The organism is Brucella sp. RRSP16, from assembly GCF_052246815.1.
Taxonomy (GTDB): Bacteria; Pseudomonadota; Alphaproteobacteria; order Rhizobiales; family Rhizobiaceae; genus Brucella; species Brucella intermedia.
Genome location: NZ_JBQQAM010000004.1, coordinates 340,209 through 382,583, shown reverse-complemented (window position 1 = coordinate 382,583; position 42,375 = coordinate 340,209). Strand labels below are relative to the sequence as shown.

Here is a 42,375-nt window from a genome sequence, read left to right as displayed (position 1 = left end):
CTAAACTGATACACATCAATAGAGAGCCAGTCTTCCTTTCCTCGTTCGATCTGAACAGAGCACGCGACCTAAAAATGTCGCATCTCTATCTTGCCCATCTGTCGCATCTGTATATTGCTGTTATACGCATCAATCAGATAATGTATATTATGGAACTATCTGATGTGAAGCGATGGACCCATCGCGATAGTGGTGGATATCGTCCCGGATGCGCGACGGCGATTAACGGCAGGATGCAGATTATAACAGGATCGCCGCTGAAACTGTGCATGTAAATTTCCAGCGAATCGAGCTGTTTTCAAGCGCATTCCAACTGACATTCAAATGTCGGAAATCGCGGGAAATGCGGCGTTTTCTGGGCACATCCAGATGGCATTCCGGCTTTGTAAATCAGATGAAAACCCGTGACCCCGTACCAGAAGTTAAGCGCGCGAATTACTCAAAAAATTGTGAATATATTAATTAAGTCAAAGTGTTGATAAGTTCTCTTGCAAGTGGCGATCTTATAAATAAGATGCGGGGCATTTCAAAAATTTCAAAGGAGGGGTTCTCACATGTATCGCAAATTTCTACTGACAGGTGTATGTCTTCTGGCGCTGGCCGGTGCTGCTTCAGCCGAAACCGTTCTCAATCGCGGCAACGACACCGACCCGGCGACGCTGGACCATCACCGCACCTCGACTGTGTCCGAAGGCAATGTCCTGCGCGACCTTTATGACGGCCTGACCATTCAGGACGCCAAGGGCGAGGCAATTCCCGGCGTTGCGAAATCCTGGGATATTTCCGAAGACGGCACCGTCTACACCTTCCATCTGCGCGACAATGCGAAATGGTCGAACGGCGACCCGGTTACCGCCGGCGATTTCCAGTTCACCTTCCGCCGCCTGATGGACCCGAAGACAGCCGCCGGTTATGCCAGCATGCTGTTCGTCATCAAGAATGCCGAAGACATTGCCGGCGGCAAGAAGCCGACCGACCAGCTCGGCGTGGAAGCCGTCGACGACCATACGCTCAAGGTGACGTTGAACTCCCCTGCTCCGTATTTCCTTGAGCTTCTGACCCACCAGACCGGCTTCCCGCTGCACCAGAAGAGCGTCGAGGCCAATGGCGACAAGTTCACCACGCCCGGCAAGATGGTGACGAACGGCGCCTATATGCTGGAAAGCTTCACCCCGAACGACAAGATCGTGATGAAGAAGAACCCGCATTACTACGAAGCGGATCAGGTGAAGATCGATACGATCAACTGGATACCGTTCGAGGACCGCGCAAGCTGCATGCGCCGTTTCGAGGCGAAGGAAGTGCAGGTCTGCTCCGACGTTCCGGCCGAGCAGATGGACTATGTGAAAAAGAACCTTTCCAAGGAATTCCGCCTGGCGCCTTATCTCGGCGTCTACTATCTGCCGGTGAAGGGCAAGACCGCCGACAGCAAGCTGAAGGACCCGCGCGTCCGTCAGGCTATTTCGCTAGCCATTGACCGCGATTTCATCGCCGATCAGGTCTGGCAGGGCACGATGCTGCCCGGCTATTCGATGGTTCCTCCCCATATCGCCAATTATGTTGAAGATGCGCCAAGGCTGAAATATTCCGACGATATGCTGGAGCGTGAAGACAAGGCCAAGGAACTGTTGAAGGAAGCAGGCGTCGAACCGAATACGCTTTCGGTCGAACTGCGTTATAACACTTCGGAAAACAACAAGAACACCATGGCTGCCATCGCCGACCAGCTTGGCAATATCGGCATCAAGGCTTCGCTGAACGAAACCGAAGGCGCGACCTATTTCAACTACATGCGTGACGATGGTCCGTTCGATATTGCCCGTGCTGCCTGGATCGGCGACTACAACGATCCGCAGAACTTCCTCTACATCAGCCAGAGCGACGTGAGCTTCAACTATTCCAAGGTGAAGAACGCCGATTATGATGCGTTGATGGAAAAGGCTGCAAAAACCCTTGATCTCAAGGAACGCGCCAAGACGCTTGCCGAAGCCGAACAGCTGAAGCTCGATGAACTGAGCAATATTCCGATCCTCTATTATTCGTCGCGCGCCCTTGTTTCGGACAAGGTCGAGGGTTGGACCGACAACCTGATGGATGTCCACAAGACGCGCTGGCTTTCCTTAAAACAATAAATTTTCAGCTTGGGCTGCGCTTATCGGCGCGGCCCATTTTTTCTTCCGGCAGTTCCGGAAGGCCCTTTTGCGGGGCGAACATTTTGTAAAAAAGTATATGGGAGTTTTTCATGGTTCGCGGAATTTTGATGACAGGCGTTTGCCTGATGGCGCTGGCAGGTGCCGCATCGGCAGAAACAGTGCTCAACCGGGGCAACGATACCGATCCCGCCACGCTGGACCAGCAACACACGACAACAGTTTCGGAAAACCGTGTCCTGCGCGACCTTTATGAAGGTCTGCTTGTGCAGAACGAGAAGGGTGAGGCCATTCCTGGCGCCGCATCCTCATGGGACATCTCCGAAGACGGCCTCATCTACACGTTCCACATGCGCGAGAACGCCAAGTGGTCGAATGGCGATCCCGTCACCGCTGGCGATTTCGAATTCACTTTCCACCGCATCATGGACCCGAAAACCGCCGCCGGTTATGCCAGCGTCCTTTACGCCATCAAGAATGCCGAGGAAGTCGCTACCGGCAAGATGCCGCTGGACCAGCTGGGCGTGAAGGCGTTTGACGACAAGACTTTGCAGATCACGCTCAAGAACCCTGCCCCTTACTTTCTGGAACTGCTCACCCACCAGACCGGTTTTCCGCTCAACCGGAAAGCGGTCGAGAAGTTCGGCGACAAGTTCACCCTGCCCGGCAATCTCGTGACCAATGGCGCCTATACGCTTGTCAGCTTCAATCCCAATGACAAGATTTCCATGAAGAAGAACCCCAACTACTGGGATGCTTCCAATGTGAAGATCGATGCAGTGAACTGGATACCGTTTGAAGACCGTGCAAGCTGCATGCGCCGTTTTGAAGCGAAGGAAGTCGATATCTGTTCCGATGTTCCGGCCGAGCAGATGGACTATGTGAAGAAGAACCTGAGCGGCCAGTTCCGCCTCGCCCCATATCTCGGCATCTATTATATCGACATCAAGGGCGAGCCGTCGAGCAAGCTGCGCGATCCGCGTGTGCGCCGGGCCATTTCCATGGCTATCGACCGCGATTTCCTCGCCGATGAAGTCTGGCGCGGCGTCATGCTGCCAGCCAGTTCCATGGTGCCGCCCGGCATCGTGAATTACGTCAAGGACGCTCCGAAGCTGGATTTCGCCGATGCGGACATTCTGGACCGTGAGGACAAGGCCAAAACGCTGCTGAAGGAAGCCGGTGTCGAGCCGGGAAGCCTTTCGGTGACCCTGCGCTACAACACTTCGGAAAACCACAAGAATACCATGGCGGCCATCGCCAATATGCTGGGCAATATCGGCATCAAGGCCACGCTCAACGAGGTCGAGGGTACGACCTTCTACAACTACCTTCAGGAAAAGGGGATGTTCGACATTACCCGCGACGGCTGGATCGGCGATTACAATGATCCGAATTCGTTCCTGGAGCTTTATACCACCGGCAATTATTTCAATTACGCCGAATGGTCGAACAAGGATTACGACGCGCTGATGGCGAAATCCGCCACGACGACCAATCTCGCTGACCGGGCAAACATTCTCGCAGACGCAGAGAAAATCCTGCTCAGCGAGGGGGCCGTCGTTCCGCTGATGTATTATTCGTCCACCGCGCTCGTTGCCGACCGTGTTCAGGGTTATGAAAACAACCTGATGAATTCGCACGGCACCCGCTGGTTATCCTTGAAGAACTGAAAACACAAGAAAAACAAGGCCCAAGAAGCATTTTCCAGCCAAAGGCGCGAAGCGGTTTTGCATAAGGAAAATGCATAAAACAAAGAGTTTGGGATTTGCCGGACCGCTGCACGGCGGTTCGGCAAAGAAGGGAAAAGAACATGCTGGGCTATACGCTCCGACGATTGGGTAGTGCGATACCCACGATATTCATCATCATCACGCTGACATTCTTTGCGATCCGGCTGGCGCCCGGCGGACCTTTCGACCTTGAAAGGCCCATCGACCCCCTGATCCTGGAAAACCTCAAGAAGGCCTATAATATGGATGCGCCGCTATGGCAGCAGTATCTGATTTATCTGGGCAATCTTCTGCATGGCGATCTTGGACCGAGCTTCACGCGCCGCGACTTCTCCGTGAATGATCTCTTCGCTTCCGGCCTGCCGGTATCGATCGTTCTCGGCACGCTCGGCCTGACGCTTGCGGCAATCATCGGAACGTTTCTCGGCACGCTTGCAGCCCTGAAGCAGAACTCGACCATCGACTATTTCGTCGTGGCGCTCGCCACTTTCGGCATCACCACGCCGAACTTCGTCGTGGCCCCTCTCCTCAGCCTTCTGTTCGGTGTCATTCTCGGCTGGGTTCCGGCGGGCGGCTGGTCCTCGGCCAATATAACCTACTGGATACTGCCGGTCCTTACCCTGGCACTGCCGCAGGTGGGCGTCATTGCGCGTCTCGTGCGCGGCGCAACGATCGAGGCGCTGCGCGCCAATCACGTGCGCACGGCGCGCGCCTATGGCCTGCCTTCCCGCGTGGTTGTCGGCGTGCACGCCTTGCGCGCCGCCATGCTTCCCGCCGTTTCCTATCTCGGCCCCACCGCCGCCGGCCTTCTCACCGGTTCGGTCGTGGTCGAGACGATCTTCGGCATCCCCGGCATCGGCCGTTACTTCGTGCAGGGCGCGCTCAGCCGCGATTACACCCTCGTCATGGGAACCGTTGTCGTCATTTCGATCTTCATCGTGGTTTTCAACCTGATCGTCGATCTTCTTTATGCATGGCTTGATCCGAGGGTTCGCTATGACTGATCTTTCCGTTCCGACCGAAACAGCCCGGCTGGAAGTTCCAAGCCGCTCCCTCTGGCAGGATGCATGGCTGCGCCTGCGCAAGAACAGGGCCGCCGTGGCGAGCGCCATCGCCCTTCTCGTGATGGCTTTTCTGGGCGTGTTCGGCCCCATGCTGAGCCCGCATCCCTATGACAAGATCTATCCGCAGTTCGTGCGCGTGGCTCCGAGCCTCGAAGCCTATCCGCGCGCGGATACGATCATGCCGGGCCTTGAACGCGAACTGGCCCGTGCACGGCTGAAAGCCGCCGGCGAACCGGAATTGACCGGCAACAATGTCGTTGTCAATTTCACCTCGCAGCGCCCGACAGATGACCGCGTGCTGCGTTATTTCCAGCGTTCCGACCTGTTCAGCAATCCCAAGATCGATATCGCGTCCGATGGGTTGTCGGGCAAGCTTACGCTCGACGTGACGCGCAACTATTTCCTGCTCGGCACCGATAATCTGGGCCGCGATCTGATGACCCGCATCTTCGTCGGCGTTCGCATGTCGCTTGCCATCGGCCTGCTGGCTTCCGCCATGTCGCTGATCCTAGGCGTGTCCTTTGGTGCCATCTCCGGCTATCTGGGCGGGCGCATCGACAATGTGATGATGCGGTTTGTCGATATCATCTATTCCCTGCCCTTCATCTTCTTCGTCATATTGATGCTCGTCTTCTTCGGACGATCCATTTTCATCATCTTCATCGCCATCGGCGCGACGGAATGGCTGGATATGGCGCGCATCGTGCGCGGACAGACATTGAGCCTCAAACGGCAGGAATTCGTGCAGGCGGCGGAAGCGCTCGGCGCGACGCGCAGCGGCGTCATTACCCGCCACATCATCCCGAATGCGCTGGGCCCCGTCATCGTTTTCGTGACGCTTCTGGTGCCGAAGGCAATCCTGCTCGAAAGTCTCCTTTCCTTCCTCGGTCTCGGCGTTCAGGACCCCCTCACCTCTCTGGGGCTGCTGATTTCCGAAGGTGCCCAGAACATGCGCGGCGCCAGCTGGCTATTGATCTGGCCTGCCATCACGCTGACCACAATCCTGTTTGCGCTGAACTTCCTTGGCGACGGCCTGCGCGACAGCCTTGACCCGAAGGATCGCTGAGATGACAAGTGAAAACATTCTGAGCGTGCGCGACCTGAAGGTCACTTTCGACACGCATGATGGCCCGGTCGAAGCCGTGCGCGGCATCAATCTCGACGTGAAAGCGGGTGAGACCATCGCCATCGTGGGAGAATCCGGTTCGGGCAAGAGCCAGACGACGATGGCGATGATGGGCCTTCTCGCCCAGAACGGCAGGGCTACCGGCCAGGCGCTCTATCGCGGGCAGGACCTGATCGGCATGCCCGAAAAGAAGCTCAACACCATCCGGGGCGCAAAGATCACCATGATCTTTCAGGAGCCCATGACATCGCTCGATCCGCTTTATCGCATCGGCGACCAGCTTGCAGAGCCGCTCCGCTATCATCGCGGATTGAGCAAGAAGGATGCGCGCCCGCGTATTCTCGAACTGCTCAGGCTCGTCGGCATTCCCGAACCGGAACGCCGCATCGACAGCTATCCATATGAACTGTCGGGCGGCCAGCGCCAGCGCGTCATGATCGCCATGGCGCTCGCCAACGAGCCGGATATCCTGATCGCCGACGAACCGACGACCGCGCTCGACGTCACCATTCAAGCGCAGATTCTCGACCTTCTGGCCAATCTGCAGAAGCGGCTTGGAATGGCGGTGGTTTTCATCACGCATGATCTCGGCATCGTGCGGCGCTTTGCCGACCGGGTTTACGTGATGCGCTCCGGCGAAGTGGTCGAAACGAACGAGACGGAAAAGCTATTCACCGCGCCCGAGCACGCCTATACGAAGATGCTGCTCAACGCCGAGCCGGAAGGCGAAAAAGCCCCTCCCCGCGATGATGCGCCGGTTCTCATTCGCGCCGATAATGTGAAGGTCAATTTTCTCATCAGCAAGCCGTGGCTTGGCGCCGCCAACTACCTCACAGCCGTCAACAATGTCTCGCTGACGCTGAAGCAGGGCCAGACCATCGGCATTGTGGGCGAATCCGGTTCGGGCAAGTCCACGCTGGGGCGCGCCATCCTGCGGCTGATAGCCTCCGAGGGCCGCATCGCCTATCTCGGGCAGGAATTGCCGCACGAGCCGCAAGCAATGCGCCCCAAGCGCCGTGAATTGCAGCTCGTCTTTCAGGACCCGTTCGGCTCGCTGAGCCCGCGCATGACGGTCGGACGCATCATTACCGAGGGGCTTCTGATCCACGAACCGAACCTTTCGGCAAAGGAACGCGACCGCCGCGCGCAGGAGGCGCTGAAGGAAGTCGGCCTCGATCCGGCCATGCGCAACCGCTATCCGCACGAGTTTTCAGGCGGCCAGCGCCAGCGCATCGCCATTGCGCGCACGATGATCCTGAAACCGCGCGTCATCGTGCTCGATGAGCCGACAAGTGCGCTCGACCGTTCGGTCCAGAAGCAGATCGTCACGCTTCTGCGCGACCTGCAAAAGGACCATGGACTGTCCTATCTCTTCATCAGCCACGACATGGCGGTCGTGCGCGCCGTCTCGGACTATGTGATCGTGATGAAGAACGGCAAGATCGTCGAACAGGGCGACACCGAACAGGTCTTCGACCGCCCGCGCGAAGACTATACCAGGGCCTTGATGGCGGCGGCGCTCAGCGAAGAACGCTTCGGCACAGGACGAGCCAGAGGAAATGGGCCTGAAATTCAGGCCCATTTTCATTGCTGACCAGAGGGTTCAGGCGACGCTGTGCAGTTCGGTGCATACCTTGTTGCGTCCCAGATGCTTGGCGCGATAAAGCGCGGCATCCGCCCGCTGGAACACGGTCAGGAAATCACGGTCTCCCGGCGTACAGAATGCGATGCCCGCACTGGTCGTCGTGGAAAAATCTCCGGCCAGAGCTTCAAAAACTGTCGCCGCGAAGGCCTTGCGGATCGCATCCGCCATGGCGAGAACCTCGCTGTTCTGCTTCTGCCGCAGGACCAGGACGAATTCCTCGCCACCGACACGGGAAATCAGCGCCTCGCATCTGACATGGCTGCGCAGGACATTGGAAAAGGTTCCAAGCACCTCATCGCCGATGATGTGGCCGTGCGTATCGTTGATCGACTTGAACGCATCGAGGTCGAAGATCACGACGGAATCCCCGAGCTGCAATTCATTGTCGGTCAGCACATCGTAAAGGGCGCGCCTGTTCAGCAAACCGGTCAGGCTGTCGGTGCGCGCATCATTGGCATGGCGGCGCGCAATACGCGACTGGGTGAAATTCAGCGACAGGGCGCCAATGCCCGTAATCCCGATGATGGCCGTTATCGCATTGATATTTTCAGCCCAGTTGCTGGGAATGGCGGTCATCACCCATTGCCGTTCATAAAGGATCACGGCACCGCACAGAAAGAACGAGATCGCCGTCAGGACATAAAGCGCGATCATGCCTGTCACGGGCACCGGCGCCTCGCGATAGACATGGAAATATTCCTTCGCGGTCAGCAGGAGCAACAGGGCCGATGTCAGGTTGAAAATTGCCGTGCCGGTGCCCGTCTGTCCCGCCAGGATCGGCAGCACCGTCGCGCTGATGACGGCAATCGCCAGAACGATCAAAAAGCGGCTGCGAACCGCACGGCCCGAAATCTGCCGCGAACCGAGGATCAGCAGTATGAAGCCAAGGCTTTCGAGGGTGAAGGCAATGATGGAGGCCGTGGCCAGCGGCAACGGACCGGCATAATAAAGCACCGCCCCCGTGCCGAGCAGGATCATGCCAAGGCAACCCCATAACAGGAAGCTGTCGCGGGAGTTCTGGTACCAGACACTCAGGATCGTCAGGGCCACTGCCAGGGAGCAGATACCCGCCGCAAAAAACAGAGTATTCTCGTCAAAACCCAAGGATGCGTTCCCCCAACCGCAAGATGCTGCCCGACAGAGTGTAATTCAGCTCTTTGTAATAAGCGATAAGCAATGTGCCTGTGCGTCTCTCCTGGCAGCCCTTGTCATTTCAGGCGCCATTTCCATCAAATTGACAGGGTCCTGCCCCTAAACCCCAGAAGCTGAAAACTTTTTTATTCCGGCCACTTGAACGGCCGTGGCGGCTTACTAAATCGACGCCGTCACACTAACATTTTCGTTCGATCAAATGGAGGTTCTGATGAGCGACCGTTTGTTTGACAGCCCTGTATTTGTTAAGGATGGGCCCTATCTCATTCGCGAAATTGCCTGCGTTGAAGATGCAATAGATTATCTTTATGAATGGCCGGAGCATGACCGCGATGTCATATATGAAATGACATGGAAGGCATGTTGTGATGCGCAGAACGGTCTCAAACCCCTGCACGTCGCGCGCCATGCGGTAGCAGGCTTCGCCCTCAAGCGAAATATTCTCGAAGAACCGCAAACAGCAATTCCGTGGGCACCGAACGTTCGATCTGGCGGCGGCAGAGTTCCGGCATAGGAGCTTCGCTCATGCACTGGTATTTTATAATAGAGGGTACGATCCTTGCGGCTTTTCTGACGGTGACAGCCGCGCTGGTATGGAAAAACCTGCGCAGGCACTGATTATCCAAGGCAAAACCCCGGCACCGATGGGCCGGGGTTTTGCATTTCTGGATAGACGTGCATCTCCAATGTTCGGTTGAAACGGGAAATGCCCTCTCCTCCAGGCTACATCATGCTGCCAGCGAAGCCATGTCGATGACGAAGCGGTAGCGCACGTCACTCTTCAGGACGCGTTCATAGGCTTCGTTGATCTCCTGGATATTGATCTTCTCGATTTCGGAAACGATGTTGTGCTGGCCGCAGAAGTCCAGCATTTCCTGCGTTTCCTTGATCGAGCCGATCATCGATCCCGCAAGCGACTTGCGGCCCGGAATGAGCGAGAAGGCATGCACAGGCACCATATGTTCCGGCACGCCGACAACAACCATGGTGCCGTTTACCTTGAGCAGCGCAAGATAGGCATTCCAGTCGATGGCGACGCCAACCGTGCAGATGATGAGGTCGAACGTTCCGGCCAGCTTCTGGAAGGTGGCAGCGTCGCTGGTGGCGTAATATTCATGGGCGCCGAGCTTGAGACCGTCTTCCTTCTTGGAAAGCGACTGGCTCAGCACCGTCACATGCGCGCCCATGGCATTGGCGAGCTTGACGCCCATATGCCCGAGCCCGCCCATGCCGATGATCGCGACCCGCTTGCCCGGACCTGCATTCCAGTGGCGCAGCGGCGAATAAAGCGTGATGCCCGCGCACAGCAGCGGAGCTGCCGCATCGAGCGGAAGATTGTCGGGCATGGAAAGGACATATCCTTCCTTCACGACGATATGGTCCGAATATCCGCCCTGCGTCCGTTCCTTTCCTTCGGCGTCGAAGGTGTTGTAGGTCTGGATGAGGCCCGGAAGATATTGCTCGTTGTCGACATCCCGGCTGGCGCAGCCGACGCAGGAATCCACGAAGCAGCCGACGCCGACCTTGTCGCCGACCTTGAATTTGGTGACCGCATCGCCGACGGCAGTCACGACGCCCGCGATTTCATGTCCCGGAACGATGGGATAAACGGCATTCTTCCATTCATTGCGAACGGTATGGATGTCGGAATGGCAGACGCCGCAATACTGGATCGAGATGACCACGTCATCCGCGTTGGGCTCGCGCCGTTCAAATGTGAACGGAACCAACGGCTCGTCTGCATCCGTAGCAGCATAACCTCTTGCTATGGCCATGATAGACTCCATTTATTGGATTGGGGAAGCAGGCGGAATATGCCGGAGACACGGGCAGATGCGGTAGACCGATCCTGCAAGCTTCTTGCACGATCCTGCAAAACTGCCTGTTTCGCGATTGCCGATACCGACCCGCTTGCGCAATAATTGCTCTATTCCACATCGTCTGAACCGGATCATCCATGACGTCATTGACAGAGACCTATAACGAGCTTGCCGCTCTCGCGGAGCGTTTCACCGCACAGGACGGCGAATACCGCATGCCGATCGAAGGTCTGTCGATCAGCAGGCGCACGACACCAAGCATACCGTGCCACAGCAGTTACAGGCCCTGCCTCGCCATGGTGCTGCAAGGCGCAAAATCGCTGCGCCTCGGTTCCGAAACGATCAACTATACCAAGGGCGAGTATCTGGTGACGTCGCTGGACCTGCCGGTCACATGGCGGGTGGTGGAGGCGAGCCCGGAAGCGCCGCATCTGTGCCTGGCGCTCGCCATCGACAGCGAGAAACTGACCGATCTGATCGGCCGCGTGGATGTTCGCAGACGGATGCTAGCCGATGGGGATCAATGGGGAATAACCGTCAATGCCGCGCCTGCGGGCCTGCTGGATGCAGCCTTGCGCCTGCTGCGCCTTCTCGACAACCCCGACGATATTCCGGTGATGGCGCCCCTGATCGAACAGGAAATCCTCTATCGCCTTCTGACGGGTCCCGGCGGCGAGCGACTGATCAACATCGCCACCGCCGACAGCCAGGCCAACCGTATAGCGCGGGCTATCGCATGGCTTCGCCAGAACTTTGCCGCACCGTTGCGGATCGAACAGCTTGCCGAACACGTCAATATGAGCGCGTCGTCGTTTCATCACCATTTCAAGGCGATCACGGCGATGACGCCGGTACAGTATCAAAAGCAGCTCCGCCTCAACGAAGCCCGCAGGCTGATGCTGGTCGAGCGGCTGGACGCCGGTACGGCAGGCCATCGCGTCGGCTATCAAAGCCCGTCGCAGTTCAGCCGCGAATATAGCCGCTTCTACGGCAACCCGCCGATGCGCGACATCGAAGCCGCCTGAATGACAAAACGGCGGAACTATCATTCCGCCGTTCTTTAAAGAGCATCCCGAAAAGTGTGAAACGGTTTTCGGGAAAGATCGCCCAAAACAATGGGACAGAGCGCCGATCTGATCCCGTCAGATCGGCGCTTTGTTGTCAGTGGGTCTGGCTGTTGCGGACCGTTGCAACATCCGCCGCCTTCACCGGCCCGGCGCTGTTGCCCCATGCGGAGCGCACAAAGGTAGCCAGTTCGGCAACTTCATCGTCCGTCAGGCGGTCGGCGTAGCCCTGCATCACAAGGCGCATCGGACGCTTTGCCGTGGACGGAACCTCGGCGCCGTGCAGGATGATCGAGATCAGCGGCTTCGTTTCCGAACCTGTCACCAGATCGTTGCCGGCAAGCTCGGGGAATATCCCCGGAGCGCCCCTGCCCGACACGAAATGGCAGGCAGCACAGTTGTCGAGATAGAGCCGCGCACCAAGCGGCATATCCGGAGAGGCTTCGGTCAGCATCTTTGTCGTTGCTTCACCGGCGGCATCAGCCGGGGCGGCTGGCAATGCCTTGGATGCCTTCACGGCAAACTCCTGCGGCACTTCAACGGCAGCACCGTCAATCCCCTTCAGGAATGCGGCGATCGCCAAATTGTCGGCATCGGTGAGATGCTGAAGCGAATGTTCGACCGCAAGGCCCATTTCGCCATTGGCCGTGGAGTAGGAATTGCGGCCTGTTGCAAGATAGGTCGCCAGTTCCTCGATGGACCACTTCTGCGGAGCGGAATTTGCGCCGCGCAGCGACGGTGCGTTCCAGCCATCGACGACGCCGCCGGTGAGGAAGTCCTTGTCACCGACTTGCGTGCCGCTCTGCGCCATCAGCGGATTGCGCGGGCTGTGGCAGGCGGCGCAGTGAGCCGGGCCCTCGACCAGATACTGGCCGCGATCCTGTGCTTCCGACTTGCCTGCGGCCTTGAAGCCCGCTTCCTGACCGAGAGCCAGCCAGTTCCATGCACGAATGCCGAAACGCATGTTGAACGGAAAGCCGAGCTTGGTTTCCTGAACGACATTGTTCACCGGCTCGACCTGATGCATGAAATAATCATACAGCGCGCGGACATCTTCCTCGGTCAGCTTGCGATAGTTCTCGTAAGGCATTGCCGGATAGAGATGTGAGCCATCGGCACGAATGCCGTCATAGAGAGCGGCGCGGAACTGATCGAGCGTCCAGTTTCCGATGCCGGTTTCCTTGTCCGGGGTGATGTTGGTCGTCCAGATCGTACCCATCGGGCTTGCAATCGGGCGTCCACCGGCAAAAGGCTTGCCGCCTTCCGCCGTGTGGCAGGCCATGCAGTCCGCTGCATACATGACATACTGGCCCTGCCCTTCGGCAGGTTTCCAGTCCGCCGCCAGTTCCCTGGTTGGCTTCGTCAGCTGTACCGGCACGAAGATGAAGGCCAGCAGCGCGACAATTCCGATGACGACGAGAGCGCCGATTATGCGAAGAAAAGTCTTCATCACCATTCTCCTCAGATCAGCGGACGCGGATTGGACAGGTATTGCGTGCGGATCGCATGCGCAGTCGAATAGGCAAGCCCGCCGAGCAGACCCGTCGGATTGTACTGCGTGTTCTGCACGAAATTGCCCGCGCCGGTCAGGAACACATTGTGCTTGTCCCATGCCTGCGAATAGCGGTTGACCACGCCCTCACGCGGATTGTCCGACATGATATGGCCACCCGTATTGTGCGTCGTCTGGTATGGGCGCACGTCATACTGCGCGCCTTCCTTCTTGAAGGACGACTGCATCAGGTCGGGGTTCATCGTCTTGGCCAGCGCTTCCATCTTGGTCTTCATGTACTGGGTCATCCGGATATCATTCGGATTCCAGTTGAAGGTCATGCGCATGAGCGGGCGACCGTGACGGTCCTTGTAGGTCGGGTCCAGATCGAGATGGTTGGTCCGGTAGGACATGTGCGAACCATGGCTGCCGATCGACATGGAATGGCCGTACCATTCGGCGATGGCCTTTTTCCACGCGCCGCCCCATGCCGGTGTACCGGATGGCAGCGCCATGCTGCGGATCGGCTGGCCGTTGGTCTGGCCGGCGCGCCAGTACGAACCGCCGATGAAGCCTTCCCGTCCGAAATCGATCTGGTTGACACCGAAATCGTCGATGCACATGCCATTCGCGCCGGTGCCGATGAAGGGGTTGAATTCCTCATCCTTGAAGAAGAGCGTCACGCCGCCATTCATCTGATAGGCATAGTTGCGCCCGGTGACGCCTTCGCCCGTTACCGGGTCATATGGCTGGCCGATACCCGACAGAAGCGCCAGATGCACGTTGTTGAGCGAGAAGGACGCGAGGATGACGATATCGGCGGGCTGGAAAACTTCTTCCTGCGTCGCCTCGTCGAAATAGGTCACGCCCGTGGCGGTCTTGCCGTCCGGCGCCATTTCAACGCGCAGAACTTCAGACTCCGTGCGATAGGAGAAGTTCGGCATGCGCTTCAGCGCATCGAGGATGGCCGTCTGCGGCGATGATTTGGAATACTGGTAGCAGCCGAAACGCTCGCAGAAACCGCAGTGATTGCACGGCCCCATCTGCATGCCATATTCGTTGACATAGGCGGTCGAGGCAATGCCGCCCGGCGACGGGAACGGGTGATACCCCATGCCCTGAGCCGCATCGGCGAACTTCCGTCCATCCCAGGTCGTGTGCATCGGCGGCATCGGGTAGTCATTGGAACGCCAGCCCTCGAACGGATTGCCGCCTTCGACGATCTTTCCCTTCAGATTGCCCGCCTTGCCGGAAATGCCCGCGATGCGCTCGAAACGGTCGAAGAAAGGCTCCAGCTCGTCATAGTGGATCGGGTAGTCGCCGAGAAGCATGTCTTCGGGAATGATCTGCTCGCCCCAGCGTTCCTTGACATAGGAGCGCAGGCGCAGCTCTTCGGGCTGCGGACGCCAGTTCAGGCCGTTCCAGTGCGTGCCTGCACCGCCGACACCGTTGCCGGGCAGAAACGAGCCGAAGCTGCGGTAGGGCAAGGCGACTTCGTCGGCGTTGCGGCGGATCGTGACGGTCTGCTGGCTGGCGCGCTGCATCATCTTCAGGCGCACGCCGTATTTCAGCTCGTCGATCATGTTGGGATATTTGAAATCCGGGACCGTGTTCTGGTCATGCCCGCGCTCGAGCGCGACGATTTCAAGCCCTTCCTGAGCCAGTTCCATGGACAGGATGGCTCCGGTCCAGCCGAGGCCGACCACAACCACGTCTTTTTTCTTTTCCTGACGTGCCATCGTTAAGCCCTTTCGCCCTTGATCGAGACCGGGCCCAGCGGGTAGCGAACATTGTAGCGTTCGACCCATTCCTTGTAGCTGCCGCGCGCACCGGGGAAGCCGATATAGCTCCACGCCTGCATGCCGTGATTGCCGCCATACATCGGATCGGCGAAATAGCCTTCCTTGGTGTTCTGCAAAAGAAGCGTGAAGAAGTCGCGCAGTTCAGGCTGAAGGCCGACCTCCCCCTTCTGCAGCGAGGTCAGCGCCGCATCCTGCTGTTCCGCAGTTAGGGCGGAGAAAGCCGCGCCGTACTTCTGCTCGCACCATGCGTTGAACGCGGGAATGCCCTGCCGGTAAATCTGCGCAGGGTTCAGCGGTGTCTGCCAGCCACGCGTCGGATCTGCGGACGGATCGTGGGGTCCGACCATGTACCAGTCATCCGCGCGACCGAAATCGCCGGCGAGCTGGAGATCGATGAATACGGGAACACGGGCTTCGATAGCGCCGGGGCCGTCGCCTTCGGACGGAATCAGTCTCGCCGTGGCTGCAAGAACGAAAGCCCATTCGACTTCATTGAAATATTGGCGTTCATATTGTTCGAGTGGAACCGGGGGAGTTTGCGGTTCCGCTTTTGCTGAGACAGCGAGCCCTGAAAGCATCACACTTGCTGCGGAGGCTTTCAGAAAACTGCGACGACTCGGATATCCGGGGAGGTCGGTCATTGTCGTTTCCTGCCGATCTGGTGGGTAAGACTTTTTGAGTGTTTCCGAGAAATTCCACGATACGCAGACGAGAAACATATACGCTGGATACACATACCTTCAGAATAGTTCAAATATCTTGTACCCTAGTTGTGCATAAACATCCCGAGGTCTCTATAAAACCGGGGCTTTAGCGCATTCGGAAAAGCCCCGCAGAACGACCGGAAATCCGCTTGCCTTGGCGGTTTTGCACCTCGTTTTCACAATCACGTGATTGCAGGCACGTGATTGCAGGATTTGCCCGCCGATATTGCCCGGCAACGCCCTTGAGCCCGCTTCCGCAGGGATAATTCGCCTCGCCCGACCGGAACCGGCCCCGGCTTTTCACGTTGAAAGCGGTGGCCGAAAGAGGTCATTATGGGCCGTCGTGGTTTGCGCACGACGGGAGTGAAACGAAGGGAGGTCAGAAAAATGAAGGCACGCACAGCGACTGTCGGTGATCTTGAAAGCGTTTTTCATGACCTTTCGAGGCGCATGGCGATCGAATATATCGCCGCCGGCAAGGATACCAAAGCCGCCTACGACAACCTGATGATGAACCTGCGGGAAGGTCGTGCACATGCCTTGCTGCAAGACGACAAGGTGGTGGCAATCATCGCGTGGCACGAAGCGGATGGCGCGACGGACACGCTTTTCGCCGCGAAGGAGGAATTCTTCAACCGCAACACCGTGCGCTTCTGCAAGCAGCATATCCGGCAGATTCAGGCGCTGGCGGGCGATCTGCCTGTCCACTCGCGAAGCTGGCTCGACCGTTCCGACATTGTGAAATGGTTCCGGATCATCGGCTATGAGGAAAAGGGCACCGAGAACGGCGCCCGGCTGTTTGAACTGCCCGCCCCCAACGACGCAATCGTCTCCGCATGATTTTCGCCACCGGAGCAATTCCGGTGGCGCCCACGGCAAAAGCAAAATCCGACTGCAAAGCGGCCGAACTTGAGAAGTCTGTTCCTTGATGAAGGAGACTTCGTAGCTCACCATCGCAGCATGGACACGAGCTATATCTATATCGCCATCGCCCTGCTTCCATTCCTGCTCTGGAGCACGATCATCGTCGTACTGTCGGAACTGGATATCGATGCCGGTCACACGGACCGCGAAAGCATGAGCGATGATCGCCCCACCGACGACCAGATGGCCGACGTCGTGACCATTCCCTACGGCCTGATCTTCCCGCTTTATTATCACACGCCGACCGCATCCCGCGAGATCGGCTGACGTCGTTCAGGCGCGCGGCACAACCCTTGTTCGCAAGTCGCTTCACGCCCGCCATACAGGGTTGCGGCAGTGCGGGCAAAGTGTTGCAGATAGATCGCAGCCGCAAGCCTGACCTCACCCTTACCCTTCGATTGCCCCCTAATAATTGTTGACTCTGTTACTCCATTTTATAGTTGAGTAGCACACTCTTATTTAATGTCACGAGACGGGGAACGCTCGCGACAGGCTTATGAACCGAGGGACCCGCATGCGCTTCAATTCCCGTCACGGTCGGCTGAACCTGGCTTTGACCTGCTCCACCCTTCTTGCTTCCACTGCGATTTCGCTGGCTCAGGACAGCGCGCAACCGCTTGTTCTGGACACGGTTACGATCCAGTCGCAGAGCAACGACACGCTCGTTCAGGACGGTTATGTCGCCAAGAGAGATCGTGAAGGCACTAAGATCGACACGGATATCGTCAGGATTCCGCAGTCCATTTCGGTCATCACCCAGCGCCAGATGGAAGACCAGAAGCCTGTTACGCTCAACGATGCATTGAGCTATACGGCGAGCGCCAATCCGAACAATTTCGGCTTCGACACACGGTATGACGCGTTCTATCTGCGTGGTTTCCCGGCCTATTACACCGGCATGTTCCGCGATGGCCTGCGCATCATCAACGGCCCGTCTGCCTGGCTGAAAACCGAGCCATACGGCATCGAGGGCATTACCGTGCTGAAGGGCCCGGCTTCCTCCCTCTATGGCGTGAGTGGCCCCGGCGGTATCGTCAACGTCGTCACCAAGCGCCCGAAGGAAGAAGAATTCCGTGAGGTCGAGTTGCTGTTCGGCAGCCACAATCGCTATCAGGCCGCTTTCGACCTGTCCGGTCCGGCCAATGAAGACAAAACAATCCTCTATCGCATTACCGGCCTTGGCCGCATTAGCGATACCGAACTGCCCGGCTATCCGGACGACAAATATTACATTGCCCCGTCATTCACCATAAAGCCGGATGAAGACACGCGCTTTACATTCCTCAGCGAGTTTTCCCGCTCGGTGACCGGCGGCACGGCGGCGTTCTACAATCCGTCCTATGGCGAGGTTTCCAACCTCTACGAAGGCGACCCGAACTATAATGATTTCGTGCAGAAACAGGGCCGCGTTGGCTACGAATTCGAGCATCGTTTCAACGATCTGCTGACCGTTCGCCAGAATGTCCGCTACAGCGATGTCGATGCCGACCTTGAATATAGCGGCCATTATCCGCAGGAAGGCACCGCCGATCTCGCCCGCTACTGGGGCCACTACAAGGAGCGCATGAAGAACTTCGTCGTCGACACGATGGCGCAGTTCGATTTTGAAACCGGAGCGCTGACCCACAAGGCAATCGCTGGCATCGACTATGCCTGGTCGGACTACAAGGCCTATAGCGGCCTGTCCTACGTGTCGATTGAAGACATTCGCGCAATGGACGTTCCGTTCAACGGCGCCCAGAAGATGAATCAGGTCGGCATCTACGCGCATGACCAGATCGAGTGGGATAACCTCACCGTGTTCGGCAGTGGCCGTTATGACTGGGTGAAGTCCACGACCACGGATGTCGACTATACCGATACCAGGCAGAACGACAGCGCGTTCTCGGGACGCGTCGGCGTGGCTTACAAGACCGAATGGGGGCTCATCCCCTACGTCAACTATTCGACCTCCTTCTCTCCCAATATCGGCTTCGTTTACGATGACGTCGCGAGCGATGACAGGCACGTCGCCAATCCGACCATCGGTCGCCAGAAGGAAATCGGCGTCAAATACGAAATTCCCGGTTATAACGCCGTCATCAGCGCTTCATTGTTCGACATCGACCAGAAGGACGGCATCGTGCTCGATGCGTCTTCGGGCATGAACAAGCAGCGCCAGCTCGATCTGAATTCGCGCGGTTTCGAGCTTGAAGCCAATGCCACGCTCGATAACGGCATCGGCATCATCGCTTCCTACACCCACTTGCGGGTCAAGATCGACAAGGGCGCGGAAGGCACCGTCGGCAACGAACTCTCCGGCACGCCGAACGATGTCCTGTCGCTCTGGGGCAACTACAAGATCGAGAACGGCGTGCTTGCCGGTCTCGGCCTCGGTTCCGGCATTCGTTACGTCAGCTCCAGCTATGGAGACGATCTGAACAGCTTCAAGAACGAATCCCGCATCATGGTCGATGCCGCCGTTTCCTATGATTTCGGTTATCAGGATCCGAAGCTTGAAGGCGTTCTGTTGCAGGTCAACGCCAAGAACATCTTCGACAATCGCGACCCGGTCTGCACGGCAGGCTATTGCTATCAGCAGGAAGGCCGCCAGATGTTCGGCAGCCTCCGCTACCGCTTCTGATGGCCCAAATGGAGCGGATGGACAAAGCACCCTCGCCGGTCGCCGTGTTTGCGACGATCGGCGGCCTCTACATCGCCCAGAGTGTCATTGGCGGCATGACGTGGACGGGTTTGCCAGCGATCATGCGCGACAATGGCGTATCGCTCGACCAGATCGGCCTCGTTTCGCTCATCATTCTGCCCTGGGCGCTCAAGTTTCTCTGGGCGCCCGCGGTAGAGCGTTTCCGGCTGCCTCCGGCGGGCAAAACCCGCACCGCCACCATTATTCTCGGCGGCGGCTTTCTGTCCGTTCTCTGCCTCCTTGTCATCGGCTTTGTCGATCCGGGACAGGTCTATCTGCTGCTTGCGATCCTGGCCGTCGTCGCCTTTGCCACGGCCACCGTGGACATCGCCTGTGACGGCTATGCCGTGCAAAGCCTGTCGCCCGAAAACTACGGTTGGGGCAATGCAGCGCAGGTCGGCGGCGCCTATCTCGGGTCGGCCATCGGCGCCGGTGCCTTTCTGATCCTCGTGGACAAAGCGGGCTGGCAGGTCGCCATCTGGACCATGGCCGCAGTCCTCGTGCTGCTGGGCCTTCCTTTCGCGGTCTTTTCGCGCGGCCGAGACAGGGTCGAGGATCGCCCTCACACCCCTTCCCTGCTGGCCGCATGGCGGCGACCGGAGATGAGACGCGGCCTTGCGGCGGCTGCGGTCTATGTGATCGCACAAAAGGCCGGACTGGCAATGCTCGGCCCGTTTCTCATCGATGCAGGGCTTGACCTCACCACAGTCGGCATTCTGAACGGAGCAGGCAGCATGTTCATCGGCCTTGCGGCGGCGCTGGCCGGTGGCTGGCTGGTTCGCGCTTTCGGCGTTCGCGGCATTCTGGTCGCGGCCCTGCTGCTGCAGGCTTTCTGCTTCCTGTTCTTTGCTCTCCATTCCTCGGACAAGAATGCAGGCGTCGTGCTCATTGCGGTTGCAGTGGCGAGTTCCTCCGGCGTTGTGGCACTTGGTTTCGTCGCGCTTTATGCGCAGTTCATGCACTGGTCGGACCCGAGACAGGCCGGGGTGGACTTCACCCTGTTCCAGTGCATGGATGCTCTCATCAGCATGGCGGGCGGCGTCGCATCGGGCTACGTGGCGCAATATTTCGGATATGGACCGTTCTTCGCAGGCGTCGGGGCCATCGCAATTCTCGCAGTGCCACTGATATGGAAACTCTGCCGCCCGCGCCTATCGCATTAGTTGCACGGGCGGCCGATTTCGCCCCGCACCTTAACCGATTTCTGACGATTAGCCGCTATCTGATGGGTGGCAGCCAATCGGGGGAAATCATGGCTTGGAAATTGATGTTTGCGAGTGCCGTCCTTGCTGTAGCTCGGACAATGCCAAGGGTCTTCGTTGCGCCCCAGGGGCCCGCCGTCGTCTCCGACAATGCAATGGAAATGGAGTTGAAGCCCGCGCCGATCAATCCCGACTGGGTGCTGGATGGCAATCCGCAGGCCCGTTCCAGCGAGCAATCGGCAAGCGCGGACGGCGCCGCCTATACCGCTATATGGGATTGCACCGCAGGCACCTTCCGCTGGTATTTCGGCTGGGACGAAACCGTCTATATCCTTGAAGGCGAAGTCCACGTCACCGATGCGGACGGCGGCACCCGCATCTTGCGGGCGGGCGACGTCGCCTATTTCCGCGGTGGCACATGGGCTACCTGGAAAATCGAAAACTATTTGCGCAAGGTCGCCTTCATGCGTCGCACCTTGCCCGCACCCGCTTCATTCATTTATCGCGCAAGCGACGCCGCAAGACGCCGTCTGGGTCGGCGCAAAGGCGGCGCTCTCAACTGATTACCGTTTTGTGATCGGCACGGGCGATGGAGCCGCGCCCGTCAGATTGACGGGCGGTCTCGGTTTTCAGTATAAATCCCCCATGGCCTTTGCCATACGTGATGGGAATGGGGTTCTCCCGAAACTGCCAGCAATTGGCTGATGACTCCTGCTTGAATTGAAACAGGAGAAGAGCGCGTCGCAGTGCCTCGTGAAGCAGGATACTTATCAAGCTTCCGGAAGCAGACGGCGAAGCCTCTATCCATTATTGAATGGACACAGAACAATGCAAGCTACCCTCGTTGTAGCGCTCGGCGGAGCGATCGGAAGCGTCGCGCGATACTGGCTGGCCCTCTTGATGCTCCCCGTAAGTCGTGAGCTTCCCTGGGGCACTATCGTCGTCAATATTATCGGTTCGTTTGCAATCTCGTTCTTCGGCGCATTGACGCTGGAACAAGGCCGCTTTCCCATCCCGGAAATCTGGCGCATCGCCTTCATGGTCGGCGTGTGCGGTGGCTTCACCACTTTCTCGTCATTCAGCTTGCAGACAATGGACCTCCTCCGGGCTGGCCAACCGGGCAAGGCATTGTTCAATATCGGTTTTTCGGTCGTGCTATGCCTCATCGCCGTATGGCTCGGACTGCTGGCCGCCGAACGCTTCAATGGCGGCATCGAACAGGTCGCACAGAATGTGATCGAAGAAGAAGCTTCTTGAGCACCGCTCCGGGCGCGAAACCTGTCGCGCCCTTCTCATTTTCGCACCCCTGAGCGAAAGTAATCTCGAGTATTAGCGCAATAAAAAAGCGTACCTCTCCAATCGAGAATCATCTTCTGGCGTGTCAAGTAATTTTATGCTAGTCTATACAATATTATATTTTAGGATTAATGAATATGGAAATTGATACATTCTCTATTCTCCAATCCCTTGCATTATTCGGGGTCGTCATAGTGATAATGTTCATGATTTTTATTGGCATGAACACCAATGGGACTTTGTAGTATATTTGAGTCCGCTTTTGCAAGGATTGCAGCTTGGTGGCACCGTGGCCTTCCACAGTTGCACAAGCTCGGCCGTCCTTGGGACCGAGAAGGAGGGAGGCTTTCAATACGGGCGTCGTAGCCCGCAACGCGCGCACCCTTGCAACCGAATACCGCTGATACTTATTGAATTCGATGAAAATGGCGGAGGGGGTGGGATTCGAACCCACGGTACAGTCTCCTGCACGCCGGTTTTCAAGACCGGTGCCTTAAACCGCTCGGCCACCCCTCCAGGCAATTGATTTCTCGTGCTTTTCCCGATTCCGGTAAAGCAGCAAACCGCAGCAAGCTACCGATTTGCGACCAATCGCTCAGCGAGTGACTTCTTAGCAGCTTTTCTTTTCACGTCAACGTGCACTGTTTCATTTGCCAGCATTCCGAATAGCGAAGATCAAAACGGCGGCAGGTTGAGAGGACAACAGTTCGATCCGGCGCTCGAAATGCAACTTTCGATGTCGATGCCATGGCCAGCGCCCGGATGCGCACTAGGTTCTTGCGAGCAAGCCTCTATCACAGATCGCCATTTCGGCAGAATTCAACACGGAGAAATCCCATGCAGCACGAAATCCGCGAAAATATGGAAGTAATCGGAGCCGATGGCGTTCATGTCGGCACGGTCGACCACATTGAAGATAACCGCATCAAGCTCAAGAAGACCGATAATTCCGGCCAGCACGCCGACCATCACCATTATATCGAACTTGGCTTCGTTGCCGACGTTGAAGGCGACAAGGTAAGACTTTCCGCCAATGCGAATGTGGCGGTCACCCTGGAAGAAGAAGCCTCCGGTCGCCCGGTCGATCTTTGAAGCAGCCCGAACGCCAGTTCATAACACGGCGCGGCGGGCTGCCGTGTTATGAGGCGCGCTGCCGTCTCCAACACCTTCATCATTTGTTGCAGATCCGGACGCCGGTCTGATAGAGTTTTTATGCAAAAATGCCGCAATGAAGCGACCGGACTTGTCCTTTGTCATAATGCGGCTTAAACTTGAGTGTAATAATCAAAATAAGAAAAGAGAAGCTATGAGTCTGGATTCCGTAAAGGCCTTTTTTGCGGCCAAAGCGCCTGAAATCGAAGTGATCGAACTGCCCACCAGCACCGCCACCGTTGTTCTCGCCGCCGAAGCGCATGGCGTGGAACCGGGGCAGATCGCCAAGACGCTTTCCTTTTCGGCCAAGGAGCAGACCATTCTCATCGTTACCCGTGGCGATGCCCGCATAGACAATCGCAAGTTCAAGGATCAGTTTGGAACGAAGCCGCGTATGCTGGATGCCGAGACTGTCCTTGCTGAAACCAGCCATCCCGTCGGAGGCGTTTGCCCGTTCGGCCTGCCGAGCGCCCTGCCCGTCTATTGCGATGTTTCGCTGAAGACCTATGAGGAAGTCGTGCCTGCAGCCGGGGCTACCAACAGCGCCGTGCGCATCGCTCCGCACAGGATGGCCGAACTCGTCAGCGCCGAGTGGATAGATGTTTGCCAGTGACGCCAAAATGGACGTTTGCGGCCGGTCTGGGAGGAACTCGCAGCGAATTGATGCCGGCAACAACTTTTCCCCTTTAAAGGTGAGAAAAGACTTCATATATTTTAAGAATGATTCTAAAGTGGGTTAAGAAACAGATACTCGCTTTAGCGCATGTTCCGATCGCGCCTTGAACCTTTCGGAAAAGCAGATGCGACAGGACCAGAATTTAAAAGCAGTTCCGAAACAGGGATGAACGTTTTCGGTTGGAGCTGCAAACTCAAGGATTGGAGCATCGCTGCCTCTGTGGAGGCGAGATTGCTTCAAGACGTGTTGAAAGGAACAGTGATGCGTCTTACCCGCCAGACGAATTATGCCGTTCGTATGCTCATGTACTGCGCTGCCAATGACGGCAAGCTCAGCCGCATTCCGGAAATTGCACGCGCATACGGCGTTTCTGAACTGTTTTTGTTCAAGATTCTTCAGCCGCTCGTCGAGCATGGGCTGGTAGAAACGGTGCGCGGTCGCAATGGCGGCGTGCGGCTCGGACGCGCGGCACAGGACATTTCACTGTTCGACGTCGTGCGGGTGACGGAAGAAAACTTCGCCATGGCCGAGTGCTTCGAAAACGACGCCACCGAATGCCCGCTGGTTGATAGCTGCGCACTGAATTCGGCGCTGCGCGAAGCGCTCAATGCCTTCTTTGCCGTGCTGATGAAGTACAGCATTGCCGACCTCGTCAAGGCGCGCCCGAATGTGCGGCACCTGCTTGGTCTCGATGAGATGGAACCGGAGCGCGTCGCGAGCTGACGGCTCGGCGCCAGGGTGCGAACGAACAGGTCCGGCTTGCTGCCGGACCTTTTTTCATTCTGCGGCGGCGCGATAGGCGGATTGCGGCAGTATGAAAGGCACGCCCTTTTCGGGCGGAACGCCGACCCGTAACGAGCATTCGTAGACACGTTCGAGCCGCTCGTCAGTCAACGCTTCGCGCGGCGTCCCCATCACGTCGAGCTTGCCCTTGCTCATCACCGCTATACGGTCGGCGAACATGGCGGTCAGGTTGAGGTCGTGCAGGATCGCGATCACGCCGCCGCCTGCCGCCGCGAAATCCTTCGCAATCTCCATCACGACGATCTGATGCCGTATATCGAGGCTTGAAATCGGCTCATCCAGAAACAGATAACGCGCCTTGCCGCCCACGACGGGCTTCCAGACCTGACACAGAACACGGGCAAGCTGCACACGCTGCTGCTCTCCGCCGGAAAGCTCCTGATAGAGCCGCCCGCTGAAACCGGCAAGATCAACCCTTTGCAAGGCGAGATCGGGCAGCCGCTTTTCTTCATCGCGAGAAACACCGCTGTAGCCGCCCGTAAGCCCGATCTTCACGATTTCCCGTACCGTGAAGGGAAATGACAGGGCGCTCGCCTGCGGCAGCACCGCGCGGCGCGCCGCCATCTGCCAGGGCTTGATTTCCGCGAAGGACTTGCCGTCCAGACAGGCTGTTCCCGTATAGGCGATATCACCGGAAAGCGCACGCAGCAGCGTTGTCTTGCCGGAGCCGTTCGGCCCGACGATTGCCGTCACCTCGCCCGGTTTGGCGGAAAAGGCAACGTCGCTGATGATGGTCTTGCCCGACAGGCTTACGCCCAATGAAGTTGTTTCAATCATGACAGCCTCACAGATCGAGCAGGCCGCGCTGGCGCAGCAATATCCAGAGGAAGAACGGCGCGCCGAAAAGCGCGGTGATGATGCCGATCGGCAATTCCGCCGGAGCCACAATCGTGCGGCTTACCGCATCTGCGAGCAGCAGAAGCGTCGCGCCCAGCAGGGCTGAGGCCGGCAGGAGATAGCGATGATCCGGACCGATGCCAAGGCGCAGCATATGCGGCACGACGATACCGATAAAGCCGATCCCGCCTGCGACGGCGACCGTCGCGCCGGTGGCGGCAGCGACCGTGACGATGGCGATGTTCTTGACGCGCTGCACCTGAATACCAAGATGGCCAGCGGCAGCTTCTCCGAGAGCCAGCGCATTGAGACCGCGTGCCAGCAAGGGCGATACGGCGAGGACGACGGCAATGATCGGACCTGCGGCGCCGATCTTCGCCCAGGTGGAACCGGCAAGGGAGCCAAGGCCCCAGAATGTCAGGTCGCGGAGCTGGCGGTCATCGGCCAGATAGATAAGCCCGCCGGTGGCAGCGCCCGCCAGAGCCGCCAGTGCGATACCTGCAAGCAGCATGGTCGCCACAGAGGTCCGCCCCCGCCTCGTCGCAACACGATAGAGCAGAAACGTGCTGCACAGCCCGCCAAGGAATGCCGCCAGCGGCAGAGCATAGACACCAAGAGCAGCTATGACCGGCGCAAGAACGGTGCCGCCCAGAACGATCATGGAAACCGCTCCAAGGCTCGCGCCAGCGGAAACGCCGACGAGGCCCGGGTCGGCAAGCGGATTGCGGAAAAGCCCCTGCATGACAGCCCCGGAAACCGCGAGCCCCGCCCCTATCAGCATGCCCATGACGATACGCGGCAGGCGGATTTCCATGATGATCAGATGATCGCGGCGAAATGCATCCGCGCCCTCGGTTCCAACGGAGGTCAGAGTGCGCAGAACCGAAAGCACGGACGCATCCGAAGCGCCAGCCGTGAGGCTGAACAGAGCAGCGAAGCACAAGGCCGCCGCGAGCAATATGATGGTGAGCCGTGCGCGTACCGCGCGGTCTCCCGTGTCATTTTCTGAATGACGCGCTGTAATGCGCTGCATGCGCGCCACGCGACCCTGGATCGTCATTTCCAATAATCCTTGCAATCGGGCCTGCGCTGGAACCGCGCAAGCCCGACCATGTTACTGCCCCGCAGGAGCGCCATAGAGTTTTGCCGACAGGTCACGAATGGCAGCGCCGGTTCGCGGCCCGAAACCTAACAGATAGGACGCCTCCATAGAAACGATGTTTCCGTTCCGCCCCGCCGGTGTTGCCGCGATAACCGGGTTTTTCATGAGCGATTCCGGCGTCATCCCATCCGCGCCCGTATCCATGATCAGGATCATGTCAGGCGCCGCCTTCTCAACGGCCTCGTCGGTCAACTGCTTGTATCCGTGATATTCGCTGATGACGTTTTCACCACCGGCAAGCTTGATCATGCCATCAGCCGCCGTGCCGGTGCCTGATGCCATCAGGCGTCCGCCGGGAGCCGACAATACGAAAAGCACACGCCTGCGTGGGTTATGGCCTGCCGCAGCCTTTTCGGCCGCCTCAATGTCGCTGGATATTTCTGCAGCAAGCGTCCGGGCCCTGTCTTCCAGACCGAGTGCCTTGCCCACGATCTCGATTTTCCTGACGACGCTTTCGCCTGTAAAGGTCTCCGGCACGACGATCATCGGCACGGACGCTTTTTTCAGGACATCGAGTGTATCCTGCGGGCCACTGCCTTCGAGGAGCAGAATGCCGGTCGGGTTGACCGAAAGCACGCCTTCGGGGGCAAGCTGGCGCATATATCCCACATCTGCCAGCTTCTTGACGGCTTCGGGATAAACGCTTGTCTGGTCACGACCGGCAAGCATATTTTCCGCCCCGAGAGCGTAGACTATTTCCGTCAGCGATCCGCCAACGGAAACAATGCGCGACGTATCGGTGAAACGATCGACAGTGTCGGCGCTCGCAGCGCCGGTCGCCAGCGACAGTGCGATGGCGACAAGGGCGGCTCCGTGCCTGAGGCGCAAGGAAATGAACGACATCGCCGTCACCCTATGCAGCGGAGGATTGCGGCAGACGTGGAAGATTTTCCACGATCATGCGCCAATCGGCCAGTTCCGCTTCGCCCTCATGACGCTCACCGAAGAACTGAACAATCAGTTCGCCCCTGGCATCATAAGCTTCGAGCGAGGTCACATGCCCGTCCTTGGTCGGCTTGCGCACAACCCAGACGTCAGAGATGTGATCGAGGCGCAAATGCATATGGAAAGTCGGGTCCAGCACGTTCAGCCAAGGGCCCATCATCTTGATCTCGTGGATCGGCCCCGTGTGAATCTGGATGCAGCCGCGGCTACCGACAAAGCACATGATCGGAAGCTTTTCCTGCACCGCATGGTTCATCATGGCCTCGACTGACGACGTGTCGACCCGCCAGGCGAAATCATGACCGGCAAGATGCACGGCCTGATGCCGGTCCACGCCGAAATCCTTCAGCAGGCCGACAAACTGGTGCACATCGGTGAGAGCGCCCCAACGCTCACGGAAAGCGTCGATATCGAGAAGCGACACATCCGCCTTCGGTCCCTTGGGAGCGAGGATGCTTGTTTCGATGACCGGAGACTGATCATCCAGCAGCATATCCCTAACGAGCGCCTCATAGGCATCAACGTCGGAAGCCGGGCGCAGATGTATCTTGAAGACCGCCTCGCCCGTGGCGTCGAAGAACTGCAGGCTGCGGCGCGTTGCTTCACCGTCCCGCTTGGCGACCGCAAAACCGTGAACCCAGTGCTTTGGAAAAATGCGAAGATCGATTTCCTTGCCGAGCGCCAGCGAAGCGTGCGCTCCCCAGACAGTCTTTTCAAAAGGTCCGATCTTTTCATGAACCACGCTTTCATTGCGCGTCAATGCCATGATCTCGCCGACAGACGCGATGCGGTTCAACAGCGTTTCAACATCGGCACGAATGCGTCGCGCCGAAATCGACGCCATCTCGGGCTGTCCGCAATGCGCTGCAACAAAATCGGCTTCTGATATAGCGAGACTCTGCGCAAAATCGCGTTCGCGCATTTTCGGATTATCAGCCCGTGCCTTGAGAATCTCCTCTGGGGAGGGCTTGGTATGGGTCGTCATCTGATGTTGCCTACTTGTTTAGGATGAGCTTGCCTTGGCGGGTGATCTTGAGGCGATAGAGCGAGCCGCCGTGCTCTATGCCCACTTCCCGGGAGCCGTCGAAAAGTTCGCGGCTGCCATAGGTTTTCAGTTGCGGCTCAAGCGCACTCTCGCCGAAGCGAGGTCTTATCTGAGCCGGAACAGATCCGGTCGAATCGCTGTGAAGCTGGCTTTCGGAAATGCGATCTGCGGCCCGCTCGGAAACGGGTCCGCGCGGCAACCGCACCTGCATGTCGATATGGATACGCCTGTTCATTTTCTCGCCTCAGCATCGACTTTCCACACGGTGATGACAGCAAATTTGTTTTGTTGACATCAATACTCATGTTTATTAATCACTGCATTACTGGAATAAACGAGTCAAGTTTAAATCTCGCTTTTTCCACGCAAGCCAGGGAGATGTTTTCTTCCCAGCCAGCACGCGGCCTTCTCTTGAGGGGGAAGTCATAAACAATTGAAATTTTTCGGTTTCTTCGCTGTCCAAAGGACTGGCGAAGCGTGTCTGGTCATGAAGGAAACATTGGAAATGCGGGCGACTGGTGGGGTTCATAGAAGGTCATTTAAGGCGAGCACGGGACTTGCCGTCATTCTGGCGGCGATGACGTCGCAAGCATTCGGGCAGGAGCAGAAAGCGGCTGACGACGAAGCCGGCGTTGCGCTGAAGACGATCACCATTCGCCGCGCGAACGACACACAAGTGCCGACCTCGGTCACGGCGCCCGTGGGCAAGGTGAACCGCGAAGAGATCAATCGTTTCGGTGGCGCGAAACTGGACGATGTGCTGCGCGGAACCGCAGGCGTCTTCACCCTCCAGAGTGGCTCCAATCCGGGCGTGGCGGTCAATATCCGTGGCTTTGAAGGCTCCGGCCGCGTCAACATGATGATCGACGGCGTGCCGCAGAGCTATCGCAACACCGCGCATGACGCGCAGGGCTATGCCTATATCGACCCCAATCTGCTGTCTGAAATTGACGTGGCGCGCGGCGCTGTTACGACCGAAGGCGGTACTGCGCTTGCCGGCAGTGTGAATTTCCGCACGCTCGGCGTGGACGATGTCATTCTCGACGGCAAGGACAAGGGCGTTCTGGGACGTGCTTCCTGGGGCAGCAACGGCACCGGATTCTCCGAAATGCTGGCGGGCGCGGCACGCGTCAATTCGATCGGGCTTGTCGCGGCCATCAGCCGCCACGATTCCAACGACTACAAGAACGGCGACGGCGTGACTGTCGAGAAGACCGGCGAGGAACTGACTTCCGGCTTGTTCAAGGCCGAGTTCGGCCTTGGCGAAGACCAGAAGCTGACGCTTGGCGGCGTTCTCTACAACAACCACTATGGCACATATGCTGCGGGCTATCGTCCGGGAACCTATACGATCTACGATATGTTCCTGCAGAACCGCACGTTCTTCGCACAGTATAACTACAACCCGTCCGACAACGATCTCATCGGCATCGACGTCAACCTCTACCACAACAGCACATCGCAGAACTGGGTGGATGGTAATGGCGGCTTCGTCGGGCGGCAGGTCTCGGCCGAAACCACCGGCATGACCGCCTCGAACACGTCGCGCTTCACCTTTGGCGATGTGGCGGTTGCATGGAAGAACGGCTTTGAAATCAACCGCGACAATGCGGGCGGCACCAAGACGGGCGTCAACCCGACAGATGCCACATCCAATCGTGGTGCGGTCTTCTCGGAAGCGACCTGGAATTATCAGGCGCTGCAAGTCGTTACAGGCCTTCGCTATGATTACTTCAAGCTCGAAAGCGAAGACAGTTCGATCTCGAACAGCGACAGCGAGTTCAGCCCCAAGGTCACAGTCGCCTACAACGTAACCGACTGGTTGCAGCCCTACATTACCTATGCGCATTCCATGCGTTCGCCGACCCTGCAGGAAACCTTCCTTGGCGGCATCGCCCATGCCGGAACCGCGGGGCTGCATGGAAACCCCAATCTCCGTCCTGAAAAGCAGCGCGGCTGGGAATTCGGCGTCAATATCGCTCGCGATGGCATCCTGACCGCAGAAGACGGCCTGCGCATCAAGGCCAACTATTACATGATGCGGGTTGAGGACTATATCACCGCCTCCAGCACCAACAGCCAGTTCATCAATGTTGACGGCACGTCCGATGTGAAGGGCTTCGAACTCGATGCCCGTTACGATGCCGGCTTCGCGTTCGGTGGCATTGCCTATACGCACTCCACTTCCGAACTGCCTGAGCAGACGGCGGGGCTTGGCGCCAACCAGTATCTGCCGGAAGATGTGGTGACTGTTACCGCCGGCGCGCGCTTCTTCGAACGCAAGCTTGAAAGCGGCCTGCGTGTCCAGCACGTTTCAAGCGGGCGGACCATCAGCGGCAGCGATACCGATCCCTACACGCTGGTGGACGTGTTCGCGAAGTACAAGTTCACCGATACGGTCGATCTTTCGCTTCAGGTGCTCAACATTGCCGACAAGGAATATACCCCCGCGCTGAGCACCTATGGCTCCGGTCGCGGGCGCACCTTCCTCGTCTCGACACAGTTCCAGTTCTAGAACTGCGGGAGGCGTTCCCGCCTCCCGTTTAAGATCGTCACATCTGCTAAGGCCGACCAACCTGACCGCGGCGGCCTTCTGATCCCGAGATGTGACGCGGCGAGTGCAGCCCTACCGCTGCACTCGCCGAAAACTATATAGTTAGAGCATTCCGCTTCGCACTTTTCGGGATGCGCTACAGCCAGTCCCAAACCTGATGGAAAAGGATCAGCAATGTTCATAGCCATGAATCGCTTCAAGGTTCGCGTCGGCAGCGAGGCCGATTTCGAGACCGTCTGGAAGAATCGTGACTCCAGATTGTCGGAACTTCCCGGCTTCGAAGGCTTTCATCTGCTTCGCGGCGCGACCAACGAAGAAGAAGGCTACACGCTTTATGCTTCGCACACGGTCTGGCGCGATCGCGAGGATTTCGTCGCGTGGACCAAATCCGAACAATTCCGCGATGCGCATCGCAATGCCGGGGATAACAAGCCGCTCTATCTCGGTCCCCCGCAGTTCGAAGGCTTCAGCGCCGTGCTTGGCTCGTGATGCCGCAGGCCGCTGCCTATCCACAAGGTGCGGCGAAATGGCGCATAATGTCCTGGCGGCGCATTTCCCGCGCCGCTATGGCAAACGCAGTTGCCAATTGTCCTTTAAAGATGGGTAGTTAACTCATATTTAGAATGATTCTAAGCTATTGATTTTTAGAACATTTCAAAAACATAAAAATTGACAGAACTGAACCCGAACGGCCATAACCTGACTTAATTGGGTGGGTTTTATAAACACCGCTTAAGTAACGCCTTTAATGTTCGGGCCTTTAACCCTTGCAGTTGGAGGAACCATTGACCGGTTCAGTTCGGCCTTGCGCCATGAGTGAAATAAAGCTGCCAGATTTTCTGCGCAGCCACACAGTTGAAGTACAGTTTGAGCCGGTAAAGTCCCTCCCTTCGGTGCTTTTCGCATCCGACTTTTTCTGCGCGCGCTTGGGAGATAGTTCCTCATGCTAGTGTGCAGCTGCAATGTTATTACCGATAAGGACATCGAAGCCGTCGTTATCGAGCTTCTCGATCAGGATTGCTGGCAACTTATCGTTCCCGGCACCGTCTATAACATCATGTCCAAGCGCGGCCGTTGCTGTGGCTGCTTCCCAAACGTCGTGGAAACGATCATAAGGGTGACTGAAGAGTATCATCTTCGTCATAACCAAATGGACGAAAACGTGATCCAGTTCATGGATCGTGTACGTTCTCTACGCGACAAATTCGGGAGTTCATGGAATGAAAGGCGAACCAAAGGTCATCGAGCGGCTTAACGAGGCACTTTTCCTCGAGCTTGGCGCTGTAAACCAGTATTGGCTTCACTACCGCCTCCTCAACGACTGGGGCTTCACGCGTCTTGCCAAGAAGGAACGTGAAGAGTCTATCGAAGAAATGCATCACGCCGACAAGCTGATTGACCGCATTATCTTCCTGGAAGGTTTTCCAAACCTGCAGACCGTAGCTCCGCTGCGCATCGGCCAGAACGTCAAGGAAGTTCTGGAAGCCGATCTTGCAGGCGAATACGACGCCCGCGCTTCCTACAAGAAGTCCCGCGAAATCTGCGACGAACTCGGCGACTATGTTTCCAAGCAGCTTTTCGATGAGCTTCTGGCCGATGAGGAAGGTCACATCGACTTCCTCGAAACCCAGCTCGACCTTCTCGCCAAGATTGGCGAAGAGCGTTACGGCCAGTTGAACGCGGCTCCGGCTGATCAGGCCGAGTAAGCCAACCTCACCAAGTATCAAGAAGCCGGAGCCCTGCGCTCCGGCTTTTTTTGTCATCTCAACTTTACCGTTGCCCCTTTATCGTGATATTGCGCGCGCAATTTCCGATATTTGCAAGGTTCTCCCAATGAGCGCACCGCGCGTCAGTTTCGTTTCCCTTGGCTGCCCGAAGGCGCTTGTCGATTCCGAACGCATCATCACCAGCCTTCGCTCCGAAGGTTATGAAATCTCCCGCAAGCATGACGGCGCCGATCTGGTGATCGTCAATACCTGCGGCTTTCTCGATTCCGCGCGCGATGAATCGCTGGATGCCATCGGCCTTGCCCTCAACGAAAATGGCAAGGTGATCGTGACCGGCTGCCTGGGCGCAGAGCCCGAGGTCATCCGCCAGCGCCACCCGAACGTGCTCGCCATCACCGGCCCGCAGGCCTATGAAAGCGTGATGAGCGCGGTGCATGAAGCGGCCCCTCCCGCGCACGACCCGTTTGTCGATCTGGTGCCCCCGCAGGGCGTGAAGCTGACCCCGCGCCATTACGCCTACCTGAAAATCTCCGAGGGCTGCTCGAACCGCTGTTCGTTCTGCATCATTCCGGCGCTGCGCGGCGATCTCGTCTCGCGCCCGATTGATCAGGTGCTGCGCGAAGCGGAAAAGCTGGTTAATGCAGGCGTGAAGGAAATCCTCGTCATCTCGCAGGATACGAGCGCCTACGGCCTCGACATCAAATATCAGGAAGCCATGTGGCAGGACCGCACGGTTCGCACCAAGTTCCTCGATCTCTCGCGTGAATTGGGCGAGATGGGCGTATGGGTGCGCATGCATTATGTCTACCCCTACCCGCATGTCGATGAAGTCATTCCACTGATGGCGGAAGGCAAGATCCTGCCTTATCTGGATATTCCGTTCCAGCACGCCTCGCCTGCGGTGCTGAAGAATATGCGCCGTCCCGCACATCAGGAAAAGACGTCGCGCCGCATTCAGGCCTGGCGTGAAACCTGCCCTGATCTGGCCGTGCGTTCCCCTTTCATCGTCGGCTATCCGGGTGAAACCGAAGAAGATTTCCAGATGCTGCTCGACTGGCTCGACGAAGCCAAGATCGAACGCGCCGGCTGCTTCAAATATGAGCCGGTCAAGGGTGCGAAGGCCAATGACCTCGGTCTGGAGCAGGTACCGGAAGAGATCAAGGAAGCTCGCTGGCATCGTTTCATGGCCAAGCAGCAGCAGATTTCGACCAATCTCCTCAAGAAGAAGGTCGGCAAGCGCCTGCCGGTCATCATCGACGAGTCGAACGGAACGGTTGCCAAGGGCCGCACGCGCTACGATGCTCCGGAAATCGACGGCAGCGTTCACATCCAGTCGCGCCGCCCGCTTCGCGTGGGCGACATCGTGACGGTAAAGATCGAAGCGAGCGACGCCTACGATCTTCACGGCATGGCGGTCTGATGGCGGCGGATGCGGCCATAAAGATCAGAAAGGCAGCCTCGGCTGACGTGGCGGCGATTGTCGCCATGCTGGCCGATGATGCGCTGGGCGCAAAGCGTGAAGATGCGAGCCTTCCCTTGCGGGATTCCTATCGCAGCGCCTTTGCAGCCATCGACGCCGACCCCAACCAGCTTCTGGCTGTCGTGGAGCAGGAAGGCGAGATCATCGGCTGCATGCAGGTCAGCTTCATACCCGGCCTGTCGCGGATGGGCATGTGGCGCGGCCAGATCGAAAGCGTCCGGATTGCGAGCCGCATTCGCGGCGGTGGAATCGGTCGTCAGATGATCGAGTGGGCGATCGAACGGTGCCGCGAACGCGGCTGCCGCCTGGTGCAACTGACAACAGACAAATCACGTGCCGACGCATTGCGTTTCTATCGGTCCCTTGGCTTCATCGACAGCCATGAAGGACTTAAGCTATCGCTTTAACAGACGGCTTCAATACAATGTAAGAAAATAAAAAGGGCGCTTTGAGCGCCCTTCTTTTTGATCGTGGTGAAAACTCACTGCGGCAGCTTGTCGTCCACGCCAGCGACGTAGAAGTTGAGGCCCAGCAGGGTCTTGTCGTCAGCCTGTTCGCCTTCTTTCAGCCAGACGGAGCCGTCCTGCTTCTTGATCGGACCGGTGAAAGGCTTCAGTTCGCCGGACTTGATCTTGGCTTCGGTTTCTTCCGCCAGTTTCTTCACGTCGTCCGGCATGTTGGTATAAGGCGCCATCTTCACGAGGCCTTCCTTCATGCCCCACCAGATGTTCTGGCTTTTCCACGTACCATCGAGAACTGCCTTGGCGCGGTCGATATAGTAAGGACCCCACTCATCCACAACCGCGGTAAGCTGCGTGTCGGGCGCGAACTTGATCATGTCCGAAGCCTGACCGAAAGCCTTGATGCCGCGATCATGCGCGACCTGAATGGCAGCGGTGGAATCGGTGTGCTGGGTGATGATGTCCACACCCTGATCGATCAGAGCCTTGGCCGCATCAGCTTCCTTGCCCGGATCGAACCAGGAATTGGCCCAGATCACCTTGACCTTGAAGTCAGGATTGACTGACTGCGCGCCGAGCATGAACGCGTTGATGCCCTGCACCACTTCCGGCACCGGCACGGAAGCGATGTATCCGGCCACGCCCTTGGTGGACATCTTGGCGGCGATCACGCCCTGCACGTAACGGCCTTCATAGAAGCGCGCATTATAGGCCGACATGTTGTCGGCGGTCTTGTAGCCGGTCGCGTGTTCAAATTTCACATCCGGGAACTTCTTCGCGACCTTGAGCGTCGGGTCCATGTAGCCGAACGAGGTGGTGAAGATCAGCTTGTTGCCCGCACGCGCCAGACGCTCGATCGAACGTTCGGCATCAGCACCTTCCGGCACGTTTTCCAGGAAGGTGGTTTCGATCTTGTCGCCAAGCGCTTCAACAAGCTCCTTGCGGGCCTGATCGTGCTGATAGGTCCAGCCGAAATCGCCCGGAGGTCCGATATAGATGAAGCCGATCTTCAGTTTATCTTCTGCATGCGCCGCGCCGCCGAGCATAAAGCTCGTCGCGGTGGCTATAGCCAAAAGCGTCTTTTTCATGATCCCTGCACTCCTTGTTTGCACCCACTAACCAGAACGAAAATCCTTGGGAGTGATTTTCGTCTACCCCTCAACCGTTGGCTTTACCTGTCCGGCACGAAGGGCTTGCCGAGCGAAGCCGGCGTATTCATCATCGTCAGGCGCTTGTTGCGCGAAATGATGACCAGCACCACAATCGTCGCAAGATAAGGCAGCGCGGACAGAAACTGCGATGGCAGGCCCAAGCCCAGCGCCTGCGCGTGGAGCTGGCCAATCGTCACCGCGCCAAACAGATAAGCGCCGATCAGCACCCGCCAAGGTCGCCACGAAGCGAAGACGACGAGGGCAAGCGCGATCCAGCCACGACCGGCAGTCATGTTTTCCACCCATTGCGGTACATAGACGAGCGAAAGCTGCGCGCCCGCCAGACCGGCGCAGGCACCCCCGAACAGCACCGCCAGATAGCGCGTGCGCACCACATGCACGCCGAGCGAATGGGCGGAGCCGTGGCTGTCGCCGATGGCGCGCAGGGTAAGGCCAGCCCGTGTACGGAACAGAAACCACGCCACGCCGATAACCAGCAGGATGGACATATAGAAGATCGGGTCCTGACCAAAGAGGAACCGACCGACAAGCGGGATATCGGTCAGATAGGGAATATGAACGGCTTCTAGCCGGACGCCGGGAAGCCCGACAAAACTTTCGCCGAGCAGGGCCGACGCGCCGACGCCGAGGATTGTGAGCGCCAGCCCGGTCGCCACCTGATTGGTGACCAGTATGAGCGTCAGAAAGCCAAAGACGGCGGAGAAGAGAGCGCCCACCAGAACGGCGGCAAACAATCCCAGCCATGCCGAACCGGTCATCTGTGCGATGGCGAAGCCGGACACCGCACCCATCAGCATCATGCCCTCGACACCGAGGTTGAGCACGCCGGAGCGCTCCACCACCAGCTCACCGATGGCCGCGATAAGGAGAGGCGTCGCAGCCGTTGCAATTGTCAGGAGAATAGCCTGTGTCAAATCCATGGGATCAGGCCTTTCCCGCTCGGGCTGCGGATATGAAGCGAATGCGATAGAGGATCAGCGTATCGCAAGCGAGAACGAAGAACAGGATCATGCCCTGAAACACGCGTGCTGACTTTTCCGAGATGCCTATGGAAACCTGTGCCGCTTCGCCGCCAAGATAGGAAAGCGCCAGCACCAGACCGGCCGCGATCGCCCCCAGCGGGTTAAGACGTCCGAGAAAGGCGACGATAATTGCCGTGAAGCCATAGCCCGGGGAAATGACGGGGCGAAGCTGGCCGATGGCGCCCGAAGTTTCCGCAATGCCGGCAAGACCGGCAAGTGCGCCGGAAACCGCAAAGACGAAGAACACCATCCTGCCTGCGCTGAAACCCGCAAAACGCCCTGCCCTCGGGCTTTGGCCGATGACCTTGACCTCGAAGCCCTTCAGCGTGTGCTTGAGCAGAAACCAGACGACCACCGCCGCCACAAGCGCGAAGATGAAACCCCAGTGGGCACGGCCCGATGCACTCCAGATTTCCGGCAGAATGGCGCTATCGTTGAACTGGCGGGTTTCGGGGAAGTTATAGCCTTCCGGGTTGCGCCACGGGCCGCGCACCAGCCAGTCGAGAAACAGTTGCGCGACATAGACAAGCATGAGGCTGGTCAGAATTTCGTTCGTGTTGAAGCGCACTTTCAGCAAGGCGGGAATGGACGCATAAGCCATCCCGCCTGCCATGCCCATCAGCATCATCAAGGGCAGAACCACCCATGACTGCAGATCGGGGAACATGACGGGCAGCACCGAGCCCGCGATGGCACCGGCAATGAACTGCCCCTCGGCACCGATATTCCAGTTGTTGGACAGGAAACAGATGCATAGCCCCACCGCGATCAGGATCAGCGGCGCGGCTTTCACGAGTAATTCATGCCACGACCAGATGTCGAACAAGGGCTCCACGAAGAAGACATAGAGCGCATGCAGCGGGTCCTTGCCCATCAGCGCAAAAGCGAGACCGCCGAAAACCAGCGTCAATGTCAGCGCAAGCAACGGCGACAAGGCGCTGAAAAGTTTTGAGGGTTGCGAGCGTTTGACGAGTTCGATCCGCATCATGCAGCCTCTCCAGAAACACCGCCCATCAGGAGGCCGATCTTTTCCAGCGTCACATCGGCAATCGGCATTGGATCGGAAAGCTGGCCGTGGTTCATGACCGCGATCCGGTCGCTGATTTCAAGAAGTTCATCAAGGTCCTGGCTGATAACGAGAACTGCGGAACCGGAACGCGCAAGATCGACGAGCGCCTGACGAATATGCGCCGCAGCACCGGCATCGACGCCCCATGTCGGCTGGTTCACCACCATGACAGACGGTGAACGGTCAAGCTCGCGCCCGATGATGAATTTTTGCAGATTACCGCCGGAAAGTGCGGATGCTGGTGGATTTTCAGCGCTCTTGCGCACATCCATCCGTTCGATGATGCGCTTTGCAGCCGACCGAAGCGCGCTCTCCGCGATCAGCCTGAGTTTGCCGCCGCGCAGGAACATTTTCGCGTCGGTCCTGTACCGCGACAAGAACAGATTGTCGGTCAATGTCATGGTCGGAACGGCACCGTGTCCAAGCCGTTCTTCGGGCACGAAGGCCGCGCCCATCATGCGCCTTTCGCTAATGCCTGCCTTGCCAGCATCCTTACCGCGAATACGCACATTCGAGGCGCTGGACTGCAACACTTCACCGGAAACGGCCTCGAAAAATTCACCCTGCCCGTTGCCCGCAACGCCTGCAATGCCAACGACTTCGCCAGCGGCAACCGAAAGCGAAATATTTTTCAGCGCCGTCGAAAACGGTCCACGCGGCGGCTGCGACAGCGACCTGATTTCTAAAAGCGCATCGTCACCCGCATTTTGCGCCGCAATGGGAGTGCGCGCCACGACGTTGATGTCGTTTCCAACCATCATGCGGGCAAGCGAGGCAACGGTTTCCTTGCGCGGATCGCAATGCGCGACGACCTTGCCATGCCGCAACACCGTCGCGCGGTCACAAAGGCGCTTCACTTCCTCCAGACGGTGGCTGATATAAAGGATCGACTTGCCTTCGGCTTTCAGCCGCTCCAGCGTTTCAAACAGCTTGTCGGCTTCCTGCGGCGTCAGCACCGATGTCGGCTCATCCAGAATGATCAGGTCGGGTTCCTGAAGGAGACAGCGCACAATCTCGATGCGCTGGCGTTCGCCAACCGACAGGTCGCCGACATGCGCTTGCGGATCGACAGGAAGGCCATAGGTCTTGCCGACCTCACGCGCACGTTTTGCAACCTCCGAAAGCGGAAGCGAACGGTCCAGCGACAAGGCGATGTTTTCAGCGGCGGTAAGTGAATCAAATAGGGAAAAATGCTGGAAAACCATGCCGATGCCGAGTTTTCTTGCAGCGGCAGGTTCGTCTATCGCGACAGGCTGCCCTTTCCAGACGATTTCGCCTTCAAGGGGTTGCAGGGCGCCGAACAGCATTTTCACGAAGGTGGACTTTCCCGCGCCATTTTCGCCCAGGAGCGCGTGAATCTCGCCTTCCCCGATGGTGAGATCGACACCATCACAGGCCCGCAGCTGACCAAATACTTTCGTGAGCCGGCGGACATCAAGAAGAGGCCGGTCGGTTAAAGGCGCTGTCATTGTTCCCCATTTGTATTTTTGAGCGACCTTAGCCAGCAAGTCTGCTCTTGAAAAGCCCAAAAGCAAGCAGCGGTGGACATATGCACACCGCCGCGATCATCAGTCAGTTCAGGGAAGCAGAATGGTCGTTCCTGTGGTCTTGCGGGCTTCCAGATCCTCATGCGCCCTTGCCGCATCCTTGAGCGCATAGGTCTGGTTGATCTCGATCTTGACGGCGCCGGTTCCCACCACATCGAAAAGCTCTGCCGCCGTCTTTTCGAGGTCGGCCCGCTTGGCGATGTAATTGAACAGGGTCGGTCGCGTGGCGAAGAGCGATCCCTTCTGGGCCAGAATGCCCAGATCGAACGGCGGAATGACACCGGAGGACTGGCCGAAGCAGGCAAACATGCCAAGTGGCTTCAACACATCCAGTGAGCCCATATAGGTATCGCGTCCAACGGAATCATAAACCACATCGACGCCCGCTCCGTCCGTCAGCTCCTTCACCTTTTCGGCGAAGTTTTCAGTGCGGTAATTGATGACGTGGTCGTAGCCGTGCTTTCTGGCGAGCGCGATCTTTTCTTCCGATCCTGCCGTGCCGATGACGGTAGCCCCGAGGTGCTTCGCCCATTGCCCGGCAATGAGCCCCACACCACCGGCAGCAGCATGGAAAAGGATCGTCTGTCCCGGCTCGACCCTGAACGTGCGCCGCAGAAGATACTGCGCCGTCATGCCTTTCAGCATCATCGAGGCGGCGGTCTTCAGATCGACATTATCGGGAACCCTGACCAGCCGTTCGGCTGGCAGAATGCGCTCGTCTGCATAGGAGCCCGGTGTGGCGACATAGGCAACACGATCGCCAACGCGAACATCGCTCACGCCCGGACCAACCGCCACGACCGTGCCCGCACCTTCATTTCCAGGCGTGAACGGCATCTGCGCCGCCTTGTAAAGCCCCGTGCGGAAATAGACATCGATGAAGTTGAGACCGACGGCTTCATGGCGCACCTTCGCTTCGCCCGGACCGGGTTCACCGATCTCGATCTGCTCATACTTCATGACGTCCGGACCACCGGTCTGGTGGACGCGAATGGCATTGATCATGGTGCTTCTCCGCTCTTCTGCTTCTTTTCGACAACCTTTCTGGCCTTCGCAAGTGCCGCTTCACGGCCCAGACTCGGGAAAAGCTGCATGATCGCCCCGATGAAATAGATGTAAAGCCCTGTCACGGAAACGCCGACGCGGACCCACAACGGCGCATCCAGAGTATAATAGAGCGCAGCCGCGCCAAAGGCACACCAGAGCAGGAAAACAGTCAGGTTGAGCGGGCGCAGGCGCACGACGCGCACCGGATGCAGGAAGTTGATCGGCAGGAACGAAAGGATTGCCGACACGACGACAGTCGCAAATGCGACCCACTCGCCCGGCCTGACGATGAAAAGCGTAAAGACGACCATGTTCCAGACGACCGGGAAACCCTTGAAGAAGTTTTCCTTCGTCTTCATGCCGGTATCGGCATAATAGATCGCGCTCGAAACCACGATTATGGCACCGGATATGAACGACAGATAGGTGCCCATGAACCCGCTTTGATAAAGCGCGAAGGCAGGTATCAGAACATAGGTGACATAATCGATGATGTTGTCGAGAAGCTCGCCGGACCAGTTCGGAAGAACATATTTCACCTCGAGCTTGCGCGCGATGGGTCCATCGATGCCATCGACGAAAAGCGCCAGCCCCAGCCACCACCACATTGCCGTGTAGCGCCCGTCGCTGGCCGCCACGATGGAAAGGAATGCCAGAAACGAACCCGATGCCGTCAGAAGGTGAACCGAAAACGCCTTGGCTTGCGGCGCGGTGACTTTCTTGGCTTTGAGTTTTCCGGTCAGTTTGGTTTTCACGCCGTCCGCCATTTCAGTTTGTCGCCGCGCTTATCCCGCCCAAGACAATCCCCGAGGCGGCGAGTATATTTAATCTATCGGGGAACGCGTACACTACACAAACTGACATCCCCAAAACTAATGATCATCGAAACCTTTTCCCTCGGGAAAAAGCCATGATCCTGCAGCAGCTTTCCCTGAATAAGCGCAAAAGAGCAAGTAAGGCGTGAGGCAAATCCGCCATAATCCCACGGAAGAATGGCCTTTTGGCTGTATTTCGGTTTAAGTGCGGCTGGAATCATCAGACGATGCACGAGGCCCGCAATGTCGGGCCGGGGATGAAACACGATGAACGATCTTGTTGTGAACAAGCCACTCACCGACATTGTCATCAGCGGCAGCGGACCCGCCGGCATGATGGCTGCGCTGGCGCTCGGCGCGAAAGGCTATCGCACCGTCCTGCTCGGACCGGAGACCGACAAGGGAGACCGTCGCACGACAGCGCTCATGATGCCGGCCATCAGATTGCTGGAGGGACTGGGCGTCTGGCCGGGTATCGAGCCGGAAGCAGCAGCCCTCGCCTCCATGCGCATCGTGGATGCGACACGGCGGCTTGTGAGAAGCCCCGTCGTGACCTTCCGCGCCGGTGAAATCGACGAGGCCGCGTTCGGCTACAACATCCCCAATGCCGTATTGAACGAGAAACTTTCTGAAGCCGTCGCACGCAATCCGAATATTCAACGCATCAATGCACCCGTCATCGAATATCGCCACAATGGCGACCACGTGACCGTCACCCTGTCGGGCGGCGACACGCTGCATACGCGGCTGGTCGTTGCAGCCGATGGACGCAATTCGATGGCTCGCGAAGCCGCCGGCATCCGCACACGCCGCTGGAGCTATCCGCAGACGGCCGTTGTGCTTTCCTTTTCACACACTGTCGATCATGAAAACATTTCGACGGAGTTCCACACCGAGGAAGGCCCTTTCACCCAGGTTCCCCTCAAAGGCAAACGCTCGAGCCTTGTCTGGGTTGTGAATCCGGGTCGCGCCGAAGCGCTTCTTGCACTTGATGACGCCACGCTCG

At 57.9% G+C, this 42,375-nt stretch carries 40 protein-coding genes, 1 tRNA gene and 1 riboswitch (1 of these 42 cut by a window edge); of the genes, 24 read left to right on the top strand and 17 right to left on the bottom strand.

Annotation, left to right across the window (positions count from 1 at the left end):
* The 6 genes from ACS5UA_RS09250 to ACS5UA_RS09225 all read left to right on the top strand — a co-directional run.
* Positions 1-275 (top strand): hypothetical protein (locus tag ACS5UA_RS09250; protein WP_443101269.1); only part of this gene is annotated, 275 nt, incomplete at its 5' end.
* A gap of 279 nt (positions 276-554) precedes the next feature.
* Positions 555-2,132, top strand: a complete 1,578-nt coding sequence (locus tag ACS5UA_RS09245) for a peptide ABC transporter substrate-binding protein (RefSeq protein ID WP_075041912.1) — start codon at positions 555-557, stop codon at positions 2,130-2,132.
* A gap of 110 nt (positions 2,133-2,242) precedes the next feature.
* Complete coding sequence (locus ACS5UA_RS09240; RefSeq protein WP_075041911.1) at positions 2,243-3,820, top strand: peptide ABC transporter substrate-binding protein; 1,578 nt, start codon at positions 2,243-2,245, stop codon at positions 3,818-3,820.
* 140 nt (positions 3,821-3,960) lie between these two features.
* On the top strand, positions 3,961-4,884 hold the full coding sequence (locus ACS5UA_RS09235) for an ABC transporter permease (RefSeq protein ID WP_021586012.1): 924 nt from the start codon (positions 3,961-3,963) through the stop codon (positions 4,882-4,884).
* Positions 4,877-6,010, top strand: coding sequence for an ABC transporter permease (locus ACS5UA_RS09230; RefSeq protein WP_075041910.1), 1,134 nt, complete (start codon positions 4,877-4,879; stop codon positions 6,008-6,010). Before ACS5UA_RS09235 ends, ACS5UA_RS09230 begins: the two co-directional genes overlap by 8 nt.
* 1 nt (position 6,011) lies before the next feature.
* Positions 6,012-7,664 carry an ABC transporter ATP-binding protein gene (locus ACS5UA_RS09225; protein WP_443101268.1) on the top strand — a complete coding sequence of 551 codons (1,653 nt, stop codon included), beginning with the start codon at positions 6,012-6,014 and terminating at the stop codon, positions 7,662-7,664.
* Positions 7,665-7,673: 9 nt separating this feature from the next.
* On the opposite strand, the gene ACS5UA_RS09220 is transcribed toward ACS5UA_RS09225, so the two are convergent.
* Positions 7,674-8,819: a diguanylate cyclase gene (locus ACS5UA_RS09220; RefSeq protein ID WP_443101267.1), complete on the bottom strand. Its 1,146-nt coding sequence runs from the start codon at positions 8,817-8,819 to the stop codon at positions 7,674-7,676.
* A gap of 259 nt (positions 8,820-9,078) precedes the next feature.
* On the opposite strand from ACS5UA_RS09220, the gene ACS5UA_RS09215 reads away from it, so the two are divergent.
* Positions 9,079-9,381 (top strand): DUF982 domain-containing protein, encoded by a 303-nt coding sequence (locus ACS5UA_RS09215; RefSeq protein ID WP_063620422.1) that lies wholly within the window; start codon positions 9,079-9,081, stop codon positions 9,379-9,381.
* Between the two features lie 214 nt (positions 9,382-9,595).
* Here the strand turns inward: ACS5UA_RS09215 and ACS5UA_RS09210 are convergent, their stop codons facing one another.
* Complete coding sequence (locus ACS5UA_RS09210; RefSeq protein WP_006471347.1) at positions 9,596-10,642, bottom strand: NAD(P)-dependent alcohol dehydrogenase; 1,047 nt, start codon at positions 10,640-10,642, stop codon at positions 9,596-9,598.
* Positions 10,643-10,824: 182 nt separating this feature from the next.
* Here ACS5UA_RS09210 and ACS5UA_RS09205 point away from each other — a divergent pair, with 182 nt between their 5' ends.
* Positions 10,825-11,712, top strand: coding sequence for an AraC family transcriptional regulator (locus ACS5UA_RS09205; protein WP_075041909.1), 888 nt, complete (start codon positions 10,825-10,827; stop codon positions 11,710-11,712).
* 136 nt (positions 11,713-11,848) lie between these two features.
* Here ACS5UA_RS09205 and ACS5UA_RS09200 read toward each other — a convergent pair whose 3' ends face one another.
* Genes ACS5UA_RS09200 through ACS5UA_RS09190 form a run of 3 tightly spaced genes read right to left on the bottom strand, consistent with a single transcriptional unit; the run spans position 11,849 to position 15,686 of the window.
* A complete protein-coding gene (locus ACS5UA_RS09200; RefSeq protein ID WP_443101266.1) occupies positions 11,849-13,201 on the bottom strand; it encodes a cytochrome c in 1,353 nt (450 codons plus the stop codon).
* Between the two features lie 11 nt (positions 13,202-13,212).
* Positions 13,213-14,982 carry a GMC family oxidoreductase gene (locus ACS5UA_RS09195; RefSeq protein WP_006471349.1) on the bottom strand — a complete coding sequence of 590 codons (1,770 nt, stop codon included), beginning with the start codon at positions 14,980-14,982 and terminating at the stop codon, positions 13,213-13,215.
* A 2-nt stretch (positions 14,983-14,984) separates the two neighbouring features.
* The gene (locus tag ACS5UA_RS09190; RefSeq protein WP_006471350.1) at positions 14,985-15,686 is read right to left on the bottom strand and encodes a gluconate 2-dehydrogenase subunit 3 family protein; all 702 of its coding nucleotides are present in this window, start codon (positions 15,684-15,686) and stop codon (positions 14,985-14,987) included.
* A 450-nt stretch (positions 15,687-16,136) separates the two neighbouring features.
* On the opposite strand from ACS5UA_RS09190, the gene ACS5UA_RS09185 reads away from it, so the two are divergent.
* From ACS5UA_RS09185 to crcB, 6 genes are all read left to right on the top strand, one after another.
* A complete protein-coding gene (locus ACS5UA_RS09185) occupies positions 16,137-16,589 on the top strand; it encodes a hypothetical protein (RefSeq protein ID WP_006471351.1) in 453 nt (150 codons plus the stop codon).
* Between the two features lie 69 nt (positions 16,590-16,658).
* Entirely contained in the window at positions 16,659-16,940 is a 282-nt protein-coding gene (locus tag ACS5UA_RS09180) for a hypothetical protein (RefSeq protein WP_230349899.1), read from the top strand.
* Between the two features lie 247 nt (positions 16,941-17,187).
* Positions 17,188-19,296 (top strand): TonB-dependent siderophore receptor, encoded by a 2,109-nt coding sequence (locus ACS5UA_RS09175; protein WP_081375268.1) that lies wholly within the window; start codon positions 17,188-17,190, stop codon positions 19,294-19,296.
* Between the two features lie 17 nt (positions 19,297-19,313).
* Positions 19,314-20,519, top strand: a complete 1,206-nt coding sequence (locus tag ACS5UA_RS09170; RefSeq protein ID WP_006471354.1) for an MFS transporter — start codon at positions 19,314-19,316, stop codon at positions 20,517-20,519.
* A gap of 89 nt (positions 20,520-20,608) precedes the next feature.
* On the top strand, positions 20,609-21,121 hold the full coding sequence (locus ACS5UA_RS09165) for a cupin domain-containing protein (RefSeq protein WP_031346368.1): 513 nt from the start codon (positions 20,609-20,611) through the stop codon (positions 21,119-21,121).
* Between the two features lie 94 nt (positions 21,122-21,215).
* Positions 21,216-21,279: riboswitch (Fluoride riboswitch) on the top strand.
* 107 nt (positions 21,280-21,386) lie between these two features.
* A complete protein-coding gene (gene crcB / locus ACS5UA_RS09160) occupies positions 21,387-21,815 on the top strand; it encodes a fluoride efflux transporter CrcB (protein ID WP_006471356.1) in 429 nt (142 codons plus the stop codon).
* Between the two features lie 465 nt (positions 21,816-22,280).
* Here crcB and ACS5UA_RS09155 read toward each other — a convergent pair.
* Positions 22,281-22,370, bottom strand: a tRNA-Ser gene (locus tag ACS5UA_RS09155).
* A gap of 321 nt (positions 22,371-22,691) precedes the next feature.
* Between ACS5UA_RS09155 and ACS5UA_RS09150 the strand changes: the two genes are divergently transcribed.
* The 3 genes from ACS5UA_RS09150 (at position 22,692) to rirA (ending at position 24,405) form a co-directional block, all read left to right on the top strand.
* Positions 22,692-22,946, top strand: a complete 255-nt coding sequence (locus ACS5UA_RS09150) for a DUF2171 domain-containing protein (protein WP_006471358.1) — start codon at positions 22,692-22,694, stop codon at positions 22,944-22,946.
* A gap of 214 nt (positions 22,947-23,160) precedes the next feature.
* Entirely contained in the window at positions 23,161-23,619 is a 459-nt protein-coding gene (locus ACS5UA_RS09145) for a YbaK/EbsC family protein (protein ID WP_063621045.1), read from the top strand.
* Between the two features lie 324 nt (positions 23,620-23,943).
* Positions 23,944-24,405 carry an iron-responsive transcriptional regulator RirA gene (gene rirA / locus ACS5UA_RS09140; RefSeq protein WP_006471360.1) on the top strand — a complete coding sequence of 154 codons (462 nt, stop codon included), beginning with the start codon at positions 23,944-23,946 and terminating at the stop codon, positions 24,403-24,405.
* Positions 24,406-24,459: 54 nt separating this feature from the next.
* On the opposite strand, the gene ACS5UA_RS09135 is transcribed toward rirA, so the two are convergent.
* The 5 genes from ACS5UA_RS09135 to hemP are packed head-to-tail and all read right to left on the bottom strand — an operon-like array spanning position 24,460 to position 28,584.
* Positions 24,460-25,263 (bottom strand): heme ABC transporter ATP-binding protein, encoded by an 804-nt coding sequence (locus ACS5UA_RS09135; RefSeq protein WP_006468888.1) that lies wholly within the window; start codon positions 25,261-25,263, stop codon positions 24,460-24,462.
* Between the two features lie 7 nt (positions 25,264-25,270).
* The gene (locus ACS5UA_RS09130; RefSeq protein ID WP_443101265.1) at positions 25,271-26,383 is read right to left on the bottom strand and encodes a FecCD family ABC transporter permease; all 1,113 of its coding nucleotides are present in this window, start codon (positions 26,381-26,383) and stop codon (positions 25,271-25,273) included.
* Positions 26,384-26,437: 54 nt separating this feature from the next.
* Positions 26,438-27,328, bottom strand: coding sequence for a heme/hemin ABC transporter substrate-binding protein (locus ACS5UA_RS09125; protein ID WP_006471362.1), 891 nt, complete (start codon positions 27,326-27,328; stop codon positions 26,438-26,440).
* A gap of 10 nt (positions 27,329-27,338) precedes the next feature.
* On the bottom strand, positions 27,339-28,415 hold the full coding sequence (locus tag ACS5UA_RS09120) for a hemin-degrading factor (RefSeq protein ID WP_006468891.1): 1,077 nt from the start codon (positions 28,413-28,415) through the stop codon (positions 27,339-27,341).
* 10 nt (positions 28,416-28,425) lie between these two features.
* On the bottom strand, positions 28,426-28,584 hold the full coding sequence (gene hemP, locus ACS5UA_RS09115; protein ID WP_374846691.1) for a hemin uptake protein HemP: 159 nt from the start codon (positions 28,582-28,584) through the stop codon (positions 28,426-28,428).
* Between the two features lie 396 nt (positions 28,585-28,980).
* On the opposite strand from hemP, the gene ACS5UA_RS09110 reads away from it, so the two are divergent.
* The 6 genes from ACS5UA_RS09110 (at position 28,981) to ACS5UA_RS09085 (ending at position 34,643) form a co-directional block, all read left to right on the top strand.
* Positions 28,981-30,990 carry a TonB-dependent receptor domain-containing protein gene (locus ACS5UA_RS09110; RefSeq protein WP_443101264.1) on the top strand — a complete coding sequence of 670 codons (2,010 nt, stop codon included), beginning with the start codon at positions 28,981-28,983 and terminating at the stop codon, positions 30,988-30,990.
* A 213-nt stretch (positions 30,991-31,203) separates the two neighbouring features.
* Positions 31,204-31,518 carry an antibiotic biosynthesis monooxygenase family protein gene (locus tag ACS5UA_RS09105; RefSeq protein WP_006468894.1) on the top strand — a complete coding sequence of 105 codons (315 nt, stop codon included), beginning with the start codon at positions 31,204-31,206 and terminating at the stop codon, positions 31,516-31,518.
* Positions 31,519-31,972: 454 nt separating this feature from the next.
* A complete protein-coding gene (locus tag ACS5UA_RS09100; protein ID WP_006468895.1) occupies positions 31,973-32,284 on the top strand; it encodes a (2Fe-2S)-binding protein in 312 nt (103 codons plus the stop codon).
* Positions 32,250-32,735 (top strand): bacterioferritin, encoded by a 486-nt coding sequence (bfr, locus tag ACS5UA_RS09095; RefSeq protein WP_006468896.1) that lies wholly within the window; start codon positions 32,250-32,252, stop codon positions 32,733-32,735. Before ACS5UA_RS09100 ends, bfr begins: the two co-directional genes overlap by 35 nt.
* Positions 32,736-32,862: 127 nt before the next feature.
* Positions 32,863-34,176, top strand: coding sequence for a 30S ribosomal protein S12 methylthiotransferase RimO (gene rimO / locus ACS5UA_RS09090; RefSeq protein ID WP_443101263.1), 1,314 nt, complete (start codon positions 32,863-32,865; stop codon positions 34,174-34,176).
* Entirely contained in the window at positions 34,176-34,643 is a 468-nt protein-coding gene (locus ACS5UA_RS09085; protein WP_006468898.1) for a GNAT family N-acetyltransferase, read from the top strand. Before rimO ends, ACS5UA_RS09085 begins: the two co-directional genes overlap by 1 nt.
* 74 nt (positions 34,644-34,717) lie before the next feature.
* Here ACS5UA_RS09085 and ACS5UA_RS09080 read toward each other — a convergent pair whose 3' ends face one another.
* The 6 genes from ACS5UA_RS09080 to pcsA all read right to left on the bottom strand — a co-directional run bounded on the left by ACS5UA_RS09080 (position 34,718) and on the right by pcsA (position 41,321).
* A complete protein-coding gene (locus tag ACS5UA_RS09080; RefSeq protein ID WP_006471365.1) occupies positions 34,718-35,785 on the bottom strand; it encodes a BMP family ABC transporter substrate-binding protein in 1,068 nt (355 codons plus the stop codon).
* 83 nt (positions 35,786-35,868) lie between these two features.
* Entirely contained in the window at positions 35,869-36,789 is a 921-nt protein-coding gene (locus ACS5UA_RS09075; protein ID WP_075041903.1) for an ABC transporter permease, read from the bottom strand.
* 4 nt (positions 36,790-36,793) lie between these two features.
* Positions 36,794-37,876 (bottom strand): ABC transporter permease, encoded by a 1,083-nt coding sequence (locus ACS5UA_RS09070; protein ID WP_006471366.1) that lies wholly within the window; start codon positions 37,874-37,876, stop codon positions 36,794-36,796.
* Entirely contained in the window at positions 37,876-39,429 is a 1,554-nt protein-coding gene (locus ACS5UA_RS09065) for an ABC transporter ATP-binding protein (RefSeq protein ID WP_075041902.1), read from the bottom strand. Before ACS5UA_RS09065 ends, ACS5UA_RS09070 begins: the two co-directional genes overlap by 1 nt.
* A 108-nt stretch (positions 39,430-39,537) precedes the next feature.
* Positions 39,538-40,512 (bottom strand): quinone oxidoreductase family protein, encoded by a 975-nt coding sequence (locus ACS5UA_RS09060; RefSeq protein ID WP_006468903.1) that lies wholly within the window; start codon positions 40,510-40,512, stop codon positions 39,538-39,540.
* Positions 40,509-41,321: a phosphatidylcholine synthase gene (gene pcsA / locus ACS5UA_RS09055; protein WP_006468904.1), complete on the bottom strand. Its 813-nt coding sequence runs from the start codon at positions 41,319-41,321 to the stop codon at positions 40,509-40,511. The genes ACS5UA_RS09060 and pcsA overlap by 4 nt, the downstream gene beginning before the upstream one ends.
* Positions 41,322-41,636: 315 nt before the next feature.
* On the opposite strand from pcsA, the gene ACS5UA_RS09050 reads away from it, so the two are divergent.
* Positions 41,637-42,375 carry the 5' portion of a UbiH/UbiF family hydroxylase gene (locus tag ACS5UA_RS09050; RefSeq protein ID WP_006468905.1) on the top strand. It continues 506 nt past the right edge of the window, so the window shows 739 of its 1,245 coding nt (coding positions 1-739); its start codon is at positions 41,637-41,639; its stop codon lies beyond the right edge, outside the window.

What these genes read in the sequence shown, in the direction of transcription:
- ACS5UA_RS09105 (WP_006468894.1), top strand. Translation starts at nt 31,204, where the DNA reads ATGTTCATAGCCATGAATCGCTTCAAGGTTCGCGTCGGCAGCGAGGCC.
- ACS5UA_RS09125 (WP_006471362.1), bottom strand. Translation starts at nt 27,328, where the DNA reads ATGTCGTTCATTTCCTTGCGCCTCAGGCACGGAGCCGCCCTTGTCGCC.
- ACS5UA_RS09175 (WP_081375268.1), top strand. Translation starts at nt 17,188, where the DNA reads ATGCGCTTCAATTCCCGTCACGGTCGGCTGAACCTGGCTTTGACCTGC.
- ACS5UA_RS09150 (WP_006471358.1), top strand. Translation starts at nt 22,692, where the DNA reads ATGCAGCACGAAATCCGCGAAAATATGGAAGTAATCGGAGCCGATGGC.
- ACS5UA_RS09065 (WP_075041902.1), bottom strand. Translation starts at nt 39,429, where the DNA reads ATGACAGCGCCTTTAACCGACCGGCCTCTTCTTGATGTCCGCCGGCTC.
- ACS5UA_RS09215 (WP_063620422.1), top strand. Translation starts at nt 9,079, where the DNA reads ATGAGCGACCGTTTGTTTGACAGCCCTGTATTTGTTAAGGATGGGCCC.
- ACS5UA_RS09200 (WP_443101266.1), bottom strand. Translation starts at nt 13,201, where the DNA reads ATGAAGACTTTTCTTCGCATAATCGGCGCTCTCGTCGTCATCGGAATT.
- rirA (WP_006471360.1), top strand. Translation starts at nt 23,944, where the DNA reads ATGCGTCTTACCCGCCAGACGAATTATGCCGTTCGTATGCTCATGTAC.
- ACS5UA_RS09100 (WP_006468895.1), top strand. Translation starts at nt 31,973, where the DNA reads ATGCTAGTGTGCAGCTGCAATGTTATTACCGATAAGGACATCGAAGCC.
- ACS5UA_RS09170 (WP_006471354.1), top strand. Translation starts at nt 19,314, where the DNA reads ATGGACAAAGCACCCTCGCCGGTCGCCGTGTTTGCGACGATCGGCGGC.
- ACS5UA_RS09080 (WP_006471365.1), bottom strand. Translation starts at nt 35,785, where the DNA reads ATGAAAAAGACGCTTTTGGCTATAGCCACCGCGACGAGCTTTATGCTC.
- ACS5UA_RS09135 (WP_006468888.1), bottom strand. Translation starts at nt 25,263, where the DNA reads ATGATTGAAACAACTTCATTGGGCGTAAGCCTGTCGGGCAAGACCATC.
- ACS5UA_RS09120 (WP_006468891.1), bottom strand. Translation starts at nt 28,415, where the DNA reads ATGACGACCCATACCAAGCCCTCCCCAGAGGAGATTCTCAAGGCACGG.
- pcsA (WP_006468904.1), bottom strand. Translation starts at nt 41,321, where the DNA reads ATGGCGGACGGCGTGAAAACCAAACTGACCGGAAAACTCAAAGCCAAG.
- ACS5UA_RS09240 (WP_075041911.1), top strand. Translation starts at nt 2,243, where the DNA reads ATGGTTCGCGGAATTTTGATGACAGGCGTTTGCCTGATGGCGCTGGCA.
- ACS5UA_RS09195 (WP_006471349.1), bottom strand. Translation starts at nt 14,982, where the DNA reads ATGGCACGTCAGGAAAAGAAAAAAGACGTGGTTGTGGTCGGCCTCGGC.
- ACS5UA_RS09130 (WP_443101265.1), bottom strand. Translation starts at nt 26,383, where the DNA reads ATGACGATCCAGGGTCGCGTGGCGCGCATGCAGCGCATTACAGCGCGT.
- ACS5UA_RS09085 (WP_006468898.1), top strand. Translation starts at nt 34,176, where the DNA reads ATGGCGGCGGATGCGGCCATAAAGATCAGAAAGGCAGCCTCGGCTGAC.
- crcB (WP_006471356.1), top strand. Translation starts at nt 21,387, where the DNA reads ATGCAAGCTACCCTCGTTGTAGCGCTCGGCGGAGCGATCGGAAGCGTC.
- ACS5UA_RS09075 (WP_075041903.1), bottom strand. Translation starts at nt 36,789, where the DNA reads ATGGATTTGACACAGGCTATTCTCCTGACAATTGCAACGGCTGCGACG.
- bfr (WP_006468896.1), top strand. Translation starts at nt 32,250, where the DNA reads ATGAAAGGCGAACCAAAGGTCATCGAGCGGCTTAACGAGGCACTTTTC.
- ACS5UA_RS09205 (WP_075041909.1), top strand. Translation starts at nt 10,825, where the DNA reads ATGACGTCATTGACAGAGACCTATAACGAGCTTGCCGCTCTCGCGGAG.
- ACS5UA_RS09190 (WP_006471350.1), bottom strand. Translation starts at nt 15,686, where the DNA reads ATGACCGACCTCCCCGGATATCCGAGTCGTCGCAGTTTTCTGAAAGCC.
- ACS5UA_RS09060 (WP_006468903.1), bottom strand. Translation starts at nt 40,512, where the DNA reads ATGATCAATGCCATTCGCGTCCACCAGACCGGTGGTCCGGACGTCATG.
- ACS5UA_RS09185 (WP_006471351.1), top strand. Translation starts at nt 16,137, where the DNA reads ATGAAGGCACGCACAGCGACTGTCGGTGATCTTGAAAGCGTTTTTCAT.
- ACS5UA_RS09225 (WP_443101268.1), top strand. Translation starts at nt 6,012, where the DNA reads ATGACAAGTGAAAACATTCTGAGCGTGCGCGACCTGAAGGTCACTTTC.
- ACS5UA_RS09145 (WP_063621045.1), top strand. Translation starts at nt 23,161, where the DNA reads ATGAGTCTGGATTCCGTAAAGGCCTTTTTTGCGGCCAAAGCGCCTGAA.
- ACS5UA_RS09230 (WP_075041910.1), top strand. Translation starts at nt 4,877, where the DNA reads ATGACTGATCTTTCCGTTCCGACCGAAACAGCCCGGCTGGAAGTTCCA.
- ACS5UA_RS09245 (WP_075041912.1), top strand. Translation starts at nt 555, where the DNA reads ATGTATCGCAAATTTCTACTGACAGGTGTATGTCTTCTGGCGCTGGCC.
- rimO (WP_443101263.1), top strand. Translation starts at nt 32,863, where the DNA reads ATGAGCGCACCGCGCGTCAGTTTCGTTTCCCTTGGCTGCCCGAAGGCG.
- ACS5UA_RS09165 (WP_031346368.1), top strand. Translation starts at nt 20,609, where the DNA reads ATGGCTTGGAAATTGATGTTTGCGAGTGCCGTCCTTGCTGTAGCTCGG.
- ACS5UA_RS09070 (WP_006471366.1), bottom strand. Translation starts at nt 37,876, where the DNA reads ATGCGGATCGAACTCGTCAAACGCTCGCAACCCTCAAAACTTTTCAGC.
- ACS5UA_RS09210 (WP_006471347.1), bottom strand. Translation starts at nt 10,642, where the DNA reads ATGGCCATAGCAAGAGGTTATGCTGCTACGGATGCAGACGAGCCGTTG.
- ACS5UA_RS09235 (WP_021586012.1), top strand. Translation starts at nt 3,961, where the DNA reads ATGCTGGGCTATACGCTCCGACGATTGGGTAGTGCGATACCCACGATA.
- ACS5UA_RS09110 (WP_443101264.1), top strand. Translation starts at nt 28,981, where the DNA reads ATGCGGGCGACTGGTGGGGTTCATAGAAGGTCATTTAAGGCGAGCACG.